Consider the following 57,671-nt stretch of genomic DNA (forward strand, 5'->3'; position numbering starts at 1 on the left):
GCGGACATCAGCGCGGCGATAGGCAGCGCACCGTTCAACCTGATGGAGCTGGGCGCGGGCGACGGGTACAAGACCGATCTGCTGATTCGAGCATTGCAGAAAGACAAGCGCACCTTCCGCTATGTGCCGGTGGATATTTCGGAAAGCGCGCTGCGGGAATTGACGGAGAAGCTCGAGCGGGAATACCCGCGGCTCGAAGTGCAGGGGATTGTGGCCGATTACTTCCACGCGTTGCGCTGGCATGCGGAGCAGGGAGCATGGCGGAACGTGGTGCTGTTTTTGGGGTCGAGCATCGGCAACATGAATCAGACCGAGACGCGGCTCTTTTTGAAGGCTCTGCGCGCGAGACTGAAGCCAAATGACCTGGCGCTGATTGGCTTCGATCTGAAGAAAGATCCCGCCATTCTGCTGCCGGCGTACAGCGATTCCAAGGGCATCACGGCTCAGTTCAATCTGAATGTGTTGCGGAGAATCAACCGCGAACTGGAGGCGGACTTCGATCTGAACCAGTTCTTCCACTATGAAACGTGGGCGCCGGTGCGCGGCGCGATGGAGAGCTATCTGCTCAGTCGCAGAGCGCAAACCGTAACCATCGGCGCGCTGGGCATACAGGTTGCATTCGAGCCGTACGAAGCGATTCACACGGAGTATTCTTTCAAGTACACCCCGGGCGAGATCCGGCACTATGCCGCTGAAGCCGGATTTGCCGCAGCCCATGAGTATTTCGATACGCGGCACTATTTCGAGGATTCCCTCTGGCGCGCGATCTGAGGCGTGCCGGCGAAGGATGTCTGACTACGGAAACATAAAGGTATAGGGACGATGACGCAACTGGTTCTGCTCCGGCATGGAGAGAGTATCTGGAACAAGGAAAACCTGTTTACCGGCTGGATAGATGTGGATTTGAGTGAGGACGGCAAGGCTCAGGCGAAAAAGGCCGGGCAGCTCTTGCTGGAAGGTGGTTTCAATTTCGACCTGGCCTTTACCTCAGTGCTCAAGCGGGCGATCCGCACCCTGTGGATTACCCTCGATGAGATGGATCTGATGTGGATTCCGGTAGAGAAGAGCTGGCGGCTGAATGAACGGCACTACGGCGCGCTGCAAGGGCTGAACAAGAAGGAGACCGCCGAGCGTTACGGCGATGATCAGGTGACCATCTGGCGGCGCAGCTACGATATTCGACCGCCTGCACTGGATATGATGAGCAAGCTGTACCCGGGCAATGATCCCCGCTATGCCGGTCTGCGCACGGATGAAGTTCCCTTAACCGAATGTCTGAAGGACACCCTCGAGCGGTTCCTGCCGTACTGGCATCAGGCGATTGTGCCGCAAATCAAGGCCGGGAAGAAGGTGCTGATCGCCGCGCACGGCAACAGCCTGCGCGCACTGGTCAAACACCTCGACCATGTGCCCGATCAGGAAATCGTCAAAATGAACATCCCCACCGGCATTCCGCTGGTCTATGAATTGGACGACAAGCTGAATCCGCTCAAGAACTACTATCTGGGTGATCCCGAAGAGGTCCGCAAAGCCACGGAGGCGGTGGCGAACCAGACGAAAGTGAAGGGATAGGCAGAAGACTCGAGACCTGATGGCAATAGCAATTAGGGCTGGCACGACGTGCTGGCCTTTTTTGTTGGGTAAACCGTGCGCACCAATTGCGCATCGTTGAGCATGAGTGCAACATATTCACACTTGGGCAGAGTGTAAGTGCAATGGTAATATGATATAACATGCTGGTGCGGTGCTTGCAATAGAATTCACAGGGCGTGCTCTTTGCGGAGCAATCATAATTGGATAAGATGACCGACAGTGGATAGAGGATCCGGTCACCCGGACTTTGGAGGGATTATGCGCATATGGATCTTAGTGTTAGTTTTGACGTGTATTTCGGCGGCCTGGGCAGCAGATGTATGGATTCCCGTGAATGCGACGGCAAGGGGCGAAGAAAGCCGCGTAGTTGTACAGAGCACGAGCAATCAGACGTGGCAGCTCGATGTGTCTGTGGCGGGACTGACCGCGAGTCCGGTATTCCGCAACGGGCAGACCTGCTCTGATTTAGAGCTTCCCGGCGAAACCCTTACGGATATTCGGGACCTGGCCGCACTTCCGGCGATTTCCCGGCTGATGGGCCTGCGCACTCAGGGTAATCCGATGCTGGAGGTTGTGTCCGAAGAGTGGTCGGATGTGGAAGGGACCTACACGTTAGCGGCAGCAGAGGAGAGCGCGAGCACGAATTTCCGGACCGCGCAGGATGCTTATCTTCCCGAAACCGCCGTCGCGCTGTCTGCGCGGCAGGTGATGGGTGGTGTTCCTCTGGCGAATGTACAGATTACGGCGGTCAAGTATAATGCGGCCCAGCACAAGATTCGGGTGCTGAGACGGATGACGGTGCAGGTGCACGAGAATGGCGCTCCCGCAGCCTATCCGCGCGGGATTACGGAGACGATTGCCGAGGTGCTGAGGCCTGCATTGTCCAACTGGGCCGAGATGGCGCTGGATGAACTCGTGGTGCGCGGGACGTTGCTGTACATTACGGCGGACGGAACTGTGGCGCCGCAGCAGATTGCGCCGCTGATTCAATGGCGGACGCGCAAGGGATACCGGGTGGAAGTGGCGGGACCGGCGCAGATCGGCACTCCAATGTCCACCTCGAATGTGAAAGCCTATATTCAGTCGCGATACAACAACGCCGACCCGCCGCTGGAATTTGTGTGTATGGTCGGCGACGGGAACGGTACGTATCTGGTGCCCTCTTATGTCTATCACGCGCCGGACGAAGCGGGCGTGTTTGGCGTAGGGGACTTCGGATTTACACAGCTTGACGGCACGGATTTGCTGCCTGACGTCGCGATTGGCCGCCTGTTTTTCACATCGAGCCCCGAATTGCTGACTCAGGTGAACAAAACGCTGCGTTATGAGATGACTCCCGCTCCGCGCGCGACGGGTTCACACCCGAATTGGTTCAAGGCGGCGGCTGTGGTGGGCGATTACGACAATCAGGCGCTCTCGGTATCGCATATCCAGACAATGCGCTGGGTGCGGGAGCGGATGCTGGATGCGGGCTACACCGGTTCGAGCATCGATACTCTTTACTGGACCGACTACAGCGCGCGGATTCCGACGTCGACGATTATTGCGAGCATCAATTCCGGAGCATCGCTGTGGTGTTACCGCGGCTGGAACCGGATGAACAACTTCCCTGTGGCCGATCTGGGCGGACTGAATAACATCGGCGACTGGCCGTTCATGTTGAACATGACCTGCAACACGAACGACTACAATCAAAGTGACGTTCCCTGTCTGGGAGAGGCCTTTATGGTGCCCACGGCTACGCCATCGAATCCTGCGGGAGCGATTGGTTTTGTGGGCATGTCGTCGGGTGGCACGCATTCGCGATACAATAATATCCAGATGGGCGGCGCGGTACAGGGCCTCTTGAGGGAAGGAGTCCGCACAACGGGCGCCACCCTGATGCGGGCCAAATTGGAAATGTACCGCAACTTTCCGCTCACGTCTGATTCAGCCGAAGTGAACTTCTTCTGCGGGATCACGACGTTGCTGGGCGATCCGGCGGTGGACGTTTATACGAATACACCGGATACGCTGCTGGTTACTACTCCGGCCAGTGTACCCGCTGGAACCAACAGTCTGACCTTGACGGTGACGCGGCAGGGCGGAGTGGCGGTGGACAGCGCCTATGTGAATGTGGTGAAGGGCACGGAAGTCTTTGCCGGCGGCTATACGGCGGCGAACGGCGGGATCACGTTGAATTTTGCGACCACCACAGCGGACTCGATGTTTGTGGTGGTGTCGAAGCATAACTGCGTGGCCGCGTATCGAAGTGTAATGGTGACGGCGTCGTCGCAGTATGTCTCCCCCGCGTCGGCAACGGTGGCACTGGACGATGATAACAACGGCACCAGCCACGGCAACGGTGATGGTCTGGCGAATCCGGGCGAGACGATTGAGGTTGCTCCGTCGCTGAAGAACTGGGGCAGCACGGCAGTCAGTGGCGTGACGGCGGTGCTTAGCACGAACGACCCGTATATCACGAGCGTCGTGGACAATACCGAAACGTACGGTACGATTGCGGCCGGCGCGACGGCCAGCCCAACGGATGATTTCGATTTCGCAGTGGCGGCGTATGCGCCAAGCGGGCATGTGGTGCAGTTTACCCTGACGGTGACCGACGGGGCATCGCACACCTGGACAAGCACGATTCCGGTGACCCTGTCCAACGCACAACTCAGCCATGTGAGTTCGACCCTGACGGGTTCGGGGAACGGGATCCTCGATCCGGGCGAGAGTGCGCAACTCGCGGTTACGCTGCTGAACAGCGGCACTCGAGCATTGGCAGCGGGGCGGATCGGTTATCTGCACACGGACAACCGGGATGTAACGATTACGGACAGCATTGGCACCTTTGCGGCGCTGGGGGCGAACGGGCAGGGAAGCAACTCGGCGAACACCTTTGGAATCAGTGCGACCGCGCACAGTCTGCCGGGCGAGCGTATTCCGCTGACGTGCATCTTCCCCATAGCGGACGGGTTTGCGGACACGGTGAGATTCTCGCTGACGATCGGCACGGTAGCGGCCAACACGCCGACGCCGGCGGACGGCTACGGCTACTGGGCATTCGACAATACGGATACGGCTTACGAAAAGCACCCGACGTACAATTGGGTGGAAGTGGATCCGGATTCGGGAGGCTTGGGAACGCAGCAGCCGCTGGTGGATGCCGCGGATGGAAACGATGCGAGCATGGTGGTGGATCTTCCGTTTTCCTTCCGCTATTACGGCCAGACCTTCAACCAGATTACGGTGTGCAGCAACGGCTGGCTGGCGATGGGTGGCGACCAGGTCTCACATACGGATTTTCGCAACTATGACATTCCGAGTGCGATCTGCGCGACGGGATTGATTGCGCCGTTCTGGGATGATCTGCGGACGTCACAGCCCGAAGGCGCGCTGGCGGCACAGGGGCACCGTCCGGACCATGCGCTGGATGAAGGCGGAGCGAGCTGTGCGGCTTCGGTGGTCATCAACAGTTTGCCCTACACCGATACCGGATTTACCTGTGATAACCACAACGTCTGCGGGCGCAACGGGCCGGATGTGTTCTACCGTTACGATGTTCCGGCAGGCGGACAGGAATTGACTATCAGTCTCTGCGGATCGCAGTTTGACACCTACCTGTCGGTGGCCAGTGTCTGCTGCAGCACGGCGATTGCGACCAATCATTCGGGATGCGGCGGCGGATTCGGATCGGCGATTACGCGGGTCTTCGACGGCGGTCCGATCTATATTCGGGTAGACGGGTACCAGGGGCAGTCGTGCGGCAACTACGAAATCAGCGTGACCACGCCGACGCCGGAGACGGGTCCGGGCCATCTCTGCACCTATTATGATGCGGCCAATCATCGCTTCATCGTGGAGTGGAGCGGTGTTTACAAGTACAACGCCATGGACAACCCCCGGGAGACTTTCGAGTGTATCCTGTATCAGCCGGGGTATCCGGCAACGCCCACGGGTGACGGCGAGATTCTGTTCCAGTACCGAGACATCTCGAACGTGGCGGATGTGGCGGCGTCGAACGACTATTGCACGGTAGGCATCGAGAATCTCGATCAGACCGATGGCGTGCTTTACAGCTTCTTCAACCGGGTGAGCCCGATCATTGCGGGTGCTGCACCACTGACGAGTGGCCGGGCGATCCTGTTTACGACGAGTTCGCAGCCGCCGGCGGCGCCGCAGGCACCGGCGGGCTTGGCCGCCTTTGGCACACCGAGCAGCGTGATTCTGCGCTGGCGGGCGGTAACGGCGGATGTGACGGGCAATCCGCTGCAGAATGTTCAGTACAACATCTACCGGGGCACGGTGGGAGAATTTACTCCGGCAACGGGGACGCTGATCGCGACGGTCAGTGACACGACGTACACGGATAACGTGGGCACGGCGGTGAAGTACTACTACATTGTGCAGACGGTGGCGAACGGGGCAAGCTCGGAGATTGTTCAACCGCACTTATTGTCGAAATAAGATCGCTCGCGTGTGAAAATAGGCGAAACCGGCTCGGGAGGTCCCGAGCCGGTTTTTGTTTGAGGAGGAAATGGCCAGAGCTTCGCGGTGGCAGGGCTCTTGGGTTTTGCCCTGCCCCGCTTGGCGACCCCTAAAAAGAGCGAACGCCGTCAGGCCTTACACCTTGAAGAACCGTGCACCTTCCTGCTTTAGCCGGGCACACGAAAACCCAAGACGCATGCCGCGACGATGCTTAGGTGGCGTTGCAGGGGAAGGCATATTAGGAACATATTGTATATGTGTTAGTTGACACGGCAGGGAAGGAGGGGAGAAGGTGGGGTTGAGTTTTGTGAAGAAGAGTGCTAAATTATGGGTCTGGCTCGGGCCGGGGAAGGACGGGTTTTGGGGCTCGAGGAATAAAGAAGACCCATTGCACATGCACTGCATACAGGAGCCGCGAAGGCGGCCAAGGAACTGTAAGGAGACGGACTGATGGCCATCGTTGTTGACGGCAAAAAGCTGACGGTAGAAGACGTGGTTCACGTGGCGCGAGAGTATGAGACCGTAGAACTCTCCGCGGCGGCGCTGGGCCGGATCAAGGTTTGTCGGGCGTTTTTGGAAAGAAAAGTGGCCGCCAAGGAAATCATGTACGGTGTGAACACCGGCATCGGCGAACTTTCCGAGGTGGTTTTGTCGGAAGATCAGACGAAGGAATTTCAGAAGTACCTGGTGTTCAATCACGCGGCGGGAATCGGCGATCCGATGCCGCTGGAATATGTCCGGGCGGCGATGCTGAGCCGGATTAACGTGCACGCCAATGGCTATTCGGCATGCCGTCCCGAGATCACGCTGACCTATGTGGAGATGTTGAACAAGGGCGTGACGCCGGTGGTGTGCAACAAGGGCAGCGTGGGCGCGTGCGGCGATTTGTCGCCGATGTCGCAGATTGCCTTGTCGCTGATGGGAGAAGGCGAAGCCTTCTACAAGGGCGAGCGGATGAGCACGGCGAAGGCCTTTGAACTGGCGGGAATTACCGCTCCGGGCCTTGAGGTGCGCGATGGTCTGGCGGCGATCAACGGCAGCAATTTCATCACGGGCGTCGGCTGTCTTCTGGTATATGACATCGAGCGCTGGCTGAAGCAGGCGGAAATTGCGGCGGCGATGACACTGGAAGCGTTGCTGGCAAATATGAAGCCGTATGACACGCGGCTGCATCAACTGCGCGGCTTCAAGGGTGCGGTGACAAGCGCGTGGAATATCCGTAAGCTCGTAGAAGGATCGGACCTGACGACGGGCAAGATGAAGGTCAAGGTGCAGGATGCGTACAGCATGCGGTCCACACCGCAGGTGGTCGGCGCGGCTCGCGACCAGCTCCGCTGGACCCGCGAACAGTTCGAAACCGAACTGAACGGCATTGGCGACAATCCGATTTTCTGCGCCGAGGATAACGTGGTGCTGTCCGGGGCAAACTTCCAAGGGTGTCCGGTCAGCGTTCCGCTGGATATGCTCGGTGCGACCGTGACGATGGTGAGCGTGCTTTCCGAGCGGCGGCTGAACCGTCTGCTGCATCCGGCGCTGAGCGTGGGACTGCCCGCCTTTCTGACCAAGGGCGCGGGCATGTACTCCGGCCACATGCTGAGCCAGTACACGGCAGATATGTTGATTGTGGAGCAGCGGATTCTGTCGGCTCCGGCGTGCGTACAGTCGATTCCGGCGGCGGCGGACCAGGAAGACTTTGTAAGCATGGGCTGGAATACGGCGCTGAAGACGCAGCAGATTCTGGACAATGCGTACGGCGTGCTGGCCATTGAGTTCATCGCGGCGGCGCAGGCGCTGGATTTCCGCGAGTTTTCGCCGGGTAAGGGCACGCAGACGGCGCAGAAGGCGGTGCGCGAGGTGGTGGCGCATCTGGATGTGGACCGGCCGTTGTTCAACGACCATAACCATATGAAGGATGCCGTGAAGTCGCTGCATGTGCTGAAAGCCGTGGAAAGCGCTATTGGTGAACTAAAGGCCTACTAACCGGCTTCACTGGAACGAGAGACGGGCACGCAGAAGAGAGGAATCTTCCGCGTGCCCGTCTTGTTTTTATACGAATTCATACGAAATTACGCATTATGTTCGATAAAAGCGAGATGTTTATTGTTGATGTAAACTATGCGCGGGGTGGGAAGGGCGGATGCGGGTTACGTCAGGCGATAGAGTTTACGCTATGAAACGAGGCCGTCGTGTGGGCACGGCAGGGAGTCGTCAAACTCTTTATGATTTATAAAGCTATGTGATCAAGATAATTGTTTGTCGTGGGCCGGAGCATGTGCAGGCTTTATGGGAAGACAATGAGATTCAGAGGATTATCTATTGCATAGGGCGGAAACAATCCGTAACTTTCAAGTTGGGTTATTTGGCACCTCTTGTCTACTGTAGGAATACGGCAACCAAAGGAGAAGCTTCATGAGACGTTCTTTAGGACTGCTGCTTTGTACTTGCATGCTGCTCACAGTAACGTCCACCTTTGCCACTGGGACAGACGCCCTTCCGCTTGGCGTTCAGGATTTTTCCCGATCACAAGCTCACCTGAATGTGACCAAGGGGTCCCCCGAACTGACGACGATTGCTTTGGAATCGCCCGCGGTGGAGACCCAGGAACAGTTGTGGAATTACCAGACATACCAGACCTTCAGCATTGCGGGAGAGTATCCCGTGATGACGACGGGCGGTCCGTCGGTTCCGCAGGTGAGCCGCTTTTACCGGATTCCGAATACGGGCGGCGCGGATCTCGTGATCAACGAAGCCGACTATGAGGTGGTAGACAATGTCAATGCTTTCCCGGTGCAGCCGGAAGAAGCGGGCTTCAATGCCCTCGTGCGCAATGAAGCAGTCTACAGCAAGGATGGCTGGTATCCGGAAAACGTGGCGGTGATGAGCGATCCCATGATCATGCGCGACTTCCGCGTGGTCACGGTCACGCTCTACCCCGTGCAGGTCAATCCGGTCACCCATCAGGCCCGCATCTACCGCAACCTCAGCGTCGATGTGGTCGCCAATAATCATCCCGGCGTCAATGAACTGCTGAATCCCCGCCGCCCTTCGAGCGCGTGGGCGAGTATCTACCGCAATCTGATTCCCAATCTGGACGATATGGCGCTGGATGATGTGACAACGGATCCGGGAAGCTATCTGATTCTGACCAGCAACAATGCGCAGGTCCGGCCGTGGGCGGACACGCTGGCGGAGTGGAAGACGCGCAGGGGATTCAAGGTTACCGTAGACTCCCGTGGGACATGGTCCGCACAGGATGCGATCACGCGGATTCGCACCGCATACACGCAGTTCGATCCTCCTTTGGAGTTTGTCACGTTGATGGGAGATCCGGGCTGGAACGGCGTGGGTATTCCATCGGACGGCGGAAATTATGATCACTCCTTTGCCTTGGGGAATACACAGGACGAACTTGAAGACATCGGCGTGGGCCGGTTGAGTTGCGGCACAGGCAATGCACTGGGACAAGCCATTGCCAAAATCATGGCGTATGAGCGCGAGCCGCATATGCAGAATGCTCAGCAGCAGCCGGACACGATGTGGTTCCGCAAGTCTTACCTGCTGGCGGGTATCGGGAATTCCTGCGCTGGCAATTACCTGGTGATGCGCTGGGCGAAGGATCAGTTCCTGCACAATACAGGTGTGGACAGCAGCACGATTGCTACACACGATGGGGTGATGACGGGGCAGCAGGTGACCGCCTTGCAGACGGCGGTGAACAACGGCATTGGCTACATGCTGTGGCGTGGCAGTTGGCAATTCCAGATGCCGAACACGATTGCGGACGGAACCAGCCCGGCGGGCCGGTTTCCGATCTGCATGTGCGTAACCTGCAATGCCGGCGATTTCACGGGCTCGGGCAATGCCGACAGCCCGGCGGAAGACTGGCTTAGCCCCACGGGCTCTACCTATACGAATCCCAAGGGCGGCGTGGCGGGCATGGGCACGTCGTCAGCGGGAACCATGAACGGCGCGAACGTCGTTCTGGCCGCGGGCCTGATTTACAATATGGCGGATGTGCAGGTGCCGAATCTGGGAACGGCAGTAAACGGAGCGAAGGCACAGCTTTACCTGTCCTTCGGGCCGAGCCACTCCGATCCGCACGGCGGAAACGTGGCACAGAATTTTTCGCGGCTGTTCAATCTGTTCGGCGACCCCGGACTTGAGATGTGGACAGACGTGCCGAAGGTGATGGACGTGACGCATCCGGCAGTCCTGAATGTGGGGGATCGCGCGGTGAGCGTGTCGGTGGTCAATCACGCGACGGGCGCCGCCTTGGATGAAGCGCTGGTGGTGTTGTGGAAGCGAGGCGCGGATTCCACATGGGTAAAGGGGCTGACCGACGGTCAGGGCCGAATCACGCTGCCGGTGGCGGTGGGAACGGCGGGCAACATGTATCTGACGGTGACCAAACGCGGGTATAAACCCTATCTGTTTACGATCCCCTGTGGCCAGGTAGATGCGATGCCCATGAACTGCAGCGTGGTGCTGGATGACGACAACAGCGGCGGCACGCAGGGCAACGGGGACCATTTGATGAACCCCGGCGAGACGATTGACCTGCCGGTATACATCAAGAATTTCGGCAGCACCCTGACAGTGACAGGAATTTCGGCGACGTTGACCAGCAGTGATCCGCGGGTGACGGTGACGAGCGCGACGGCAGGCTATACGGATCTGGCGCCGGGAGACTCGGTGCTGGGTTCAACGCCGTACCGGATCGTGGTCGGCCCCGGAGTACAGAACCATGATTTGATTCTATTGAGTCTTGCGATTGCGTCCTCGGCGGGTCAGACTGTGGGAGCAGTTTCCCTCGAGTGCCATGCGGGCGAGATGCGCAGCGTACGTTCGCGGCTCAGCGCAACGCTGGATCCGGGCGCCACGGCAAACCTGACGGCGGTGGTGCGGAACGTGAGCACAGTGCCCCTCACGGGTGTGACCGGGCACATTACGCCTCTCAGCCCATTTGTGCACGCGGACGACGCGGAAGCGGTGTTCGGAGATATTGCAGCGGGAGCGCTGGATTCCAATACGACGGACGTGTTTACCTTGACGGCGAACACGATGGCGTTTCGCGGCCTGCAGGTTCCGGTGCAGCTCATCCTGAGCACGGCGACCGGTTTTGCGGACACGGTGCAGTTTACAATCAGTGTCGGCTCAGCGGCCACGACCGATCCCACGGGACCGGACGCCTACGGCTACTACGCCTATGACAACACCGACGTGAACTATGAGATGCATCCCACGTACAGTTATGTGAACATCTCCGGCACGGGCGGCACGAACTTGAATCTGAGCGATCCGGGTGACAAGACCGATTGGCAGGCGATGTACTCGACGGCCCGACGACTGCCGTTCGGGTTCAAGTTCTATGGGCAGGTGTACGATACGATTACGGTATGTTCCAACGGCTGGTGCGCATTCGGCAATCAGTCCTATATCGACATGTTCCGCAACTATCCGATCCCGTCGATGGGTGCGCCGAGCGCGATGATCGCGCCGTACTGGGATGACCTGAAGACGAGCGGAACCGGCCAGGGTGTGTGGGTGATGGATGACGCGGCCAATCACCGCTATATTATCCAGTGGAAGGCCGGGGTGGGCAACAACAACTACGGCACGGCGTTGGACTTCGAAGTCGTTCTTTATGATACGACCTTCACACCGACGATGGATGGCAATGGCCAGATCCTGATGCAGTACAATGTCGCGTCGGGAACGAACGTGCCGAACCAGCAGAATGATGAAGCGGAAGGGTGTACGATTGGCATTCAGGCGCCGAATAATACCGTTGGCCTGGGTTATGCGCACCGGATAGATGTGATTCCGGGCTCGGCGACGATTGCAACCGGGCGGGCGATTATGTTTACCACGGAAGCCCGGCACATGTTCGGCGCCATTCAAGGCACGGTCTTAAACGCGGCCGATAATCTGCCGATGGCGGGCGCCCGGGTGAGCGTGAACGGCTATTCTTACCATACGACGACGGACGCCTCTGGACATTATCTGATCCCCGATGTGCTGGTGGGAACGTATGCTTTGAATGCGACCTTCCACCGCTTTAACGCGGATTCCGTGTCGAACATCGTGGTGGCGCTGGATGACACGGCATCGGCTGACTTTTCGCTGCACCATCCGGTGATGGAGCTGTCGGAGACGTCGCTATGGGACAGCGTCGGATCCGATCAGGGCAGCGTGCCGTTGACGATCTCCAATTCAGGCAACGGCCCGCTGGATTACGAAACGAGCATTTTCCTGCACGGCGACCCCAGCCCCAATCCGTGGGATTCGATTGGCAACGTAAGCGTGACGCAGATCACCGGCGATGGAATGCCGTGGGGGTGCGAATTCTTCCATGGCGAATGGTGGGTCAGCGGGCCGGGAACGGCTGGACAGCCGACGCTCTATCGCTTTGACACCGAAGGCAATGCGCATGGATCGGTTCCCCAGCCGGCGACGACAATGTTGGGATGGTTCGATCTGGCCACGGATGGACAGTATCTGTATGGATCGGACAACCATTCGATTACCGGAATCGACACGGCGGGCGTTGTTCAAGTGACAATCCCCAGCCCGCTTAATCCATGCCGGGCGATAGCCTATGATCCTGCGATGGACTATTTCTGGATTGCGGACTATACCTCGGACATTTACGCGATTGACCGGACCGGCGCGGTACAGATTCAGTTGCCGGACACCGCGGGATACAATATTTCGGGCCTGGCGTGGAATGCGAACGACCCCAACGGTTACAAGCTCTATATCTTCAGCCGTGACGGAGCGAACCAGACGCGGATTACGAAGATGGTTCCGACGGCACCTTATGCGCAACAGACGGTGGTGGATCTTCCCGCTCTTGCCGGCGACCGGGCAGCGGGCTGCACGATCACGAACCAGTGGAACAGCACGACGCAGGTGTTTGCAGGCATCGTGCGCGGCGGCGAAGGCGGACGCATTGCCATTCACGAGATGACGTTCAACTCTTCGTGGATGCATGTGCTGCCGTCATCGGCGGCGATTCCGGGACCGGGCTCGCAAAACCTCACCGTGACCTTCAATCCGGACTCCCTGCACGATGCGGTGTATCACGTGGACCTGCATGTGTCCAGCGTGATCTATGATTCGACGGTGATCATTCCGGTGACGCTGGTGGTGCGCCGCACTCTGGCGGCGGGCCATGTGTCGCACGAGATTCCGGCGGAATACGCGCTGCACCAGAACTATCCGAATCCGTTCAACCCCACCACGCAGATCGCGTTCGATCTTCCTAAGGCCGAGCATGTGAGGCTGGCGGTGTACAATTCACTGGGGCAAAAGGTGGCGACGCTGCTGGACGAGACGCGGGCGGCGGGATCGTACGCGGTGAACTGGGATGGACGAACGGGCACGGGCGGCGAAGTATCGACCGGCGTATACTTCTATCAAATTAAAGCAGGCAGCTATACATCCGTCAAGAAGATGCTGTTGATGCGGTAGCGGACAGGTTGGTTCGGGCACTTTGAGCACGGCAGGCCCTTCGTATGCCGGAGGGCCTGCTCTCTTTTCTATCCGCCGGGGACACGATAGACCCGGGGCAGAGATTTGATTTTCACATTTCGGGATGATATGAAAGACGTCATGGTCTGGTGGCGGCCGCTGATTCTGGCGTGCTGCCTGATTGCAGGACCGGCGCGGATGTGTTTGGCCGCCGATCCGGTGAACCTTTTGGATGTGATGCAGCAGGAGCTGCAAAGGTCCATGTCGCACCTTGGACAAAGTAAGGAAGCGCCGCTGTACTATCTCGGGTACACCGTGACGGAACGTCACACCTATGAAGCCCGGATGGTGGATGGGGCCTTGGCAGAGCCGCAATCTACGAACCGGAAGAATCTGGATGTGGATGTGCGCGTGGGCAGCATGGCGCTGGACAATACGCACCAGATCCGCGAGGGGAGCTGGCGGGACAATGATTCCCGGCGGCGGATGGTGGATTTTCCGATGGAGACCGACGCGGCGGCGATTCGCGCGTCCCTGTGGAATGAAACGGAGTTTCAATTCCGTCAGGCGCAGGAACGCTACACGAAGGTGGTGGCCAACCGGCAGGTGAAGGTTGAAGAGCAGGACACGTCGCAGGATTTCTCGACGGCGCAGCCGCAGCAGTTCAGCGAGGCGTTCACGCTGACGGCTGTGGACCAGGGCCGCTGGCAGAGTATTCTGAAGCGCGTGGGCAAGGTGTTCATGGACTCGCCGTTTGTGCAGGAATCCAGCGCGCGTCTGTCGGTGAACGATCAGAACGTGTTTATGGTGAATAGCGAGGGAAGCCGGCTGCAGCACTGCAACCATTACCTTCGGCTGCGGATGACGGTGTCGGGGATGGCGGCGGACGGCATGAAGCTGGAACGCAACGCATCGTACGACGCGGCGACGCCGGAAGGCATGCCGTCCGATGACGTGATGCTGGCGGATGCGCAGCGGATCGTATCGGAGTTGCAGTCCTTGATCAACGCGCCGCTGGTGGAGCCGTACATCGGCCCGGCGATTCTGCGCAGCCGCGCCAGCGCGGTGTTCTTCCACGAAATTTTCGGCCACCGGATCGAGAGTCACCGCCAGAAGAGCGAGACGGAAGGGCAGACGTTCACGAAGAAGGTGGGACAGCCTGTGCTGCCCGATTTCATCAGCGTGTACGACGATCCGACGCAGGCAAAGTTCAAGGGCGTGGATCTGCGCGGCTATTACACCTATGACGACGAAGGCATCCGGGCACAACGGGTGACGGTGGTGGACAAGGGCGTGCTGCGGAATTTTCTCACGTCGCGTTCGCCGATTGCGAATTTCCCACAGAGCAACGGACATGGCCGCCGCGAGTGCGGACAGGACGTGTGCTCACGCCAGGCAAATCTGATGGTGACGTCGGAGAAGGTGGTGCCGTATGAGCAGTTGCGCAAACTGCTGATCGAAACCTGCAAGAAGCAGGGGAAGCCTTACGGGCTGATCTTCGACGACATTTCCGGCGGGTTCACGATGACAAGGCGGCAGGGACCACAGGCCTTCAAGGTGGAGCCGCTGCTGGTGTACAGGGTGTACGCCGATGGGCGGCCTGACGAAGTGATCCGCGGAGTGGATATTGTGGGTACGCCGCTGACGAGTTTCAGCAAGATCATCATGGCCGGCAACGACGACGCGGTGTTCAACGGAACCTGCGGCGCGGAATCCGGGTGGGTGCCGGTATCGGCTATTTCGCCCAGCGTGCTGGTGTCGGAAATCGAGGTGGAGAAGAAGCAGAAGGAGCAGGAGAAGCCGCCGATTCTGCCGCCACCCGGACATGACCCTCAACCCTGACCCCAAAGCTGGAGCAAAACATGCCACGATATACACGCTACGTTTCGGCAGCCGTGCTGGCACTGACCCTGTGCGGCGCAAGCCTTGCGGCGGAGGTCAAGGACCCGGTCTTCAAGGCGATGCAGGATGAACTGGACCGCTCTGTGAACCGGCTGGTGATCGAGAAGATGTCGCGCCCGTACTTCCTCAGCTACCGGATTGAGGACAACGAGCGCGTGGAGATCGGCGCGCGCTACGGTGCGCTGGTGGAATCGCAGCGGTCGAAGGATCGCTATCTGTACGTTGATTTGCGGGTCGGCGACGCGGCGCTGGACAATTCCAATTTTGTCGGCGACTGGGGCGACCTCTACAATATGCGCCATGACCTGGCCGAGGAAGATGATTACCAGGCGCTGCGGCATCAGATCTGGCTGTCCACGGACAAGGCTTACAAGGACGCGCTGGAGAATCTGGCGCGCAAGAAGGCCTTTTTGCAGACACATCCGGCGCAGGAATCCCTCGGGGATTTCGGCAAGGCGGATCATCTGGAGGTGATGGACAAGCCGTATGCCTTGACGGCGGACACAGCGGCGTGGGCGGCATCGGTGCGGCAGGCGGCGGCAGCCTTGCGGGCCTATCCTGCGCTGCAGGATTGGAAGGTGACGTATACGGCGACGGCGGTGACCAAGCGGTATCTGAGTTCCGAAGGAAGCCGCCACATGAAGGGCGCGGTTCAGCAACAGATTGAAGTTTCCGCGACCGCACAGGCGAAGGACGGACAGCGGCTCAGCAGCTTCCGCCGGTTTGTGACGCGCGACGGAGAAAATCCGCCGCAGGGTGAAGACCTGGTGAAGGCCGTGCAGAAGATGTCGGAGGAGTTGACGGCAGCGGTGGCCGCTCCGGCATTGGATGAATACTCGGGTCCGGTGCTGTTTACGGACTACGCATCGGCGCAGGTGATCTCGCAGCTCTTTGCGGAGCAGCTTACGCTGGCGCGGGACGTGCTCACACCGGAAGACTGGATGAGCCAGTATTTTTCGCTGGGCAAATTAGCCGAGCGGATGAACCGGCGGGTGATGCCGGATTTTGTGACGATCACGGATGATCCGAAGACAGCCGAATGGAAAGGCCACCGGCTGCTGGGGCATCAGGTGGTGGATGATGAGAGCGTGCCCAGCCGCACCCTGACGCTGGTGAAAGAAGGGCGGCTGGTGAGCTTGCCCAGCACGCGACAGCCGACGAAGAAGACGCCGGAATCCAACGGCCACGCGCGAACTCTGATCAACCAGTGGACGATTCCGGTGGTGACGAATTTGTTTGTGAAGACGGATAAGCCCGTGGCCGCGCCGCAGATGATGGAGAAACTGCGGCGGCTGGCGAAAGACTCGGGCAACGAGTACGGACTGCTGATCACGCGGCTGGAAGACGAGCGGATTTCCAACGAGTACTCGTGGATGGACGATTCGCAGGACAAGCCCAAGCTGATGACGCAGCCGCTGATTGCCTACAAGGTGTATGCGAAGGATGGGCGGATGGAGCCGGTGCGCGGTCTGATTTTCGATGACGTGACGATCCGCAGTCTGCGCGACATTTCGGCGATGGGCAAAGACGAACAAGTGTACGGCATGCTGCAGCCGACAATGCTGCCGCAGGTCCAATATCCGGTGAGCATCGAGACGCCGTCGATTCTGATCGAAGAGATGGAATTCAAAGCCAACACGGCGCATGAACCGCTGCCGGTGAGCAGCAATCCCCTGTTTGAAAAATGATCCTTTCTAACGCGAGTGAACTTCCAGTGAAACCCTGCACTACCGCCTTGACGGTGCTCCTGCTGTTTTGCCTTACGTCTGTTTTGCCGGTGTCGGCTATGCCGCCGCATCCGGATCTGTTGCAGAAAATCCGGAGCCACGAAGTGGCCGCGCCGTACTACCTGCAGCACTATCAGCAAATTCAGTCCCGCGGGGTGGAATCCCCGACGCGCCGTCCGCTGGTGGATATGCTGCGTCAGCGTTCCCTCGACGAGGATATTAATATGATCGCGATCCTCGTGGATTTCAGCGATCATGGCGCGCATACGGATCCGGTCGGTTTCGACAGCCTGTTGTTTGGAGCGAACACGGGAACGCTGCGCAACTATTATTCGCAGGTCTCCTACGGCAACCTGACGCTGGTGACCCTCAACATGCCCAGCGCGCTGGAATGGCAGCGGGCGCCGCACACCTACAGCTATTACGTGGATGGACAGAACGGATTCGGAAGTTATCCGCAGAACGCGCAACGGCTGGCGGAAGACGCCGTGAACCTCGTGGATCCGCTGGTGGATTTTTCGCAATATGACAATGACGGCGACGGCCATGTGGACGCGCTGTTCATCATTCACACCGGACCGGGCGCAGAGCGGACGGGCCGCGGATCGGATATTTGGTCCCACAAGTGGCAGATGCAGAATCCGCCGCAGGTGGATGGCGTAACGGCGGATGTCTACTCGATGGAGCCGGAGTACTGGGATGTGCCCGGCGATATGACGTGCGGCGTGTACGCGCACGAGATGGGGCATTCGGTGTTTGGATTGCCCGACCTGTACGATTATGACTATGATTCGGAAGGCGTGGGTAATTGGAGCCTGATGGCGGGTGGGTCGTGGAACGGCGGGATGGGCAGCCTGCCGTCCCATCCCGACGCTTGGAGCCGGATCCGCATGGGATTTGTGAACGCGACGAACCTGACATCGAACGTGACTCGCATGGCGATTCCGTCCGTGGAGGCGACGCCGCAGATTTTCCGGATGTGGACGGACGGCCAGCAGGGCAGCGAGTATTTTCTGGTGGAGAACCGGCAGCAGGAAGGCTATGACCGGGGATTGCCGTCCGGCGGCCTGATGATCTGGCACGTGGATGATCAACAGTACGGGAACGACCATCAGTGGTATCCCGGCTATACGGACCAGGGGCATTACCACGTGGCGCTGGAGCAGGCGGACGGCTTCTGGAATCTTGAACACAATGCGGGCCGGGGCGACGCGGGTGATCCGTATCCGGGCGCGCTGGAAAATCATATTTTCAACGTGAACAGCGCACCCAGCAGCGAAGCGTACGATTTGTCGGACTCGCATGTTTCGGTGCGGCACATCAGCGCCTCGGCGGACACGATGTACGCGGGATTTTATGTGAGTTCATCTCCTGACGGCAACCCGGCGTTTGTGTGGATGCCGGACACATCCGTGGTTGCAGGTTCGGACATAGTGATTCCGGTGGGCGTGGAAAATGATCTGAACGGCCGCAACGTGACGTCGCTGCAGTTTACGGTGCACTTCGATTCGACGCTCTTCAGCGCCGTTGCGCCATACGTGATCCGGGGCGGACTGGTGCCGCAATCCTGGAACCTAACGGCGACACCCGCGAGCGGCTCGCTGACGGTGAATGCCTCGGGCAGTGCGCCCCTCAGCGGAAACGGCACGATGCTGTCTTTGCAGCTCCACGCGGCACGGGCGGCGCAGGATAATTCTTGCAGCGCGCTGACGTTTGCCGGATTCACGCTGAATCAAGGGGTGCCTGCGGTAGACACCACCAACGGACGTGTGTACGTGATGGCGTCCCGGATTGTCTTTACGCCGGTGATCCTCGACCTGGACGTGGCGCGCGTAGGCTCGACGGAGGTTTACGATGCGTTCGTGATTCGGAACACCGGCAGCGCGGATCTGGTGCTGGATTCCCTGCATATTCCGGGTTTCATCACGACGGATTTTCACGGGCCGCGAACGGTGGGACCTAACCGCTGGTACCCGGTGCGCGTGCAGTTTGCGCCGACGGAACCGCGGCTGTTCGAGGATACGCTGATTGTTTACAGCAGTGATTACACCAGTCCGAACCGGATGCCGGTGCATGGGCGGGGTGGAGTGCCTGCACTGACGGCATCGGCGACGAGCGTGAATTTCGATACGGTGGAGATCGGTCAGCAGGGAGTACGAACTCTTCAGCTTGCCGACAGCGGATACTGGCCGACGGCGATTCAGAGCCTGCGGCTGGCGGCGGGTTTGGTGTTCTCCGTGGCGGACAGCACGCGTCCGGCGACAGTGCCTGCGCGCGGTGAACGGACGTTGTCTCTGGTGTTTGCGCCGACCGCCGGCGTGTGGAGCGACACACTGATTATCACGCATGATGCGGGTGAGCCGCTGCGCGTAGTGCTGCATGGAGTGGGAGCGGTCCTCCGGACCGACGATCCGAATGGAACGGCGCTGCCGACGGCGTTCGGTTTGTCGTCGAACTTCCCGAACCCGTTCAACGCCACGACGGTGTTGACGTATGCCGTGCCGCGCGCCGCGTGGGTTACGCTGACGGTGTACGATGTGCTGGGCCGGGAGGTGGATGCGCCGGTGAAGGGAATGGCACAGGCAGGTCGGTACACAATCCGCTGGGGCTGCTCCGAATGCGGCAGCGGAATCTACTTCTTCGTGTTGTCCGCCGGCGGTGTGCGGCTGACGCAGAAGGCGATGCTGCTGCGCTGACAGGCGTGACACTTGCACCCATGCCGCCTTCGGCGCGTTGGGATATGAAGAAAGGGCGACCCTGCGGGTGCCCTTTCTTTGTTTGGCGGCTGTGATGCGCGGAAATGGATTATTGTCCGGCGGGTTCCCATACTTTGACGCCGATGGCCTGCTCGAGGTTATAGCGGGCGAGTTCATAAGAATAGAGCGCCTGCAACTGGATGAGGTTGGCTTGGGCCAGCGAGGTCTCGGCATCGAGCAGGTCGACGTTGGTAATGGTGCCATATTGATAGGCGGAACGGGCGACGGCAATGGCGGCGCGGGCGCGTTCGATGCCGACGGCAGCGATGTCGATCTTGCTCTGCGCGGCCTTGACGTCCACAACGGCGCGGCCAATGTCGGACTGAATCTGGCGCTGGATGTTGCGCGTGTTTTCCTGCTGCGAGCGCAGATTAGCGTCGGCTTCCTGCTTGTGGAATTCCTTGCGCTTGCCGGAGAAGACCGGAACGGCGAGCTGCCCGCCCACGGCCCAGTTGCTCACCCACTCATGCAAATGCGGCTCATAACCATTCTTGAAGCCATATTGCGCGAAGGCATTGAGCGCGGGCAGATCGGAAAGGGAAGTGACACGCTGCTGCATACGCGCGGAAGCTTCGGCATCACGCGCGATCTGCAGATCGGTGCGCTGGCGATAGGCGACGGACATGAGGGAATCCTCGTTGACCGTGACCGGAGTGTGCTCCAGAGTGCCGCGAAGTGTAACGGGAGCTTGCGGTGGAAGACCGAGCAGTTCGCGCAAAACGGTGATCTGCTTGTCCAGCATGTTCTGTAAGTCCACCCGCTGATTTTGTGCGGCGGCGACACGAACATCGGTGGTTAAGACGTCGAGGTTGGTGGCGACGCCGGTTTGCACGCGCTTCTGCGCGATGTCATGATGCTCATTCAATGCGGCAATCTGCTGATCCTGCACGGCAAGGGCCTGCTGAAAGTAGACGACGCCATAGAAGGCGCGCGCCGCCTGATAAGCCAGAGTGCTGCGAGCGGCATCGACCGCGTCGGCGGTGACCGCGACACGACTGCGGCTCAGATCGACCTGCGTCGCTGTGCGCTTGAAATCGTAGAGGTTGTAGCGTCCGGTGATGTGCAGATCGTAATTGTCGGCAGGGGCCAGCTCAAAGACCGCACTGCCGAAAGGAATGGAGGGCACCGGACCGATGCGGGCGTAATTTGCAACACCATCCACCGTAGGATAGAGCGCGCTGCGGCTTTGTCCAACGCGGGCCTCGGCAGCGGTGACATCTTCAAGGGCACGCTGCACAGCCGGATGGTTTTGCAGGGCGCGCTGCATGACGTCCTGCACGGTGAGAGTGTCGGCGGCGCGGACGCTCAGCGAGCCGAAGAAAAATGTCAGAAGGAGAACAGACTTATAGAAGCGATTCATCGGGATTCCAGAAATTGGTTCGAAACTTGCCGGCTGCGAGCGCGGCGCTATTCGACAGGAGCGGGAGCATGGCCGCCGCCCTTCTTCTTGCTTCCGCGAAGCAGGAAAATGGGAATCAGACCGAGCATGGTGATTGCCGCGGCGAGGAGAAAATCGTCATTGATGGCCTGTACGAACGCCTGCTGCGCCACATGCGAGGCGATGAGTGCATTGGCGCGCATGGCGGCAACGCCGGATGATCCGCCGACCGCCTGCTGGGCAAACTGCTGCAAGCCGTGCACGAGGCTCTGGAAGAGGGGATCATGCGTATTGACCGCCTGTCCATACATCGCGGTGTGATAGATCATGCGGCGGGTGAGCATGGTGCCCATGATGGCGACACCGAAGCTGCCGCCGATCTGGCGGATGACGTTGAAGAGCCCCGAAGCCTGCGCCATCTTCTCGCGGGGAATGTCGCTTAAGGCCAACGCGCTGAGTGGCGTAAAGAGCAGACCCATCGCTACGCCGCGAATGACGAGCAGCCACATGATGTGGTGGCGCTCTGTGGACAGGGAGAGAAAGCCGTTGAAATAGAGGCTGATGCCGAGCAGCAGAATGCCGATGGCCGCGGGAATTTTGGGGCTGAGCTTGTCCGACACCACGCCGGCCAGAGGCGACATAAAAGCTTGCAGAATGCCGACGGGAAGGAACATGGCGCCGGTTTGCAAAGCGGTGTATCCGAGCGAGTTCTGCAAAAAGAGCGGAAGCAGGAAGGTGCTGCCGAACATGCCAAGGCCGAAAATGAAGAGGATGGCATTGGTGACGGCGAAATTGAAGTTCTTCAGCAGGCCGAGGTCAATCAGCGGATGCTTGATCGTCAACTCCGTAGACATGAAGACCACCAGCCCGAGCAGCGAAAGCGCAAAGCAGGACAGGATGAAGGGCGAGGTCCAGCCGCCGGTGTTCCACGCCGCATTGCCGTCGGAAAGCGCGAGCAACAGAGCGGAGAGAAAGACGGTCATGGAGATGAAGCCCACGAAGTCGAAGGAGCGGGTGTGCTCGGTTTTGTATTCGCGCTGAATGACCAGCGTCACGAACATGGCGAAGATGCCGACGGGGACGTTGACATCGAAGATGGCATTCCAACTGATGTTGTCGACGAGATAGCCGCCGACGAGCGGGCCGAGCGAAACAGAGGCCGCCGCGGAAATAGCCCAGAAGCCGAGCGCGAGGCCGCGCTGCTTGACGGGGAATTCGCGGGTGATGATGGCCATGCCGACGGGCATCAGAAATCCGGCGCCCGCGCCCTGAATGATGCGGAAGATAATCAGCACGTCCTCATTCCAGGCCAGGCCGCAGAGAAACGACCCGAAGGTAAAGAGGAAGAGCGACGCAAAATAGGTGCGCTTGTAACCAAAGTGATCGGCTACCCAGCCCGAGGTGGGGAGCATCACGGCGAAGACGAGCAGGTAGGCGGTGACGACCCATTCGATTTTGTCCACGCTCACGCCGAATGTCCCCATGAGCTTGGGCAGGGCAACGTTGACGATGGTGGCATCGAGCACGGCCATAAAGGTGCCGATCATGACGTTGGCGAGCACCCACCAGCGGTAGGACTCGTGTTCATGATGCAGCGAGGCGAAGCGGCCGATAAGCTTGCCGCGAACGGCGTGATGCGAGAACGGATTCACTGCGAGCGCACTTTCACTTTGACTTCAGCGGACATGCCGGGCAGAAGCTGCACGGGACGGCCATCGGTAACCGGAATTTGTTCAAGGCGGATTTTCACGGGTACGCGTTGAGTGACCTTGGTGAAGTTGCCGGACGCGTTGTTGGGCGGAATCAGGGAGAACTGCGCGGCGGTGTTGGTGCCAAACTGGGTCACATGCCCGGTGAACTGCAGACTGGGATAGGCGTCGATGTGCACCTCCACATTGTCTCCGAGCTTGAGCGAACGCAGTTTGGTCTCTTCAAGATTGGCGGTGATCCATACATCACGCAGGTTGTAGAGCGTAAGGATCGGCTGCGCGGGCTGCACGACATCACCGGGAAGCACCCAGCGCTTGGAGACGACGCCGGTCATGGGCGCGGTAATGGTGGTGTTGCGCAAGGACGTGTCGACGACGCTGATTTGGGCGCGCGACGTGCCGACTTGCGCTTCGGCAATCGCAAGACGCGCCTGTGAAGCTTCATATTCCTTCTGCGCATGGTCAAGGGTTTCAGCGGGAATGACATTGTCCTTGAATTGCGCCTGTGCCCGGCGGTAATCCTGCTCGGCTTTGCTGACGTTCACGCGGGCCAGACGGATATTTTCCTGCGCGAGGTCGAGGGAGGTATGCGCCTGTGCCTGTTGGGCGCGCAGGTCGCTGGCGTCGAGCTGCACGAGGATTTGTCCGGCGGTGACGGAATCGCCTTCATCGGCATTGAGTTGCACGATGCGGCCGAGGACTTTGGAACTGACGGATACGCGGTCGGCATCGACGGCGGCATCATCGGTGGACACGTAATCGCGATTGCCCAGATACCAGCGCCAGGCGAAAAGGCCGATGGCGCCGAGGACAATAACCACGGGGATGATGACTTTCAAGCGGCGGGCGAAGGAACCGGACTTGCCGTTGTTCGCATCGTCGCGCTGTGACCTGCCATTGGCGTCGGCTGGGTTGGCCTCGGCGCCGTTGGTTTGAGCGACAAATGTCTGGTCCTTACGGGACTCCTGATCCATGCCTGTTAGGCCCTTTCTGCTCGGTGAGAGATTTTGGTTTTGCGGATGCCGTTCAGGAAGACTTCGGTAACGTGCCGCATCTCACGGGCGAGTTGTTCGGATTCGGGCTCGGCCGGTGCGGCAATCTGCGAGGCCCGCATGATCCGCAGGCGCAGTCCCTGAAAGACATGCAACATCAACGTGGCGAGCGCCTCGGAAGATTTGACGTCGAATTCTCCGTTGCGCTTGCCCTCGCGGAGGATTTCGGTCAACTGCCGTTGCTCCTCGGAGGCAAAAGTTTCGAAGAGGTCGTGGATTACCGGCTTCGTCAAGAGGTAGGACATCATGTTGGAGACCTGAAGATTCAGCAGGCTGCGCGAGTAATCGAGGCGCAATTCGGTGAATTTCCTCAGTTTTTCGGAAGCCGGGATGTCCTTGGCCAGAGCCGTTTGGAGGCGCTGCATAAACTCCGCCTGTTCGCGGGCGATGACGCTGCGGAACAGATGTTCCTTGGTGGGGAAGTAGTAGTAAAGAGAAGCCTTACCCATGCCGATATCGGTGGCAATTTCGTCCATGGTGACCTTGGCCAGACCATACACGGCAAACCGCCGCTGGGCGGCGTTCAAAATAAGGGTTTCCTTTTCCGAGGTAAGAGCGGGAGCCCGAACGGCCATGTGCACTCCATTTTCGACTGTTCTACTTGAACAGTCCAAAGTACGAAAAGTTTCCGCGAAGCGCAAGCCGCAGGGGTAACCCTTGCACCCCAACGCAGTGCGTTGGATCACGGGGCCGCCTTCGGCGGGGGGACAGCGCGGGAATACCGCGCGGTCCCTCTCCTTCCCGTGCTGCATCTCGCACCGAACTAGGCGCCACGCTCCGCCGTGGCGCAAACCGAGAATCAAGAATCCAGCACGACGGCGCGTGCTGGCTTAGGAATAGCCACAAAAGCATAGCGATCCGTAATCAGTCCATTATTAACGCCAAAGCCCCGGAGATGATCCGGGGCTTTGGCGCGGTGAATCGCGGCCAATACAAAAACGGGAAGTATCGTCTAAGCTATCATCTCATGCCAATCAGGGTGGTGCCGAGAACGATAAGAAGCGCGCCTCCGAGGTTGCGGACCAAGTCGCCGCCGGTGGGGAGTTCCTTGAAGAAGATCACGGCCAGCAAAAAGGCAACCAGCGTGTTGGTGTTATAGACGGGGACGAGCTGGCTGATGTTGGTGCCGGGGGAACGCATGGCGTAGAGGATCAGCAGCGTGGCGAAACCATTCAGGAAACCGATGGGAATGGCCCAGAGCACGGGTGTGACGATTTGTCCGCTGGACGCGGCGGCGGGCCAGACCAGCACGCCGAAGAAGCCGCAGACGACAATGCCCATGCCGATGCCCGCGAGCACCCAGCCGGAATGGCCGTTCAGATATTTTTCCGAGGTGAGCAGCTTGAAGAGCACCGCACTGACACCGTAGAGCAACGATGCACCCAGGCCGATGAGGAACCAGGGCTTCATTACTTCAGCATCACCCGGCGCAGATCGGTGCGGTCTCCTTCGCCGACAGCCCAGCGCGCGCCTTCCAGCGTGAACCACTCATTGACGCCCTGCACGGGAGCATAGGGGCGCATCACGTAGAGATTGGTGCTGGGCGTGCCGCAGGTGCCGAGTAAGAAAAGTTTTTCGCCGCGCGGTCCCTTGCAGGCGTCGAGGATCACGCCGAGCCGGGTTTCGGTATCCTTGCGCAGAGCAATGATCACATCGCCGACGGTAAGGGAATCGTCATAGGTGATAATAGTGCTCTCGCGCTTGAGGGCAATGGCGCCCATCTCTTCGGCGACAAAGGAGAGAAAATCCTGATAATTGGCGTAGCTGCCATTGGGCGTGGTGACCTGCGTAAAAATGTAACGGCCACCGGCCTTCTTGGGACGCAGGCCGTCGCGCCAGTCTTTCCATTCGGCGATCTGTCCATTATCCAGCGGGAAGGAAATACCACCCTTGGGCTGGGTCTTCCAGAGATGTTCACCCCACAGCCTGACAATGCCATCCACGCCCACATCGTGCGTATTGTTATACGGCAAAACGGTGGTGATGGCGACGCGGTCACTGTCGCAGATCGGCGTCTTGCCGTCGCCCGCGAGCAGCACCTTTTGATCGGAGAGTTCGAGTTGCCGGAGGGCGGCAGGGAACGATCCGGGGGCCAGCGGCAGACGCGTGAAACCGGCCGGCGGATTGATAGCGCCTTCGATGGTGCGCGTTCCGGCAGCCTGAAGCGAGAGCAGCGCCCCGCTGCACAGCAGAAGGAGCAACAGAGTGAGCCAGCGTGTGTTCGTCATGGAAAGATCTCTTTTGGAGGTTCTGGAAGGGTAGACTCAGAAGAGGAGGAAACGGAGACCGATAACCGCGAGCGCAACAATCAGAATGGAGCGGAACAGGCGAACGGGCATGCGTGTAACCAGGGCGGTGCCGGCCCACGAACCGGCAATCATCAACACCGAAAGCGGGAGAAGGAGAAGAATGTCGCTGGTGCGGATCATCCCCGTGCCGCCCCATACGCCGAGTTTCACGACATGAATGGCGGCGGCGCCGACAGCTTCGGTGCCGATAAAGGTTTCCTTGATCAGGCCATAGCGAAGCAGCCACGGCACTACCACCGGGCCTGAGCCACCGACGACGGCCGACACAAGCCCAGCGGGAACGCCGACAATGCTGATAGATTTGAGCGTCGCTTCCTTCGGCCATGTGGCCTTGGTGTAGCTCAAGATGACGTAGGCGATAAGATAGACGCCCAGCGCCTTGGTGATCCAGAAGGGCGGAAGGTACGTGTAAAGCAGCGCGCCAAGGGCGGCACCGGGCACCGCGCCGAGGCAGAAGTGCCGCCAGACCTTCCAGTCAATGCCCTGATGTGCGAACCAGGCGCGGGAGACATTGGCCACGAGCAGCAGCATGGACAGATAGGGCACGGCATATTTCGCTCCCACGGTAAACACCAGGAAAGGGAGAAAGACCATGCCGCCGCCGACTCCGGTCACGCCGGAGACGGTTGAGCCCAGCAACGCACCGAAGGCCAGAATCAGATATTGCAGGGTGGTGAGTTGCGGGTCCACTCAGGCGTTTAGCTGTTGCCGAAGGTTTGCTGATCGGGCTCGGTGAGCTTGATGGGATCGAGGATATCCTTGAGCTGCTCTTCGGTGAGCAGTTTCTGCTCGCGGATGAGATCCACAATGGTCTTGCCGGTCTTGACGGACAGCTTGGCAAGTTCCGCGGCCTTGGAGTAGCCGATGTAGGGATTGAGAATGGTGGCCATGCCGACGGATGCTTCGAAGTAATACTTGCAGCGGTCGCGATCCACGGTGATGCCGTCCACGCACTTGGTGGTGAACATGCGAATAGCATTGGCCATGATGTGCATGCCCTGCTGCAGATTGAAATTGATGACGGGCATCATCACGTTCAGGTCCATCTGTCCGGCCTGAGCGCTGAAGGCCACGGTGGTGTCGAAGCCGATCACCTGATAGCAGACCTGATTCATCATTTCGGCCATGGAAGGATTGACCTTGCCCGGCATGATGGACGATCCCGGCTGAACCGGCGGGAGAACGAATTCATTCAGACCGGTGCGCGGGCCGCAGGAGAGCAGGCGGATGTCATTGACGATGCGGCAGAGTTCGATGGACAGCAGGCGCATGGCGCTGGAATAGTAGAGCATGTCGCCGAGGCTCTGCGTGACTTCAAACAGATTCTGCGCGGGCTGGAACTTGATGCCGGTAAACTGCGAGATTTCCTGCGCGACCATGAACCGGTACTTGGGATGGGCGTTCATGCCCGTACCCGCGGCGGTAGCGCCGAGGTTGAGCTGGCGCAGTCCGAGTTCCGCTTCGTTGAGGCGCGCGCGGCAGCGTGACATGATGGAAGCCCAGCCGCCGAACTCCTGACCGAGGCGGATCGGCACGGCATCCTGCAAGTGAGTACGCGCGGACTTGATCACGTCGTCGAATTCAGCGGCCTTCTTCTCGAAGGAAACGATCAGGCCGTCGAGGGATTTGATTAGCTCGGGGTGCTTCATCGACACGCCGATGCGGATGGCGCCGGGATAGGTATCGTTGGTGCTCTGCGCCATATTCACATGGTCGTTGGGATGAACCTTGGTGTAATCACCGCGGACGCCGCCCATCAGTTCAATGGCGCGATTGGCGATGACTTCATTCATGTTCATGTTGGTGGACGTCCCCGCGCCCGCCTGATAGGCATCCACGACAAACTGATCGGCCCACTCGCCGGACAGAATTTCATCACAGGCCCTGATGATAGCGTCGGCGCGCTCGGGAGAGAGCAGGCCGAGTTCGCGATGCACCACGGCGGCAGAGCGCTTGATGGTGACAAAGGCGCGGACAAAAATCGGGTGAGGCTTGATGCCGGAGATCGGGAAATTGGCTACCGCGCGCGCGGTTTGCACGCCGTAGTAGGCATCTGCAGGGACTTGGAGTTCGCCCAGCGAATCCTTTTCGATGCGGAAGTTTGGAGCTGTCATGGTGGAGACCAAGTGTGGGTGGTAGGATAAGGGACAGGGAAGGACTCCCGATCCGGTTAAAGTACGTTAGAGAGGATGGGTTATTCTGCCGCGACGTCCGCGGGCAACGTAAGGTTATCGCGTTTGGAACTGGTGAGTTCGAACATACGTTGGATGGCACGGCCGGCACGGAGGCGGACGTCTTCATCGAGGGTAATTTCGAACTGCATCTTTTCAAGGGACGCTTCGACGTTGTCGAGCGTGATGGCCTTCATGAAACGGCAGATTTTGCAGGCGCGATAGAAATGCTTTTCGGGAACGGCGATTTGCAGCATGTCGGACAGGCCGCATTCGGTGACGGCGAGGAACTCGGCAGCGTTGCTCTGCTGGGCGTACTCGATCATACCGGAGGTGGAGAGTGCGGCGTCGGCCAGCTTCACCACATCGTCGCGGCATTCGGGATGGACGAGCACTTTGATGCCGGGGATCTCGCGGCGCATTTTGAGAATAACGTCCGGCGAAATCTGGTGGTGCACGTAGCAGAAGCCGTCCCAGGCGATAATGGTTTTCTCGGGAACGTGAGTGGCCACGTGGCGGGCCAGGTTCTGATCGGGAATGAAGAGAATCTGCCGCTGCGGCATGGCGCGCACGACGCTCACGGCGTTGGAAGACGTGCAGCAGGCATCCGATAGTGCTTTGACGTCGGCGGTGGTGTTGACGTACGTGACCACACCGAGGTCGGGGTAGACCTTCTTCAGTTCGCGGATACGGTCTTCCACGGCGGGAGCGGTGGCGGTATCGGCCAGAGAGCAGCCCGCTGCCAAATTGGGCAACAGCACCGTCTTTTGGGGATTGACGATCTTGGCGGTCTCGGCCATGAAATGCACGCCGCAGAAGACGATCACTTCAGCGTCATGCACTTCGGCGGCTTGCAGAGAAAGACCCAGCGAGTCGCCGGTGAAATCGGCGACTTCAAAAATTTCGGGGCGTTGATAGTTGTGCGCCAGCAGCACGGCGTTGCGCTCGCGCTTGAGTATGCGGATATGTTCAAGCTGGGCCTCCAGCTTCGCGACGCGCTCTGCGCCGTAATAATCCGGATCCACCCGCTGAAGTTTTTGTGTCAGTGTCTCAGTCATCGTATATCCCTCCCCCGGTCCTACAGTTCAAAAAATCTGCGCAAATTGCCGCCGGTCAGAAGCAGAATTTCATCGCGGTTCAGTCCCGCATCATACATCGCCTTCATCGCATGCCAGGCCCGGACCTCGCGGAACTCGGCGGGGAAGGCGGCAAAACTCAGATGGATATTACGCTCGCGCCCCGGGCGGATGGCATCCAATTGCTCTTTGGTCGGCGTCGCGCCGACATCCAGCACCACCAATGCATCACCGGACAGCAGTCCTTCGCGCATGGCGGCGGGAGCGGCGGCGAAGTCTTTCAAGGTGCTGAGGACAATGGCCTGCTTCTTCCACTTGGCGACGCGGTCATGGGTGGTGAAGTCGAAGGGCACCAGCGCGTAGACGCCACTCTGGCGCGCCTTGTCAATCGGACTTCCGGCGAGTCGCTCCGCCTCGGACGGGCTGGCGGGAGCAAGTGTAACCACCGAAAGCCCCTGACGAATGAGAGTGGATGCTTCGGCGACACTGCGAACGCTCAGGTCATAGGCATCCATGCCCACGAAAAGCGATTTGCGAAGCGCGCGGTCGCCCTGCAACGCATCTTTGAGACTGGCGGCGGCGATGTCGTGCTGATCGCAATAGTAGCGCAACTCGCTGATGCGGCGCACGGCTTCGGGGAAATTCAGACCGCTGGCCGAAAGCCACAGGGCCGTGGGGCAGCTCAGGGTCGGCACCGTGATCGTGGGATCGAGACGGTAGCCGTTGAAATCCACCGTCTGCGCGAGCCGCGCCATGATGCGCAGGGAATCACCGTCGGAGGCCAGTCGCCCCGGGTGATTGCCCAGAAAGCGGACAAAGTCTTCGGCACGATTGCCGACGGCGGTCAGGGCGGAATCGGAAATCATGCGGGCTTCGTCATCATAGTGATGATAGAAGGGATGCGGTCCGCGCGACCAGAAGGCCAGCGTCGGGACACCTGCATGCATGAAACTGGCATAGTCGCTGGCGCCGTGGCCGTCCTCGCGATGGATCTTGATATGCGAAAGCTTCGCGGAATCCAGCGTGGCGGTGTATTCTTGCCAGAGATTGCTGCCGAAGGTCTCGCCGCCGTTCATGGCGACGTCGCCCTTGCCCATGCCTTCCATGTCGAGATTCACCATGCCCACCAAATTGGCGAGGGGGATGGTCGGATTGCGCACCCAGTAATCGGAGCCGAGCAGGCCGTCCTCTTCTCCTGTGAAGTGCAGAATCAGAAGGCTGCGCTTGGTCGGATGCTCGGTAAAGGTGCGTGCCAGTTCGGAGGTGATGGCGGTGCCGGATCCGTTGTCATCGGCGCCGGGATACATCACGCCACGAGAGTTGGTGCCGATGTGGTCGGCATGCGCGCCAATGACCACCACTTCATGGCGTAGCGTGGGATCGGAGCCGTAGATAAACCCGAGCACATTGCGCGCATAACCGGATGACAGTTTGCGCACCTGCACCGATAAGGTCACGCGCTTGCCGGTTTCCAGCGGGAGCGCTGCGCTCTTCAGCTTGTCCTTGTAGGTCTCGGCGGAGTAGCCGGTGCCGTCAAGCAGCAGCCGCAGCATGCGGTCGCCGACAAACATCATGGGAAGATGCGGATCATAAATGTCCGCCGGAATGGCCGCGCCGTTGACGGGATTTTCACCCTGATAGAATAGAATCGCCGCAGCGCCGTGCTCCTTGGCCCACGTCATGGTCTTGCGGCGGCTGATATCCGAGGAAAAATCGTACGGGCTGTCGGGAGTGTCGCGGATGATCAGAACGATTTTGTGCGAGACATCCAGCGAATCGTAATCGTTGCGGTTCTTGTCCGGACGGTTGTAGCCGTAGCCGACGATCACCACCGGTGCGGAAACACTACCCGAGCCGCTGTGAGTGATGACGGTAAAATCCGCGCCGAGTTGAAAATCCACCTTGCCCAGGTACGAGTGATCGAGCGACAGGCTGGCGGATTTCTCCTGCGTGACCAGCAGTGGGACATCCTGAAAGTAGCTGTCTCCATTGCCGGGATAAACCTGATTCTGGCTGAGTCTCAATGCCAGAAAGTATTCGGCTTCCGCCTGTGCAGGAGTGCCGGAGCGGCGGCCTTCAAAGGCTCTGGACGTTAAGGTGTCCAAGACGGCGCGCGCCCGCGACTCATCGAAAGCGTGGGCGGCGGTGGACCAAAGTACCATCCCAACCAACAGAACCAGAAGTTGCTTCATGAACGCACTTTCGTTCGCCGCAGAGCTGCCTTGGCCGAATCGCTCTCGGATGCAGAATTGCCATTGGATGCGCGCGCAGGCTTCTTGCCGTTGGAAGTGACGCCGCCATTTTCCGCGAACAGCCGTTTCAAATAGTGTCCGGTGTGACTTTCCTTGATGCGAGCGACCTCTTCCGGTGTGCCGGTGGCGATGATCAGACCGCCTGCGTCGCCGCCTTCGGGACCGAGATCAATTAAGTGATCGGCGGTTTTGATGACATCAAGATTGTGCTCGATGACGACGACGGTGTTGCCGCGTTCCACAAGCGTGTGCAGCACCTTGAGCAGCAACTGGATGTCGGCGAAGTGCAGACCGGTAGTGGGCTCATCGAGAATATACATGGTCTGGCCGGTGGACTGGCGGGAGAGTTCCGTTGCCAGTTTCACTCTCTGGGCTTCACCGCCGGAAAGCGTAGTGGCCTGTTGGCCAAGATGAATGTAACCGAGACCGACCTCCTCGAGTGTAGACAGTTTGCGCGAAATGGATGGAACGGCATCGAAGAACTCCCGCGCCTCGGCAACGGTCATATCCAGCACTTCGGCAATGGACTTGCCTTTGTAGCGCACCTCAAGGGTTTCGCGATTGTAGCGCTGGCCGTGGCAGACTTCACAGGGGACGTAGACATCGGGCAGGAAGTGCATCTCGATCTTTATGATGCCGTCGCCTTCGCAGTTCTCGCAGCGTCCACCCTTCACATTGAACGAGAACCGGCCCGGCTTGTAGCCGCGCATCTTGGCTTCGGGAAGCTGGCTGAAGAGATCACGGATCGGGGTAAAGACGCCGGTGTATGTTGCCGGATTGGAACGCGGCGTGCGTCCGATGGGCGACTGGTCGATGTCAATGATCTTGTCGATGTTCTCGACGCCGCTGATGCCGCTGTAGGGAAGCGGTGGCTCATTGGCCGAATAGAAGCGCTGTGCCAGTGCACGGTAGAGGGTCTCATTAACCAGTGTAGACTTGCCGGAGCCGGAGACGCCCGTCACGACCGTAAATGTTCCCAGCGGAAAGTCGACGGTGACGTTCTTAAGGTTGTTGCCGCGCGCGCCCTTGATGGTGAGCTTGTTTCCCGTGCCTTCACGTCTCTGGGGCGGAATCTCAATCACATCCTTGCCCGCAAGGAACCGGCCGGTGACGGACTGGCCCTTGGTCATGATCTGCTGCGGAGTGCCTGCCGCAACCAGATAACCGCCGTGGCGTCCGGCGCCGGGGCCGAGGTCTACAAGGTAATCGGCGGCGAGAATAGTGTCGCGGTCATGTTCAACGACGACGACAGTGTTGCCGATGTCGCGCAACTCAGTGAGTGTACGGATCAGGCGGTCATTGTCGCGCTGATGCAGACCGATGGACGGTTCATCGAGAATGTAAAGCACGCCGGTTAATTGTGAGCCGATCTGCGTGGCGAGACGAATACGCTGCGCTTCGCCGCCGGAAAGAGTTCCCGCCGCGCGGCTCAAGGTCAGGTAATCGAGACCGACATTCAGCAGAAAGGTGAGCCGGGCGCGGACCTCTTTCAGAACCTGCTTGGCAATCATGGAATCGCGCGAGGAGAGCGCCAGCGAATTGAAGAAGGCAAAGGCGTCGCGAATGGAGAAGTCCGTCACCTGCGCAATGTTGTGATCCTGAATGAGCACCGCGCGCGCTTCGGGCTTGAGGCGCGTGCCTTTGCAGTCAGGGCAAGGGACATTGCCCATAAACTCTTCGATCCACTCCCGCACCTGCGTCGAGGACGTCTGGCGGTAGCGGCGCATGAGGTTGGGAATGATGCCTTCCCAGCGGGCGCTGTGTTCGAAGCGGGCCGTGGCGGATTCGTAGACCACATCGATCTTTTTGGCGCCGGTTCCGTAAAGCAGGATCTTCTGCGCTTCGGGTTTCATCTTGCGCCAAGGGACATCAAGGCGGAACTTGTAAGTCTCGGCAACGGCATCAATCATGCCCCATGTCCAGCCGTCGGTGGCATTGCCCACGCTGGCAATCGCGCCGTCGCTCACGGAAAGATCGGGATTGGGAACGATGCGGTCGGGGTCGATTTCCAGCTTGAAGCCCAGACCTGTGCAGGTCGGGCAGGCGCCGAAGGGGCTGTTGAAGGAGAAAAGGCGCGGTTCGACTTCGCTGATGGAGATATTGCAGTCGGTGCAGGCGAATCGCTCGCTGTAGACCTGCTCCTTTGTGCCGTCCAGCAGCGCGGTGAGCATTCCACTGGACAGGCGCAATGCGGTTTCCACCGAATCGGTGAGACGCGAGCGCAAGCCGTCCTTAATCACCAGACGGTCGACGACGACTTCGATGGTGTGCCGCCGCTTCTTATCAATAGTGATGTCTTCATCAAGGGGACGCACGACACCGTCCACGCGCACGCGCACGAAGCCATCCTTGCGCACGTTCTCGAGCAGATCTTTATATTCACCTTTGCGTCCGAACACCACGGGCGAAAGCAGTTCGACCTTGGTGCCGTTGGGCAGATTCAAAAGGGCATCGACAATTTCCTGCGCACTCTGCCGCTGAATGGGCTTGCCACATTGAGGACAATGAGGCTGTCCGATGCGCGCAAAGAGCAGCCGCAGGTAATCGTAAATTTCGGTAACGGTGCCGACAGTAGAGCGTGGATTGCGTACGCCGGCTTTCTGCTGGATGGAGATCGCCGGAGACAAGCCTTCAATCGAGTCCACGTCCGGCTTTTCCATCAGACCCAAAAATTGCCGGGCGTAGGCAGAAAGAGACTCGACGTAACGGCGCTGACCTTCCGCGTACAAGGTATCAAAAGCCAGAGAGGACTTTCCAGATCCCGAAATCCCCGTAATGACGATCAGATTATTTCTGGGAAGAATGACATCAATGTTTTTGAGGTTATGCTCGCGAGCCCCAGTAATGCGTATGTGCGGTAGTTCCATATATTTCTGTACCTTACTTATCCCATCAATTTACCAAAAAATCCGTAGATAATCAAGACGGCTCGGAAAAAGATCGCGCTGGTGTGGCATTCCTTACCGGGGCAAAAACTTCTTGACAATCGAATCAGCATTGCGTATATTAGCGCCACTTAAAAGAGAGTGCTCTAATCTTTTCAGAATCTTATGTTTATAGACTTATTTGACATAACACGTGCCTCCCCAGAGGCATAGGCAGATAGTACAATGTAAACAAGGGTTAAGTTCCCAACTAAAGTCCTCATGGAAACGCTATACGTTTTCCATGAGAAAGTGTCCTGATTTTTGCAGTACATGTTGCTCTTGTCATTGGCACTCTGAGAAATAAGGAGAGGCAATATGGCCAAGGCTCGCATTCTGGTAGTAGATGATGAGTTTCACATTCGTGATTGGGTGGCAGAAACCCTGCGCCGGCGTAATTTTGTAGTTGAGACTTGTGAAGACGGGCATTCGGCTTTGGATTTCATCGCCAAGGAAGAGCCCTTTGATATTCTGATCAGTGATTTGCGGATGCCCAAGATGTCGGGCTTGACGCTTTTGAAGACGGTGAAGGAACGCTATCCCTCGATGGACGTGGTGATGATGACCGCCTACGGTACGATTGCCGATGCGGTGACCGCCATCAAGGACGGGGCACATGATTTTCTGGAGAAGCCGTTTCCGCAGGAGACCCTGCTGATCCGGGTGCAGAAGATCCTTGAGACCCGCAAACTGCGCAACGAGAACTATACTCTGAAACGGGAATTGGGCTCTAAGTCCCAGTTCGACCATATTATCGGCGCGGCGCCGTGCATGATTTCGGTGTTCGAACAGTTGCAGGCGATTGCTCCGACCAAGGCGACGGTGCTGATTACCGGCGAGAGCGGAACGGGCAAGGAACTGGTGGCGCGGGAGATTCACATGAACAGCCCGCGGCGCAACGGACCGTTTATCAAGGTGAACTGCGCGGCCATGCCTGAGACCCTGATGGAATCGGAGCTGTTCGGCCACGAAAAAGGGGCTTTTACGGGGGCGATCAAGACCGTGGAAGGCCGCTTTGCCCTGGCCAACGGCGGCACACTGCTCTTGGACGAAATCAGCGAGATGAGTGTGGGCATGCAGGCCAAGCTGCTGCGGGTGTTGCAGGAGCGGGAGTTCGAGAAGGTGGGCGGACGGGAGACGATCAAGATCGACATCCGGATCGTGGCCACCACCAACCGTGATCTGAAGAAGGAGATTGTCGAGAAGACGTTCCGCGAGGATTTATATCACCGGCTGAATGTCTGTCCGATTCATCTGCCGCCGCTGCGCGAACGCAAGGAAGACACACCGCTTTTGGCGGGGCATTTCATGCAGCGTTATGCAGGCGAGTACAGCAAGGACATTCGCGGCATTCAGGACAATGCCATGGAGCAGCTTATTCAATACGGCTGGCCGGGCAACGTGCGCGAACTCCAGCATAAGATGGAGCGCGCGGTGATCATGTGCAACGAGCCGTTGATTAGCCCCAAGCATCTGTTCCTCGGAGAACTCGACCATCAGCCGGTGCAGACCTCCGCGCAGCCGGGCACTCTGAGCGACGGCGACGCCGCTACCCTGCGGGAGATCGAAAAGGCCGCGATTTTCCGGGCCTTGCAGTTCAACGAGAACAACCGCACGAAGACGGCTGAAGCCCTGGGAATCTCTATCCGGACGCTCCGCAACAAACTGCGGGAGTACCGGGCGGAAGGGATCAATCTGAACTAAGACTCGAGACTCGAGACTTGAGACTTGAGAAAGGGCGCGCCTTGGGGTGCGCCTTTTCTCTTAAAGGCCCAAATGGGAATTCGGGTCGCAAATGTGATTAATGGTGCGAAGTGGGGTTGTGGACTTGTGGGACATTGTAGTAAGGATTATCCAAGGGGTTGAGGAGGTTGAGGTTAGAGGTGGGACGGGAAAGTGACGGGTGTCAGAAGTTTTGCAGGCGGGAGGGGACGGGCGGGATGGGGGTAAAGTTTTGAAATGCAGGGGAGTGACGAGTTTTAGCTGGAAGGGTGGTTTTGAGGAAAACTTGAGACCAGAGACTTGAGACTTGAGACTCGGGGGCGGATGGGTCTTGCATGTTGACTGAATTTGATGCAGATTGAATTATCTGCGGGAGTTGGGGATTTGGGGGAATCTGGGTCTCTGCTTTGATGGTGGGCGGATCTTAGATCCGCCCCTCCGGCGATGCCCGTGGCATCATAAAAGTCGCCCGAGGTCCTTCAGCCGAAGACGGCTTCTGGATGACAATGTTTAGGGGATGGTGCGGGTGGGGAGGAGCGGGATGATCGTGAGGGGAAGGCGAGAAAGAGGCGGCCGGGAGGCCGCCGGAAGTAGGACAATAGGAGCGCGCGGGGTAGGGACACCCCGCGCGGCGATGATCGGCGGCGCTGACGGCCGGAGGCCGCCGCTAGGGTCCGTGCTGGATACATGGCTGCCAAGGCCTGACGTAGGGTGCGAAGGATGTTGCATATTGATTTTGGGGGATGTGTGTTGTATATTTGAACATACAAGCAAGTGGGATAAGGAGGGCATAATGGCGAGGAAATGGAAGCGAGGGGAAGAGCGGATTCGGGAATTGCTGGATGCGGCGGAGAAGGAGTTTTTGGAGAAGGGGTATGAAGGGGCGGTGATTGTGGACATCGCAAAGCGGTCGGGGGTCAGCCCGGCGCTGATGTACCGGTACTTTCCGGACAAGGCGGATATTTTGTCCTCGGTCTGCGACCGGATGTTTGAGCCGCTGGATGTGTTTATGAGCAGCGCAGATGAGCAGGATGATGCGGTCGCTGCGCTGCACCGCTTTCTGATTGACTACCTGAGCTTTTGGGAGCGCAATCCGCGGCTGGTGGAGTTCTATTTCTTAGACAGACTGCATACCATGGAAGACGATCAGCGCCGCGCACGGTACATCGGAGCGAAGTCAGGGTTCTTTGTCTGGCTCCATCAGACGCTGGCCTGGGGTGTAGAAGAGAATGTGCTGGGGGAGCATAACAAGGCGGCGCTGGCGGAAGCGCTGATGTACGCGATGGAAGGAGCCATGATCCACGTGGCGATCCTGCGGGACACGAAGGTGAAAAGGGCGGTGGCGAGAATTGAGAGAGCGCTGCTTTGGGATGTAAGAAAAGGCTGAATTAAAGACGGGCAGGAGATGGGGTTTCGGCCACCCCGCGTTCACGGAAGACGGGCACGACATGGCCCTTCGGCCACCCCCCTGAATCCCCCCACAAAAGTGGGGGGAACACAGACCCCCTAACCCCTACGGCGGAGGCGATACCCTTGCTCTGACCGGTGTAGGGGAGGGGTAAGGTCTGCCGCAACCCTCCCGTGTTGCCTATTGCCGGGATCATAGCGGGCGGGTTGCGCGTGGTGCATTCTCTAAGGTGTGGCATTCTTCTGCTTAACCCGCCCCTACACGGGAATGGGTTCGTGAGCGGGTAGACCCCCATCCCCCGGCCCGTTTCCCCATGAAATAGGGAAAGGGGGAGCAGTGAATAATCAAGAGCATTCCTTGATGCCCGGCGCTTTCTCGCCGGGCATTGTTTTTGTTACGGCGGAGGATAGCGGGTTTGTTATGACAGGGAGCAGGACATGTTGCAGGGGATGGGCAAGAACTTCTTACCTTGAGGTGCGGGAAATTTGTACCGATGGGAGAAGGTGGGGGTGGCGGCGCATGCTCTATGTAATTGATTTATATGGCGGTTGATTTCAGGATTAAAGTTCGGGTGGCAAAGGCACGATAATTGTGTTTATGCTTAGAGCCAAAAACGGCGAGGAGCATATCGGATGGATATTACGCCACTTTTTTCCGGGATGGACACCAGTGCCAGCGGCCTTACCGCCCAGCGCAAACGGATGAACGCCATCGCCGAGAACATCGCCAACGCCGAAACGACTCACACCAAAGAAGGCGGTCCCTACCGCCGCCAGCAGACCACGCTTTCCTGCGACCGGCAATTCGCGCTCGACCTTGACGCGCAAGTCCACTCCAACAACAAACTGTCCCGCGAACACCAAAGCCACATGCCGGGCGAAGACTCGGAACGGGCTTTGAGCAGCTTCACCGGAGTGAAGGCGAGCGTCGGCAAAGACATGTCGCAGTTCCGCGAGGTGTATGATCCGAACAATCCTGACGCGGACGAGAACGGCGTGGTGAAAATGCCGAATGTGGATATCGTCGAAGAGATGACGGATCTGATCAGCGCGTCGCGGGCGTTCGAGGCCAACGTTACGGCCTTCAACGCGACCAAGGGAATGATGAAAAAAGCTCTGGAACTGTAAATGAGAATCGAAGGTTATCCCCCCTTGATGCCGTCTATTCAGCCTGCCGGCGCAAAGACCCCGGCGCACAGCGCCAAGCCCGCTCCGGAAGAGACTCTCACCGCGCAGGAAAAGCTCGCGCGGCTGCTGGATGAGAAACGCTGGATGAGTGATGCGGCCTTCGGCGGGGATCCTGAAGGCGAACTCGGGAAACACATAGATCTGAGGGTCTGATTATGCCTTCCATCGACCGCTTACCCGCGCTGCCCAAATTCCCCACCGCTCTGCCCGACGTGCAGCAGAAGACTCCGGCGGCGCAGAACGGGAGCTTCGGCGAGACGCTGAAGTCGTTCGTCTCCGGCGTGAATGAGATGCAGAACGTGTCCGCTGAGAAGACCTTGCAGTTTGCCACCGGGCAGATCACCGACGTGCACGAGGTGATGGCCGCTTCGGAAGAAGCGGGAATTTCGCTGTCGCTGCTGATCGAGATCCGCAACAAACTGCTCGAAGGCTACAAGGAACTGTCGCACATTTCAGTTTAGGCCTGACCGCAGGACCACGCATTGATAAGGGCGGGCGGGTCTTAGACCCGCCCCTACGACAAAATCCATATGGCAACACTCTTTCGACCATTTATAGATTTGTGGCAGCGGCTGACCCTGGGGCAGCGCGCGGGACTTGTGCTGGCGCTGGGCGTCGTGATCGCGATTGTCGCGGGCGCGGTATCCTATACCACGCGTCCCGTATACTCGACGCTTTATACCGGGTTGAACAGCAAGGACGCGGGACAGATCCTCGATAAGCTGCGCGAAAAGAAGACTCCGTACGAAGTCGGTAGCGACGGCTCGACCATCAAAGTCCCGCAGGAGAAGGTCAGCGAACTGCGGCTGGAATTTGCCGGACAGGGACTGCCGCGCTCGGGAGAGATCGGCTACGAACTTTTCGACAAGCCGATGCTGGGCATGACGGACTTCGTGCAGCAGATGAACTATCACCGCGCGATGGAAGGCGAACTGGCGCGGACGATTCAGGAACTGGACGCGGTGGAAACGGCGCGTGTGCATCTCGTGCTGCCGAGCAGCCGGCTCTTCAAAGAGGACCAGAAGCCCGCGACAGCCTCGATTGTGCTGCAACTGAAGCCGGGAGCAGCGCTCTCGCCGCAACAGGCGCAGAGCATCGCCTACATGACGGCGTATTCGGTGGAAGGCCTGGACGCGGCGAATATTACGATTGTGGATACCCGGGGGACGCTGCTTTCGGGCAAGACCGCGCGCAACGATATGGCGGGATTGTCCTCGACGCAGCTCGACGTGCAGCACAGCGTGGAAGCGGAATTGGAACAGAAGGCGATGACGCTGCTGGAAAACACGCTGGGCGCAGGCAAGTCGCAGGTGAAAGTCACCGCCAAGCTGAACTGGAACCGCGTGGAACGGACTACGGATGATTACAATCCTGACCGCACGGCGACCCTGAGCGAAGAGCGGCAGGAGAGTTCCGGCAAGGCGGATGCGGGAGCCGGCAATCAGACCAGTGAACGCAGCGTCACCAACTATCAGGTGCCGCATACGGTTGAAAAGTACGTGCCGGAAGTCGGCAACATCGAAAAGCTGTCTGCGTCCGTGCTGGTGGATGGAAACTATAAAGTATCGAAGGACGCCAAGGGGGTTGAACAGCGCGACTACGTGGAACGCAGCCCGCAGGAGATCGAGAAGTTTCGCTCTCTGATCTCGGCGGCAATTGGCGTAGACCGCAAGCGCGGCGACGAATTGACCGTGATCTCCTTCCCCTTCGCACAGGAAGAAAATGCGCCGCCCAAGCGTACGGTGATACCGCCCTGGCCGAAGCTGATTGAGAAGATTCTGCTGGGCATCGCGCTGATTGGCCTGTTCCTGCTGATTCGCTCGCTGATCAACCGCATTGGCAAGAGTGTCCCGCCGCTTCCGGGAAGCATGCAGGCGCAGATGGCTCTCGCCGCCGGGCAGACACCCTACATGCTGGCTGAAGGCGGGGCGGCGCTGCCTCCGGGAACTCCGGGGGCCGTGGCCGCAGAAGCCAGCGCGGCAGCACAGCAGCTCCGCGCGGCGACGGGCAACGGAAAGGGCGAGGAAGGCGGGACGAAGGTGGTCTTCCATCAGCCCAACCAGACCGTGGTGCTCGAAGACGCCTCACCCAGCGTGGAAACGTTGAAGTATCAAGAGCTGCTGCGGCGAACCACCGATTACATTGTTCAGAAACCCGACAACGCAACACAAATCCTTAGAAGCTGGATTTTAGATGAGTCCCCCGAAAAGCTCTCCCGGTAGGCGCCTTACCGCCATTCAAAAGGCCGCTGTGCTGCTGATCTCCGTCGGTTCAGAGGCATCGTCCTCGATATACAAGAGCCTCCAGGAAGAGGAGGTTGAGGAAATCACCCGCGAAGTGGTGGGCCTCAAGAACGTGGACTCGGAGACCGTGCACGAAGTGATCGATGAGTTCTATCAGATGATGAAGGCTCAGGATTTCGTGGCGGTGGGCGGACTGAACTACGCGGAAGAGGTTCTGAGGAAATCACTGGGCGAAGAGAAGGCGGTGGAAATCCTGCGCCGGATCGAACGCATGATGAAGGTCAAGGGTTTCAACATTCTGAAGAATGTGGATGCCAACCAGCTTCTCGCGTTTATCCAGAAGGAGCATCCGCAGACGATCGCCTTCGTGCTGACGCAGCTCAGCCCGACCCAGAGCGCGACGATTCTGGCGGACCTGCCTCCCGAATTGCAGGCCGACGTGATGCTGCGCTTCGCCAATATGGAGCGCGTGGCGCCGGAGACGATTGCATCGGTGGAAGCGGTGCTGGAGTCACGGATCGACTTCTCGCAATCGGCCAGCAAACTGGGCGGTGTGCGGGCGGCGGCGGAAATCCTGAACATGATCGGCCAGTCGGCGGAGCGCTCGATTCTGGCGAAGATCAATGAGCAGGCTCCGGAACTGGCGACAGGGATCAAGAATTTGATGTTCGTGTTCGAAGATATTACCAACCTCGACGACCGCTCGATTCAGCGTGTGCTGAAGGAAGTGGACAACAAGGAACTGGCGCTGGCCCTGAAGCACGTCAGTCCGGACGTCAAGCGGCGTGTCACGTCGAATCTTTCGCAGCGCGCGTCACAGATGATCATGGAAGAAATCGAGTACATGGGCCCGGTGCGGCTCAAGGACGTGGAAGACGCCCAGCAGCGCATCGTGGATATTATCCGCAACCTTGAGGAAGCGGGACAGGTGGTGATCGTCGGCGGCGCGAAGGCCGAAGAGATGGTGGAATAGTCCATGCAGACAAAAAAGCAGCGCATTATCCCTGCCCGCGAGGCGTCGCACTTGAAAGCGGCGACCTTCCGTTCCTTTGATCGCCGTCCGGCGAACTACTACCGTGACATGATCACCGATGAGGATCAGGCCGCCGTTCAGAGGATCAATGAGCAAGAGTTCAACACGCGAGTCGAGCAGTTGCTGGCGGCTGAACGGCAACGGCTGAGCGAGGCGCAGCGCCACGAATCGCAGAAGCAGTACGAGGCGGGCTTGAAGCAGGGGCGTTCGGAGGCGGGCGCGGAGTTCAAGCGGGGACTCGAACTGCTGACAGAATACGCGCGGGTGGTGCAGGCCGAAAAACTGGAGATGGCGGCCCAGGCAGAGAAGAACAGCATCGAACTTGCCTTTCTGCTGGCGGAGAAGATTCTTGGACATGAAGTGGAGACCAAACCGGAAGCCGTGGCGGACATTGCGCGCATGGCGCTCGAACAGGTGCTGGATTGCAGCCAGATTGAGCTGAAGGTGAATCCGGAGGATTTCGGTTACCTGAAGACGGTGCAGAAGGACCTTGAAGCGCTGCTCAGCAGTCAAGCCAAGCTTGAATTGCGTGCGGACAAGGCACTGGACCGAGGCAGTTGTGTCATAGAGACGGAGCGGGGCGTGCTGGACGCGCGGATTGTCAGCCAGTTGGCGACGCTGCGGACAAAGATGAATCCGAACGCCGCGGCGCGGGCATGAGCGCTATGACGTTGCTGGAAATGTCGCGCAAATCCCTGTTGAAGGCCTCGCCCTACCGCACACTGGGGCGGGTGCAGCGTGTGCGGGGATTGGTGATTGAAGCCCAGGGACCACGGGCCACGATGGGCGAACTGTGCACGATCCGCTCCGGCGATCACACGCGCCTGGCGGAGGTGGTGGGGTTCAACGGCCACACGACTCTGCTGATGGCGCTGGAAGACCTGGATGGTCTTGCCCCGGGCGCGGAAGTGGAAGCACAGGGACGCGCACTGTCGGTTCCGGTGTCCAAAAGCTTGCTGGGACGGGTGATCAACGGTTTGGGCGAGCCTTTAGACAGCGGTGCGCCGATTGTGACCAGTGACTACCGTCCTCTGTATGCGGCGGCTCCGCATCCGCTCAAACGGCGGCGCGTCACGCGGCCGCTCTCGGTGGGAGTGCGGGCGATTGACGGGTTGCTTACTTTGGGCGAGGGCCAGCGGGTAGGCATCTTTGCCGGGAGCGGAGTGGGGAAGAGCGTGCTGCTGGGCATGATGTCCAAATTTACCGAAGCGGACGTGGTAGTGATCGGGCTGATCGGCGAGCGCGGCCGGGAGGTCAAGGATTTTATCGAGAAGTATCTGGGACCTGGCGGCATGAAGAAGACCGTGGTGGTCGCCGAGACTTCAGACCGCTGGCCGCTCTTGCGGGTGAAGGGGACGATGACCGCCACCACCATTGCCGAGTATTTCCGGGATCAGGGGCTGCGGGTGTTACTGTTGATCGACAGCATTACGCGCGTCTGCCACGCACTGCGGGAAGTGGGATTGTCTTTGGGAGAGCCACCGGCCACACGCGGGTATCCGCCATCGGTATTTGCCACGCTGCCTAAGCTTCTGGAGCGGGCCGGCAACGGCGAAACCGGCAGCGTCACCGGTTTGTATACGGTGCTGGTGGAAGGCGACGACCAGACCGAGCCGGTTGCCGATGCGGTGCGCAGTATTCTTGACGGCCACATTGTGCTGTCGAGGAAAATTGCCGCGCGGCACCATTATCCGGCGATTGATGTGCTTTCGAGCATCAGCCGTGTGATGCCGGATGTGACGAGCAAGGTCCACGGAGATGCGGCAGGGCAATTGAAGGAGTGGATGGCGGTGTATGCCGAGGCGGAAGATTTGATTTCCATCGGAGCCTATGCGCGGGGATCACGGCCCGAGGTGGACCGGTCCATCGAGCGCATGCCGCTGATCAACGCATTTCTGAAGCAGAAGATGGATGAGGTCGCACCGCTGCCGGCGACGATTCAGGCCGTAAGCGCGTTGACGGGAAAAGCATGAAGAAGTTTACGTTTCGCCTGCAAAAGGTGCTGGCGCTGCGGGAAGCCCGCGAGAAGCTGCGTTTAGGAGAATTTGGCCGGGAGCAGCAGAAATTGCAGGATGAGCAGGCGCGGTTGGAACTTTTCCAGACGGAGCGGGAGATGCAGATCCGCGACACGCGCAGCGTGCGCGAGCAGCCGTTCTCTGCGTGGTCGCAGGGCATCAGTACCCGTTACATGCAGCGGATTGGCCGCGTGGTGGACTTTCAGCAGACCCGGGTGCAGACCCAAGAACAGGCGCTGGAACAGGCGCGGCACCGTTACACCGAAGCGCGGCGGGACACACGAATTCTGGAAATGTTGCGTGAGAAGAAGGTCGATGAATGGACGCGTGAAAATCTGCTGGACGAGGCGAAAGTGCTCGACGAAGTCGGATCGCGCAATTCCCAGCCGGAGGAGACATGTCAATGAATAAGTATGTGAAGCTTGTGGGACTCGTAGTGGCCAGTTTTGCCGTCATCAACGTAAGCATGTTCTTCTTTCTGAGAATGACGCAGCCGAAAATGGGTGCGCGTGTGGATACGGCGAAGATCGAGCACCAGAGCGGAAGCGATAGCACCACCCATTCGGACGCTGTCAAGACGGACGCCGAAGCTCATCATGAACCGGCGGCGAGCGCGACTCCGGCGGCAAAGGACAGCGCGCAGGCCGTCCATGAGCAGGCGCCGGTTGCCGCTTCACTTGCCGGCGAGCCGCCGCAGGCCTTGCCGCCTCCGCCGGAAGGGGAGAAGCAATTGTCTTCTGTGGATTCCACGCCGGTGGCGAGCAAAGACAGCAAGGAAGGCACCGCGGATACGGGCAGCAGCGTTGCAGCGGCGGTCACGGGCGGGGATAGCAAAGAAATGGCCAAGTTGGCGAAGCTGCTCGAATCGGTCAAACCCGATGAGGCCGCTTCCATAGCATCGGAATTGAGTGTGGAGCAGATCGTCGCCCTGGTGATGATCATGAAGGACCGCAATGCGGGTAAAATGCTGGCGGCCTTGCCTGCGGATCAGGCGGCGCGAGTGGCGCTGCGGATGACTCAGATGGCCACGGCAACGCGAGGGAAGCCATGAAAGTAACGTCGCTCTGGCAACTGTTCTCAAAGAAGACGGCCGCTGTTGCGGCGCCTGCGCAGAGCAGTGCAGAGAAACCCACGAAGGGATTTGTCCAGATTCTGCGCGACATCACGGCAGGATTGCTCCCCAAAACCGTTCATCCCGCGCCGAAGCAAATCCTCACCGCAGATACGAATGAACGGCCCAAGGAAAAGACGACAACGGCGACGCCGCAGAGGGCGCGGACCGTGGCGGTCTCCGGCAAGGATAAACCGGCACCGCAACCCGGGTTGGAGCAAATGGTCGTGATGGTGCCGCAGGTATTGCCGGCGCAGCCCAGGCCAGTGGTGGCAAGTGTCAGGCCCGAGCCTTCCGCGGCAAGCGGGAGCAGGCTTGTGTGTCCGCCGCCGGCGAAGGGTGAAAATCCGGTGATTACCGTGAAGCCTGTCCGGCAGGAGATGGTACCACCGTCCGTGCGGCCGGAGGGCCGTCGGGACAGCGTGTTGCCTGCACCGGACTTGGCAAGGCGGGCGCAAACAGCGGCAAAGGATCCGATCAGCACGCCGGCGACGACTGCGCCAACTTCACCTTCAGCTTCATCCCCAGCTTCACCTCCAACTTTCGCTACCTCAGCTCCTGTATCGAAACAGGAAAAGGCGGCAGTGGGTTCCGTTCCAACACCCGTGAGCAGACCGGCAGACGTAGAAACGAAAGGCACGATAACCACGGCGCGTGCCGAGAGCCCAAAGAACGTCACCGTGGAGCGCGTCTCTGCCAGCGTACCGAGGATGCCTGAATTGCCCGGCAGTAAACCTCTCAGCAAACCGATAGAGCGGTTTTCGCAGCCGATGGCGAACGCGATGCGGGAGATCCAGACCTTCTGGCAGAAACATATTGCGGTCAACAAGACTCCGGCGGCCGCTCCGGTTCCGGTCAAGGCACAGCCTCGTGCGGTTGCGGCACCTGCGCCGGTACCTTCGCAACCCGAGAAGGGTACCGTACCAACCCTGCAATCTGTACGCGCCGCACCACTTGAGGCAAAGCCTACGCGCGCCGCCACACGGGCGGCACAGCCCATACGTGTTGCAGCACCAACGACACCGGCGGAGAAGATCGCAGCGACACCTATGCAGCCCGTCCGTGGCACAGCCCCTGCGGCACCCGTCATACACGCCGTCCCGGCAGCGCAGCCGATGCAGGCAGCGGGGCAGCCGGCACCGGTGGCGCAGCCCGTGCAGGTGGCAAAGCCGGTTCAGCCCATTATCATGCCCAGCAAGCCTATGGAGGAGGCCACAACGCCGGTGCAGGGCAAAAAGAGCGCGACGAAGACTTCACCGCGAACGACGGTACAAAGCGCACCGGCAAAGACGGATCCCATTCAATCGGAACGGCTCGGCGGGACTGAGACCCCTTCTCGGAAGGATGACCGATTGAATGATGGGGAAACGTTGCGGCCAGCCGCCGACGTGATGCCGCGCTCCTTTTGGGGAGTGAAGGTGCACAAGGAAGCCCATCCGCTACACGTGGAGGACGTGTCGCGGGCTCCGGCAACCGATACTGTGCAACAAGGGGCCGTTAAGGCCGTGGAAGGGCACGGAACGCGCGCTGACACGCGGAGCGGCGAGCCGGCAACGGCTTCAGATATGGTCAGGCGGGAGCAGCACACCGATGCCAAGGCGGACAACGGCTTCTCCTCCCATACGCCGGATCAATCCCAGAAGCAGACCCAATCTCCTGAGCCGGTTCGCGCCGTAAGCGAGAAACCGGCAGACGTACCGCATGTGAAGACGGACGAGCCGTCGCAGAGCACACCGCAGGCCGTAACTCCGGGCAAGGAATTCGCGCGGGAAGTCGCCGGGGATGCCGCCGTCAGTTCACCGCTGCCGCGTGCGGTGTTCACCCTTGAGCAGATCAAGGACTTGCAGGCGATGGTGAGTAAGAGTCTGCAAGGGACGCGCACCACGCTGGATGGATCGAAGGAAGCGGTGTTCAAGTGGAATCACGAAGCTTTAGGGCCGCTCGCCTTCCGGATCAGCGCCAAAAACTCCGACGTGGAAATCCGCATTCAGTCCGGGCGAAAGGACGTGGCGGACGCGCTGGAGGAGGGACGTCCGGCAATGGAGCGGATCTTTGCCGATCTGGGCCTGAAGATGGAGCGGTTTGAAGTCAAGGTCCGTGGCGAGGCGATGAGCCATGAGCCGACCACGCAGACGCAAGAGCGCGAGCATTCCCAGCACGGACGTAAGGCGAATTCCGAAGCGGCTACGGGTACGAACATGGATATGGAACTGGAGACCGAGGAGGAGGCCCCGCAGCGGGCACCGGCTTTGGCCGACAGGGAATGGGTTGCCTAAGGCAAGTTTTTCCGCGAGGGGCAAGGCAATTGCCCCTTGTTTTTTAGGTGGTAGAACTTAAAGTGAATGTTTAGGGAAGGTTAACGGGTGGCTTTCGACTGGCCCGGACTTTGCCCAAGTCTAAGTGCCATGAATCAGAAGAGCTTTACCCCCAAACTGATCTGCAAGTGCGGATCGCAGGATTTCGAAACCGTTTTCAGCGGTCGGAATCTGAATGGCCGGCATGAGCACCGCCTTGCGTGTCGCCGTTGCCGAATCGTTGTTCCGGTGGAAAAGACCACCTACGCACTTTATCGTTACTTGAACAGCCACCAGGCGTCCGTTCCGTTTCTTAAACTGTTTGACCTGGGTTAATCGCCATGCCCGTTGATTCTGTCACTTCCGGCTCTGCAACGCCGCCCGCGGATATGATCGGCTCCCGATCCGAGACCATGGGGCAGGCGGATTTTCTGCAGATGCTTACTGCGCAACTCAAGGCACAGGATCCGATGAATCCGTTGCAGGGACAGGAATTTGCCAGCCAGCTCGCGCAGTTCAGCTCCTTGCAGGAACTGCAGAAGATGGGGCAGACGGCGGACCAGACGCTGCAAGCGAATATTCTGCTGGCTCAGACCTTCAACAACACCATGGCGTCGTCGCTGATCGGCAAGACGGTGCGCGCGGACCTGGACCAGGTTGCGCTGGGCGCGTCGGGCAGCGCAGGACTGAGCTATACGCTGCCCAGTCCGGCCACCGAGATTAAGATTGAGATCAAGGACAGTGACGGAAAAACGGTGCGGACACTGAACGTCAATCCCCAAGCTGCGGGCGACCATACGGTGGAATGGGACGGCGTGGACAGCAACGGCCACCGCGTGTCGGCAGGCAATTACACCTACACCATCAGCGCCAAGGGCGCGGACGGCGCCGACGTAAAGGCATCGACCTTCGTGGAAGGCCGGGTGTCGTCGGTGCGCTATGAAAACGGCAACGCCGTGTTGACCGTGGGCGGAATGACCGTGATGCTGGGCCAGGTGATTTCGATCAGCGAATCCGGCAGCGATAACGCGTCGAAGAGAGGATAGCGATGATCGACGCGATCAAACGGCTGCCGCCGCTGCCGGGAGCGCAGGGAATCGATCCGGCGCGGCGGACTCCCGCTCCGGGCGTCTCCGAGACCAGGCAAGGGCCGGAGTTCGGCGATATTTTCCGCGACAAACTGGCCACGGGCGAGCCGCTGACGTTTTCGGCTCACGCACAGTCGCGGTTGATGACACGGAGTATTCACCTCACCGCGCCGCAGATGGAGCGTCTGCAGCACGGCGTCAATCAGGCGGCGCAAAAAGGGGCGCGCGAGTCCCTGGTCGTCATGGACAATCTCGCGTTTATCGTCAGCGTGCCCAACCGGACGGTCGTTACCGCCGTGGATGGGGCCGCCACCAACGGAAATGTTTTTACGCAGATAGACAGCGCAGTCATCGTTTAACTAAACGGGCCGGACCTCGTGTAGGAGGCCCAAAGCGGGTGGATCGACTGAAGCCCGCGGAGGAAATTGCATTATGATGCCATCTTTGTTCAGTGCCGTCTCGGGTCTCTCGAATCACCAGACCCTGATGGACGTTATCGGCGACAACATCGCCAACGTCAACACCATCGGTTTCAAGGGCAGCCGCGTATCGTTTGCCACCGGTTTTTCCCAGTTGCTGCAGGGCGCGGATGCACCGTCCGACAATCGTGGCGGCAAGAACGGAATTGAAGTCGGTCTGGGTATGCGCATCGGATCCATCGACCGCATGTTCAAGCAGGGCAATTTCGAAAACACCGGAAACCGGACGGACCTGGCGATTCAGGGCGACGGCTTCTTTGTGGTGGGCGATGGCAGCTCCAAGTTTTACACACGCGCCGGCGGTTTTCAGGTAGATGCCAACGGCGATCTGCTGGCCTCGGGCGGCCGGTATCACGTGCTGGGCAAACTGGCCGACAAGAATGGCGTGATGGTCAACTCCTCGACCGTCGAACCGCTGAAACTGCCGTTCGGCGAGAAGGACCCGGCCCGCGCGACAACGTCGATCAAATACTTCTGTAACCTCGACGCCAAGGCCTCGACGAAGCGGACCTTTAATGCCTCCATCGCGTTCGCGGAAGACGGCGTTCCGGCGACGGCGGCATCGGCGCTCAATAATCTCGATCAGGTGACCGCTCCGCTGGATGACGGCGACGTCATCACGATTACCGGCACCAACCGCACGGGTACGGCGGTAAGTGTGACCTTCACCTATGGCGCGACCAACGACGGCGTGACGCTGGGCGACGTGATGAACCGGATCAATTCCGTGGCCGGTTATGACAGCTCCGCGCAGACCGGCGCCACCGTAAGCCTTGACGCCTCGGGCAAGCTGATTCTGCGCGACAACCTGAGCGGCACCAGTCTGACGACGATTTCCATGTCGTTTACTGACGGCGGCGCGTCCGCCTCGGCGATGGTGCTGCCGACGTTCGTCAACACCGAGGCCGGTTCCACCGGAACGCACTCGACCTCGATTGACGTGTATGACAGCCGCGGGGAGAAGCATCGTGTGGAACTCACGTTTACGCAGGATGTGACTCAGACCAACGTCTGGAACTGGAACTCGGTGGTGGATGACGGCGCCATCGACTCGATCAACAACCGCCTGACGGGCAGCTCCGGCCAGGTGCGTTTCAATACGGACGGTTCGCTGCAGGCTTTCGAAGGCGGCCCGCTGACCTTTACGCCGCCGGAAGCGCAGGGCATGGTCATCAATCTGAACGGCGGCACTGTGGGAACGTTCGACGGCATTACGCAGTTCGCCTCCCCCAGCACGACCATCGCGCTGAACCAGGACGGCCACGGCATGGGCGTGTTGCAGGACTTTACGGTGGACACCACGGGCAAGATTTCGGGCAGCTACTCCAACGGCATCACGCGGACTCTGGGCCAGATTGCCCTGGCGCGGTTCGCCAACCCGTCGGGCTTGCAGCTCGCCGGTCAGAACGTCTATGGGGCGACAGTAAACTCCGGCGATCCCATGATCGGACTGAGCGGCAATGTGAACCAGGTCTATTCCGGCTATCTGGAAATGTCGAACGTGGACTTGGCCAAAGAATTTACGGACATGATTATCGCGCAGCGCGGATTTCAGGCGAGCGCGAGGGTGATCAGTGTTGCAGACTCACTGCTGAACGAAGTGACGCAGCTCAAGCGGTAAACTCCAAAGGCCGGCGGGGCCGCTGTACGCGGCCCCGCCGGGCCTGCCTGCTGTCACCAGGTTCTCACGTCTTTCTTCTCCTCTCCGCCCTCACACTCTCATGCCGTGCCTCCCCCGGTGCGGCGCTCGACGACTATTCTCGCTGCAAAACACATTCAAACATCGCACAGCTTTTGTGCTGACTCTGGGCGCACCGGCGGCTATTGATCGCCGCCGTGTGTGACCGGTCATGACACCTCACGGGAAGGATTTTACGTGGCTAAAAAATCCGAGGCAACGGAAACCGCGCAGGCCGCCGACGAATCGGCTGCAGCGTCGAAATCATCCGGTCTGATGACGAAGATCGGGATCATCGCCGCCGTGCTGTTGATCCAGATCGCGGGATCCTATTTTCTGCAGAAGACTTTCCTCTTTCAAAACGCCGCGGCGGGCAACTCCAAGGTGGAAGAAAAGAAGCCTGAGCCGTCAAAGGAAAGCGACTCCGAAATGAGCGTGATCATGCTCGATGAGATCGTCGTCAATCCCGCCGAGACCGGCGGACGGCGCTACCTCGTGGTCAGCCTTGGTCTTCAAACCACGGCGCCCGAAGCGGAAAAGTCCATCGAGAAGTTCAAGCCGCTGATCCGCGATGCCTTGATTTCCCTGTTGTCTTCAAAGCACATGGATGAGCTGTCGCGCATTTCCTACCGCGACACTCTGCGGGCGGAGATCAAAGAGGCGACCAACCGCGAACTCCGCAAGATCAAGGTGGATAATGTCGTCTTCAGCAGTTACGTTCTGCAATAAGAAGCCATGAGTAAAATCCTCACCCAAGAAGAGATTGATGCGCTGTTGAAGAGCGTGGTGACGACCCAGTCCTCGACGCCCGTGGCGGAGTCCAAGGACCGGCCGATCCATCTCTACGACTTCAAGCATCCGGATCGCATTTCCAAAGACCAGCTCCGGGCGCTGCGCACGATTCACGATTCGTTCTCCCGCGCCTTCGGCACGTACCTTTCGGGAATGTTGCGCACCCTCGTGGACATCAATCTGCTGTCGATCGATCAGGCCACCTATTCCGAGTACATGCTGTCGCTGTCGGTGCCGTCGTGCATCTACATCATGGCGTCAAAGAACCTCAAGGGCGCGGCGATCATGGAGATATCGCCGCAGTTTGCGCTGACGGTGGTGGACCGCCTGTTGGGCGGCAGCGGCAACCGCGTGGGGAATATCCGCGAATTGACCATTATCGAACAGAACATTCTGCGCAAGATGGTGGAGTCGGGCATCAGTATTCTCACCGATGCCTGGCGGCACATTTACCGCCTGAACCTGTATATCGAATCTTTCGAGTCCAATCCGCAATTCGTGCAGATCGCGCCCGCGTCGGAGACGGCGGCGGTGGTGTCCTTCGAGATTATTATCCGGGACATGACCTTCCCCATGAACCTCTGCTTCCCGTACTTCGTGCTCGATCCGCTGATTCAGAACCTGTCCACGAGCTGGTCGAATGTGGCGACCAAGCGGCTGACCTCGAGGGAAAACGAAAGCCTGCGCACGCGGATCCAGCTTTCCAAGCTGCCGATTGAAGTGCGTCTGGGGTCGGCGAAACTGCACATGAAGGATCTGGCGAAGCTGAGAGTCGGCGACGTTGTGCGCATGGACGAGCGCAGCGACGAGTGCCTGAAAATCATCGTAAACGGTAAGACAAAATTCTGGGGCGAGCCCGGGGTGAGCAAAGCGAGAAAAGCCGTGCGCATCGTGCGCCGCGTTTCCGAAATGGAGGAACTGAACCTTGGATAACGTGCTGTTCAACGATACACTGGATCGGAAGGTCGGCGAAACGGAAGAAAAGTTCCGCTCCATCTTCGAGCAGTCCCTGGCTTCCTTCCTCGAGCGGCAGGTCCCGGTCAGCACTCGCGGGCCGGAGGCCTTCGAGTTCAAGGATATGAAGAGCACCCTGCCGGGCGAGGTCGTGCTGGCGGCGCTGACCGCCACCGAGGGCGGACCGGGCCGCACCCTGTTCGTGCTTTCCAAGGAGAGCGCGGGAATCATCGCCGACCTGCTGCTGATGGGAGACGGCAAGGCTACCTTTTCCTATGAAGAGCATCTCGAACCCATGCGCGACCTGTTCAAGGAAGTCATGGCCGCCTTCTGTTCCGAACTCAGCCTTGAGATCGGGCACCGCGTGGCGTTCGAAGAGGTCAAGGTTACGCTGGTGGACCTGACTCCGGCGGACTTCGTGGGCACCGGATGGATTTCCAACCGGATGGAAATCGGGCTGGCGCCGCAGCACGTCATGTATCGCATCGTTTCGGGTGAATTCTTCGAAACGTGTTTTCCCGAATCCAATGTTCACACCGAGACGCCGGAGATCAGCATTCCGACGGGAGACGACGGGTCGTTCGCGGAAGCGCAGAAAGAGATGGGATTGGTGCTCGACATCGAACTGCCGATTTCCATCGAGCTGGGGCGCACCGCCATGCTCATCCGCGACATCGTCAAACTGGCGCCGGGTTCGATTGTGGAACTGGACAAGCTGTCCGGCGAGCCGGTGGATCTGCTGGTAAACGGCAAGATGTTCGCCCGCGGCGAAGTGGTGGTGGTCGATGAGAATTTCGCCATCCGCATCACGGAGCTGGTAACGCCGGCGGAGTATTCGCGAGGCCGTTCCAACTAAGCATGCTGCTGCAACTTCTTAAAACGATTGCCGCCCTGGCGGGCATTCTGGGGCTGATCTTCGGTTTGGCCTATCTGGTCAAGCGTTTCAATCTGGCCGGGCCGCGCGCCGACGGGGGCACGGAGGGCTGGCGGCTGCTGGGCATTCGCGCTTTGGGGCCGAAGCGGCAGGTGTACGTGCTGGAAGTCGGCAGCCATGTGTTGCTGATCGGCACCACCGACCGCACGATGTCCACGCTGATGGAGATTTCGGATCCTGCGGAAAAAGAGAAATTGATCGGGGCGCTGACGAAGCCGAAACGGACCATCACCAGCTTTCAGGACCTCTTGCGCAGGGCGGAATCGTGAAGAAAATGCTTGTCAGGATATTCGGAATCGCCGCTGGATTGCTGTGCACGCTGCATGTTGCCGCAGCGCAGACGATACCCAGCATGACCTTGAAGGTGTCGCAGGGGCAGGATCCGGGCGACGTGGTGCCGACGCTGCAAATCGTCGGGCTGATGACGCTGCTGGCCCTGGCACCGTCGCTGGTGCTGATGATGACCAGCTTCACGCGGATTCTCATCGTGCTGCATTTCCTGCGGCAGGCGATGGGCACGCAGCAGGTGCCGCCGGCGCAGCTTGTGGTGGCCCTCGCGCTGGTACTGACGTTCTTTGTCATGCAGCCGACGCTGAACGCGGTGAACGACAACGCGCTGAAGCCGTACATGGCGAAGACGATCGATCAAAAAACCGCGCTGGCCAACGCCACGCAACCCTTCAAGGATTTTATGCTGCGGCAGGTGCGGGAGCGCGACCTTGCGCTGTTCGTCAATCTGTCGGGTCAGCCGCGCCCGGCCAGCCAGGCGGATATCAGCCTCGGCGTGCTGGTGCCGGCCTTTGTGATCAGCGAGCTGCGGATCGCTTTCCAGATCGGCTTTGTGCTCTACCTTCCCTTCCTGATTATCGACATGGTCGTATCCTCGATTCTGCTCGCCATGGGCATGATGATGCTGCCGCCGGTAACCGTCAGCCTTCCCTTCAAGATTCTGCTGTTCGTGATGGTGGACGGCTGGTACCTTGTCGTCGAATCCCTCGTCAAAAGTTTTCACTGAAAGATCAGCCGTGACTCAGGAACTTGCCCTCTATTTGACCAGCCAGGCGCTTACCACCGCGCTGATGGTCAGCGCGCCGTTACTCATTGCGGGCCTCGTGGTCGGCGTGGGAATCTCCATCTTTCAGGCGGTAACGCAAATCAATGAAATGACGCTGTCCTTTATCCCGAAGATCGTCGTCACGGCGTTTGTGCTGCTCTTGACGATTCCGTGGATGGCGTCCAAGGTCACCGACTTTTTCCGCTACTGTTTCGAAATCATCCCGCAGGTGTCCCGATGAACGAGCGTGAACGCGTGGCAACGGTGCTGCGCAACATCACGGCGCTGCCGACGCTGCCCGACGTGGCGGTGAAACTGCTGGAGCTGGGCGAGAAGCCCACGACTTCGGCAGGCGATCTTGCCCGGCTGGTGGAGCGGGACATGTCTTTGGCGACCCGGGTGCTGCGGCTGGTCAATTCATCGTTCTTCGGCGTGCGCCGCGAAGTCACCAGCATTCAGCATGCCGTCATGATTCTTGGAGTGTCGAACCTGAGGAGCATTGTGCTCTCGGGCGCGGTCTCGGATCTGTTCGACCGCAAAGGCGCGGTGGGGAGCTTCAACCGGGAAGAATTCTGGAAGCATTCCGTGGCGGTGGCGGCAACCTCGCGCATCATTGCGCAGAAAGTGAAACTGGTCGATGCGGAAATCGCTTTCACCGCAGGGCTGATTCATGACATGGGCAAGGTGGTGGTAGACCGCTATCTGCACCCCGAATTCGTGCGCGTGGTGGAGCTGCTGGATGACCCGGAAATGACCATGCGCAACGCGGAGAATACCGTGCTGGGCGTCAACCATGCCGAGATCGGTCATCACCTGGCGGTCTACTGGAATCTGCCGGAGATCCTGCTGGAGGCGGTGGGCTATCATCATCGCCCGCTGGAGGCTCCCGAATACCGCTCTGTGGCGGCGATTGTGGGCACGGCGGATGCGTTAGTGCGCCATCTGGGAATCGGACAGGGGGGTGGGGCAAACTGGCCAGTGCAGGAAGCGACACTGAAACTGTGCGACCTGACCACGGAATCCTATGCAGAGTTGGAGACTCGCCTCGCCGACGAATTGCCGGAGCAGGTCAACGGCTATGCGAGTCAGGAGTAGCGCGAATCCGACGCGTCCTTGCCATGCCGATTGACATCCACCAGATCGAGTTCTTTGTTCTTGTCTTCATCCGCATCGCGGGCGCGCTGGCGGTTTTGCCGCTGTTTTCCCATTCGGCCATCCCGGCCATGCTCAAGGCGGGGTTGGCGGGGGCCATCGCCCTGCTGCTGGTGCCGACTCTTTCGGGCTCCATGCCCGCGCCCAGCGGAACGATTCTCGACTTCTTCATGCTGGCCTTCCGGGAAACCGTGTGCGGAATGTTGATCGGATTCGCGGGGCAGTTTCTGTTTTACGCGGTGGACATTGCCGGGCAGCTCATTGGGTTCCAGGCGGGCTTTTCGGTGGTCTCTTCGATTGACCCCAACACCGAGGCGCAGAGCACGGTGATTACGCAGATGTACAATCTGACGGCGATGCTGGTATTTCTGGCGATCAACGGCCACCACGCGATGCTGAAAGCGGTGTGCGACAGCTTCCACGTTATTCCCATCGGCAAGCTGACCGTGGATTCGCGCCTCTTCGACTGGACCATGCTCTCGATCAAGGATGTGATGGTGGACGGTATCCGGCTGGCGGCTCCACTGATGGTGACGCTGCTGCTGACCGACGTGGGGCTGGGGATTCTCACACGCGTTGCGCCAACGCTTAACGTGTTCGTAATCGGCTTCCCGCTGAAGATCGCGATTACCCTGATGATGGTTTCCATGACGCTGGGCGTGGTGGTGTCGATCTTCACCACGCAGTTTGGCGACTACGTGCATCAGGCGCCGGCGTTTCTGAAGTTGCTGACGGGGCCATGAGTTTTCAAGATCCATCCAAAACCGAAGCGCCGACACCCCGGCGCCGTGCAAAAGCGCGGGAAGAGGGGAATGTCGCGCGGAGCATGGAGCTGAATTCAGCCGTTGTGCTGGTGGTATCGTCTCTGATGCTGCTCTGGTTCGGCGGTCAGCTTACGGCGGGACTGAAGCAGATCATGATCAGCCTCTTCCGCCATATGGGGACGATGGAGATCACGACGGGTTCCCTGCCGGTGTACATGTGGATGGGGATGAAGGCCGTCGCCTTCCTGGTTGCGCCGATTTTTCTCGGCATCATGGTGGCGGGTGTGGCGGTCAACGTCGGGCAGGTGGGTTTCAAGATCACCGGCAAGAACGCCTATCCGAAGTTCTCGCGCATCAATCCGATTTCCGGATTCCAGCGGCTGTTCACCATGCGCTCGCTGGTGGAACTGGGCAAAAGTCTGCTGAAGCTTGCGGTGATCGGCGGCGTGGTTTACCTGACGATTGCATCGCAGTACGGCACCATCTACAATCTCTCGCGCATTCCCGTCGAGAACTTGGGGATCATTGTGGGGAAGACAGTGGTGCGGCTGTTTCTGGTCGTGTCGCTCTCGCTCATAGTTATCGGCATCCTCGACTATATCTATAACCGCTTCGAGTTCGAAAAGTCCTTGAAAATGACCAAGGAAGAGGTGAAGGAAGAGGCGAGGCAGAGTGATGGTGATCCGAAGGTCAAGGGCAAGATCCGCGAGACCATGTTCAAGAACGCTTACCGGCGGATGATGCAGAAGGTGCCGGAGGCGGATGTGGTGCTGGCGAACCCGATTCACTTGGCGGTTGCGCTGAAATATGACCGAACCAAGGGCAACGCGCCGATCGTCGTGGCAAAGGGCGCGCGCAAGGTGGCGGAACGCATCAAGCAGATTGCCCGGGAGCATGATATTCCGGTGATCGAAAACCCGCCGCTGGCCCGGGCCCTGTACAAGGCGGTGGAAATCGGCGACGAGATCCCC

The 57,671-nt window shown here is 59.3% G+C and carries 44 protein-coding genes (2 of these 44 cut by a window edge); 32 read left to right on the forward strand and 12 right to left on the reverse strand.

The genetic code is table 11. The features are described from left to right. The 8 genes from egtD to VGL38_09820 all read left to right on the forward strand — a co-directional run. A protein-coding gene (gene egtD, locus VGL38_09785) for an L-histidine N(alpha)-methyltransferase (protein HEY3295718.1) crosses the window boundary here: on the forward strand, positions 1–771 show its 3' portion. The gene continues 225 nt to the left of window position 1, outside the view; 771 of the gene's 996 nt are visible here — the last part of the coding sequence; its start codon lies off the left edge, out of view; it ends in the stop codon at positions 769–771. Between the two features lie 51 nt (positions 772–822). Then, the gene (gene gpmA / locus VGL38_09790; protein ID HEY3295719.1) at positions 823–1,572 is read left to right on the forward strand and encodes a 2,3-diphosphoglycerate-dependent phosphoglycerate mutase; all 750 of its coding nucleotides are present in this window, start codon (positions 823–825) and stop codon (positions 1,570–1,572) included. 279 nt (positions 1,573–1,851) lie between these two features. After that, positions 1,852–6,042 (forward strand): C25 family cysteine peptidase, encoded by a 4,191-nt coding sequence (locus VGL38_09795; protein HEY3295720.1) that lies wholly within the window; start codon positions 1,852–1,854, stop codon positions 6,040–6,042. A 471-nt stretch (positions 6,043–6,513) separates the two neighbouring features. Beyond that, a complete protein-coding gene (locus VGL38_09800) occupies positions 6,514–8,043 on the forward strand; it encodes an aromatic amino acid ammonia-lyase (protein HEY3295721.1) in 1,530 nt (509 codons plus the stop codon). 429 nt (positions 8,044–8,472) lie between these two features. Then, positions 8,473–13,536: a C25 family cysteine peptidase gene (locus VGL38_09805; protein ID HEY3295722.1), complete on the forward strand. Its 5,064-nt coding sequence runs from the start codon at positions 8,473–8,475 to the stop codon at positions 13,534–13,536. 129 nt (positions 13,537–13,665) lie between these two features. Next, entirely contained in the window at positions 13,666–15,378 is a 1,713-nt protein-coding gene (locus VGL38_09810) for a metallopeptidase TldD-related protein (protein HEY3295723.1), read from the forward strand. 20 nt (positions 15,379–15,398) lie between these two features. Beyond that, a complete protein-coding gene (locus VGL38_09815; protein HEY3295724.1) occupies positions 15,399–17,126 on the forward strand; it encodes a metallopeptidase TldD-related protein in 1,728 nt (575 codons plus the stop codon). A gap of 26 nt (positions 17,127–17,152) precedes the next feature. After that, positions 17,153–19,861 carry a M6 family metalloprotease domain-containing protein gene (locus tag VGL38_09820; GenBank protein HEY3295725.1) on the forward strand — a complete coding sequence of 903 codons (2,709 nt, stop codon included), beginning with the start codon at positions 17,153–17,155 and terminating at the stop codon, positions 19,859–19,861. Between the two features lie 109 nt (positions 19,862–19,970). On the opposite strand, the gene VGL38_09825 is transcribed toward VGL38_09820, so the two are convergent. The 11 genes from VGL38_09825 to uvrA form a co-directional block, all read right to left on the reverse strand. Further along, positions 19,971–21,281 carry a TolC family protein gene (locus tag VGL38_09825; GenBank protein HEY3295726.1) on the reverse strand — a complete coding sequence of 437 codons (1,311 nt, stop codon included), beginning with the start codon at positions 21,279–21,281 and terminating at the stop codon, positions 19,971–19,973. Positions 21,282–21,328: 47 nt separating this feature from the next. Next, a complete protein-coding gene (locus VGL38_09830) occupies positions 21,329–22,951 on the reverse strand; it encodes a DHA2 family efflux MFS transporter permease subunit (GenBank protein HEY3295727.1) in 1,623 nt (540 codons plus the stop codon). After that, positions 22,948–23,982, reverse strand: coding sequence for an HlyD family secretion protein (locus tag VGL38_09835; protein HEY3295728.1), 1,035 nt, complete (start codon positions 23,980–23,982; stop codon positions 22,948–22,950). Before VGL38_09835 ends, VGL38_09830 begins: the two co-directional genes overlap by 4 nt. 5 nt (positions 23,983–23,987) lie before the next feature. Then, entirely contained in the window at positions 23,988–24,635 is a 648-nt protein-coding gene (locus VGL38_09840) for a TetR/AcrR family transcriptional regulator (protein HEY3295729.1), read from the reverse strand. A gap of 385 nt (positions 24,636–25,020) precedes the next feature. Beyond that, positions 25,021–25,470 (reverse strand): hypothetical protein, encoded by a 450-nt coding sequence (locus tag VGL38_09845; protein ID HEY3295730.1) that lies wholly within the window; start codon positions 25,468–25,470, stop codon positions 25,021–25,023. Continuing rightward, positions 25,470–26,288, reverse strand: a complete 819-nt coding sequence (locus VGL38_09850) for a DUF4846 domain-containing protein (GenBank protein HEY3295731.1) — start codon at positions 26,286–26,288, stop codon at positions 25,470–25,472. Before VGL38_09850 ends, VGL38_09845 begins: the two co-directional genes overlap by 1 nt. A gap of 36 nt (positions 26,289–26,324) precedes the next feature. Then, positions 26,325–27,059: a sulfite exporter TauE/SafE family protein gene (locus VGL38_09855; protein HEY3295732.1), complete on the reverse strand. Its 735-nt coding sequence runs from the start codon at positions 27,057–27,059 to the stop codon at positions 26,325–26,327. 8 nt (positions 27,060–27,067) lie between these two features. Further along, the gene (locus tag VGL38_09860) at positions 27,068–28,483 is read right to left on the reverse strand and encodes an aspartate ammonia-lyase (protein HEY3295733.1); all 1,416 of its coding nucleotides are present in this window, start codon (positions 28,481–28,483) and stop codon (positions 27,068–27,070) included. Between the two features lie 80 nt (positions 28,484–28,563). Then, positions 28,564–29,598 (reverse strand): quinolinate synthase NadA, encoded by a 1,035-nt coding sequence (gene nadA, locus VGL38_09865; GenBank protein ID HEY3295734.1) that lies wholly within the window; start codon positions 29,596–29,598, stop codon positions 28,564–28,566. A gap of 20 nt (positions 29,599–29,618) precedes the next feature. Then, complete coding sequence (locus VGL38_09870) at positions 29,619–31,808, reverse strand: M28 family peptidase (protein HEY3295735.1); 2,190 nt, start codon at positions 31,806–31,808, stop codon at positions 29,619–29,621. Then, a complete protein-coding gene (gene uvrA / locus VGL38_09875) occupies positions 31,805–34,735 on the reverse strand; it encodes an excinuclease ABC subunit UvrA (protein HEY3295736.1) in 2,931 nt (976 codons plus the stop codon). The genes VGL38_09870 and uvrA overlap by 4 nt, the downstream gene beginning before the upstream one ends. Before the next feature lie 375 nt (positions 34,736–35,110). On the opposite strand from uvrA, the gene VGL38_09880 reads away from it, so the two are divergent. From VGL38_09880 to VGL38_09930, 11 genes are all read left to right on the forward strand, one after another. Then, positions 35,111–36,496 (forward strand): sigma-54 dependent transcriptional regulator, encoded by a 1,386-nt coding sequence (locus VGL38_09880; GenBank protein HEY3295737.1) that lies wholly within the window; start codon positions 35,111–35,113, stop codon positions 36,494–36,496. Between the two features lie 811 nt (positions 36,497–37,307). After that, positions 37,308–37,901: a TetR/AcrR family transcriptional regulator gene (locus tag VGL38_09885; protein HEY3295738.1), complete on the forward strand. Its 594-nt coding sequence runs from the start codon at positions 37,308–37,310 to the stop codon at positions 37,899–37,901. 653 nt (positions 37,902–38,554) lie between these two features. Beyond that, positions 38,555–39,049 carry a flagellar basal body rod protein FlgC gene (gene flgC / locus VGL38_09890; protein ID HEY3295739.1) on the forward strand — a complete coding sequence of 165 codons (495 nt, stop codon included), beginning with the start codon at positions 38,555–38,557 and terminating at the stop codon, positions 39,047–39,049. Then, positions 39,050–39,262 carry a hypothetical protein gene (locus tag VGL38_09895; protein ID HEY3295740.1) on the forward strand — a complete coding sequence of 71 codons (213 nt, stop codon included), beginning with the start codon at positions 39,050–39,052 and terminating at the stop codon, positions 39,260–39,262. A 2-nt stretch (positions 39,263–39,264) separates the two neighbouring features. Next, positions 39,265–39,570, forward strand: coding sequence for a flagellar hook-basal body complex protein FliE (fliE, locus tag VGL38_09900; GenBank protein ID HEY3295741.1), 306 nt, complete (start codon positions 39,265–39,267; stop codon positions 39,568–39,570). Positions 39,571–39,639: 69 nt separating this feature from the next. Beyond that, positions 39,640–41,331, forward strand: a complete 1,692-nt coding sequence (gene fliF / locus VGL38_09905) for a flagellar basal-body MS-ring/collar protein FliF (GenBank protein HEY3295742.1) — start codon at positions 39,640–39,642, stop codon at positions 41,329–41,331. After that, entirely contained in the window at positions 41,303–42,325 is a 1,023-nt protein-coding gene (gene fliG, locus VGL38_09910; protein HEY3295743.1) for a flagellar motor switch protein FliG, read from the forward strand. Before fliF ends, fliG begins: the two co-directional genes overlap by 29 nt. Before the next feature lie 3 nt (positions 42,326–42,328). Further along, a complete protein-coding gene (locus tag VGL38_09915) occupies positions 42,329–43,045 on the forward strand; it encodes a FliH/SctL family protein (GenBank protein ID HEY3295744.1) in 717 nt (238 codons plus the stop codon). Continuing rightward, positions 43,042–44,358, forward strand: coding sequence for a FliI/YscN family ATPase (locus VGL38_09920; protein ID HEY3295745.1), 1,317 nt, complete (start codon positions 43,042–43,044; stop codon positions 44,356–44,358). Before VGL38_09915 ends, VGL38_09920 begins: the two co-directional genes overlap by 4 nt. After that, the gene (gene fliJ, locus VGL38_09925) at positions 44,355–44,807 is read left to right on the forward strand and encodes a flagellar export protein FliJ (GenBank protein ID HEY3295746.1); all 453 of its coding nucleotides are present in this window, start codon (positions 44,355–44,357) and stop codon (positions 44,805–44,807) included. Before VGL38_09920 ends, fliJ begins: the two co-directional genes overlap by 4 nt. Continuing rightward, positions 44,798–45,451 (forward strand): hypothetical protein, encoded by a 654-nt coding sequence (locus tag VGL38_09930; GenBank protein ID HEY3295747.1) that lies wholly within the window; start codon positions 44,798–44,800, stop codon positions 45,449–45,451. The genes fliJ and VGL38_09930 overlap by 10 nt, the downstream gene beginning before the upstream one ends. Positions 45,452–45,590: 139 nt before the next feature. Here the strand turns inward: VGL38_09930 and VGL38_09935 are convergent, their stop codons facing one another. Further along, positions 45,591–46,337, reverse strand: a complete 747-nt coding sequence (locus VGL38_09935) for a hypothetical protein (protein ID HEY3295748.1) — start codon at positions 46,335–46,337, stop codon at positions 45,591–45,593. 223 nt (positions 46,338–46,560) lie between these two features. On the opposite strand from VGL38_09935, the gene VGL38_09940 reads away from it, so the two are divergent. The 13 genes from VGL38_09940 to flhB form a co-directional block, all read left to right on the forward strand. Continuing rightward, positions 46,561–47,787, forward strand: coding sequence for a flagellar hook-length control protein FliK (locus VGL38_09940; protein ID HEY3295749.1), 1,227 nt, complete (start codon positions 46,561–46,563; stop codon positions 47,785–47,787). A gap of 359 nt (positions 47,788–48,146) precedes the next feature. Then, positions 48,147–48,851 (forward strand): FlgD immunoglobulin-like domain containing protein, encoded by a 705-nt coding sequence (locus VGL38_09945; GenBank protein ID HEY3295750.1) that lies wholly within the window; start codon positions 48,147–48,149, stop codon positions 48,849–48,851. Positions 48,852–48,853: 2 nt separating this feature from the next. Further along, the gene (locus VGL38_09950) at positions 48,854–49,252 is read left to right on the forward strand and encodes a TIGR02530 family flagellar biosynthesis protein (protein ID HEY3295751.1); all 399 of its coding nucleotides are present in this window, start codon (positions 48,854–48,856) and stop codon (positions 49,250–49,252) included. A 73-nt stretch (positions 49,253–49,325) separates the two neighbouring features. Further along, positions 49,326–50,993 (forward strand): flagellar hook protein FlgE, encoded by a 1,668-nt coding sequence (locus VGL38_09955; GenBank protein ID HEY3295752.1) that lies wholly within the window; start codon positions 49,326–49,328, stop codon positions 50,991–50,993. Between the two features lie 255 nt (positions 50,994–51,248). Then, on the forward strand, positions 51,249–51,779 hold the full coding sequence (locus VGL38_09960) for a flagellar basal body-associated FliL family protein (protein ID HEY3295753.1): 531 nt from the start codon (positions 51,249–51,251) through the stop codon (positions 51,777–51,779). Between the two features lie 6 nt (positions 51,780–51,785). After that, on the forward strand, positions 51,786–52,775 hold the full coding sequence (fliM, locus tag VGL38_09965) for a flagellar motor switch protein FliM (GenBank protein HEY3295754.1): 990 nt from the start codon (positions 51,786–51,788) through the stop codon (positions 52,773–52,775). 1 nt (position 52,776) lies between these two features. Continuing rightward, positions 52,777–53,652 (forward strand): flagellar motor switch protein FliN, encoded by an 876-nt coding sequence (gene fliN / locus VGL38_09970; GenBank protein ID HEY3295755.1) that lies wholly within the window; start codon positions 52,777–52,779, stop codon positions 53,650–53,652. Positions 53,653–53,654: 2 nt separating this feature from the next. Next, complete coding sequence (locus VGL38_09975) at positions 53,655–53,999, forward strand: flagellar biosynthetic protein FliO (protein HEY3295756.1); 345 nt, start codon at positions 53,655–53,657, stop codon at positions 53,997–53,999. A gap of 5 nt (positions 54,000–54,004) precedes the next feature. Beyond that, complete coding sequence (gene fliP, locus VGL38_09980) at positions 54,005–54,745, forward strand: flagellar type III secretion system pore protein FliP (GenBank protein HEY3295757.1); 741 nt, start codon at positions 54,005–54,007, stop codon at positions 54,743–54,745. A gap of 10 nt (positions 54,746–54,755) precedes the next feature. Then, positions 54,756–55,025, forward strand: coding sequence for a flagellar biosynthesis protein FliQ (gene fliQ, locus VGL38_09985; protein HEY3295758.1), 270 nt, complete (start codon positions 54,756–54,758; stop codon positions 55,023–55,025). Then, positions 55,022–55,879, forward strand: coding sequence for an HDOD domain-containing protein (locus VGL38_09990; protein ID HEY3295759.1), 858 nt, complete (start codon positions 55,022–55,024; stop codon positions 55,877–55,879). Before fliQ ends, VGL38_09990 begins: the two co-directional genes overlap by 4 nt. Before the next feature lie 23 nt (positions 55,880–55,902). Continuing rightward, positions 55,903–56,679 (forward strand): flagellar biosynthetic protein FliR, encoded by a 777-nt coding sequence (gene fliR / locus VGL38_09995; protein HEY3295760.1) that lies wholly within the window; start codon positions 55,903–55,905, stop codon positions 56,677–56,679. Further along, on the forward strand, positions 56,676–57,671 hold the 5' portion of the coding sequence (flhB, locus tag VGL38_10000; protein ID HEY3295761.1) for a flagellar biosynthesis protein FlhB. It continues 78 nt past the right edge of the window; the window shows 996 of its 1,074 coding nt (coding positions 1–996); its start codon is at positions 56,676–56,678; the stop codon falls past the right edge of the window. The genes fliR and flhB overlap by 4 nt, the downstream gene beginning before the upstream one ends.

This window comes from bacterium (assembly GCA_036504735.1).
GTDB lineage: Bacteria > Electryoneota > RPQS01 > RPQS01 > RPQS01 > DASXUQ01.

Bases quoted from the DNA above. Each gene is read 5' to 3' on its own strand.
- gpmA (HEY3295719.1), top strand. From the start codon at position 823: ATGACGCAACTGGTTCTGCTCCGGCATGGAGAGAGTATCTGGAACAAG.
- VGL38_09795 (HEY3295720.1), top strand. From the start codon at position 1,852: ATGCGCATATGGATCTTAGTGTTAGTTTTGACGTGTATTTCGGCGGCC.
- VGL38_09800 (HEY3295721.1), top strand. From the start codon at position 6,514: ATGGCCATCGTTGTTGACGGCAAAAAGCTGACGGTAGAAGACGTGGTT.
- VGL38_09805 (HEY3295722.1), top strand. From the start codon at position 8,473: ATGAGACGTTCTTTAGGACTGCTGCTTTGTACTTGCATGCTGCTCACA.
- VGL38_09810 (HEY3295723.1), top strand. From the start codon at position 13,666: ATGAAAGACGTCATGGTCTGGTGGCGGCCGCTGATTCTGGCGTGCTGC.
- VGL38_09815 (HEY3295724.1), top strand. From the start codon at position 15,399: ATGCCACGATATACACGCTACGTTTCGGCAGCCGTGCTGGCACTGACC.
- VGL38_09825 (HEY3295726.1), bottom strand. From the start codon at position 21,281: ATGAATCGCTTCTATAAGTCTGTTCTCCTTCTGACATTTTTCTTCGGC.
- VGL38_09835 (HEY3295728.1), bottom strand. From the start codon at position 23,982: ATGGATCAGGAGTCCCGTAAGGACCAGACATTTGTCGCTCAAACCAAC.
- VGL38_09840 (HEY3295729.1), bottom strand. From the start codon at position 24,635: ATGGCCGTTCGGGCTCCCGCTCTTACCTCGGAAAAGGAAACCCTTATT.
- VGL38_09845 (HEY3295730.1), bottom strand. From the start codon at position 25,470: ATGAAGCCCTGGTTCCTCATCGGCCTGGGTGCATCGTTGCTCTACGGT.
- VGL38_09850 (HEY3295731.1), bottom strand. From the start codon at position 26,288: ATGACGAACACACGCTGGCTCACTCTGTTGCTCCTTCTGCTGTGCAGC.
- VGL38_09860 (HEY3295733.1), bottom strand. From the start codon at position 28,483: ATGACAGCTCCAAACTTCCGCATCGAAAAGGATTCGCTGGGCGAACTC.
- nadA (HEY3295734.1), bottom strand. From the start codon at position 29,598: ATGACTGAGACACTGACACAAAAACTTCAGCGGGTGGATCCGGATTAT.
- VGL38_09870 (HEY3295735.1), bottom strand. From the start codon at position 31,808: ATGAAGCAACTTCTGGTTCTGTTGGTTGGGATGGTACTTTGGTCCACC.
- uvrA (HEY3295736.1), bottom strand. From the start codon at position 34,735: ATGGAACTACCGCACATACGCATTACTGGGGCTCGCGAGCATAACCTC.
- VGL38_09880 (HEY3295737.1), top strand. From the start codon at position 35,111: ATGGCCAAGGCTCGCATTCTGGTAGTAGATGATGAGTTTCACATTCGT.
- VGL38_09885 (HEY3295738.1), top strand. From the start codon at position 37,308: ATGGCGAGGAAATGGAAGCGAGGGGAAGAGCGGATTCGGGAATTGCTG.
- flgC (HEY3295739.1), top strand. From the start codon at position 38,555: ATGGATATTACGCCACTTTTTTCCGGGATGGACACCAGTGCCAGCGGC.
- VGL38_09895 (HEY3295740.1), top strand. From the start codon at position 39,050: ATGAGAATCGAAGGTTATCCCCCCTTGATGCCGTCTATTCAGCCTGCC.
- fliE (HEY3295741.1), top strand. From the start codon at position 39,265: ATGCCTTCCATCGACCGCTTACCCGCGCTGCCCAAATTCCCCACCGCT.
- fliF (HEY3295742.1), top strand. From the start codon at position 39,640: ATGGCAACACTCTTTCGACCATTTATAGATTTGTGGCAGCGGCTGACC.
- fliG (HEY3295743.1), top strand. From the start codon at position 41,303: ATGAGTCCCCCGAAAAGCTCTCCCGGTAGGCGCCTTACCGCCATTCAA.
- VGL38_09915 (HEY3295744.1), top strand. From the start codon at position 42,329: ATGCAGACAAAAAAGCAGCGCATTATCCCTGCCCGCGAGGCGTCGCAC.
- VGL38_09920 (HEY3295745.1), top strand. From the start codon at position 43,042: ATGAGCGCTATGACGTTGCTGGAAATGTCGCGCAAATCCCTGTTGAAG.
- fliJ (HEY3295746.1), top strand. From the start codon at position 44,355: ATGAAGAAGTTTACGTTTCGCCTGCAAAAGGTGCTGGCGCTGCGGGAA.
- VGL38_09930 (HEY3295747.1), top strand. From the start codon at position 44,798: ATGTCAATGAATAAGTATGTGAAGCTTGTGGGACTCGTAGTGGCCAGT.
- VGL38_09940 (HEY3295749.1), top strand. From the start codon at position 46,561: ATGCAGCCCGTCCGTGGCACAGCCCCTGCGGCACCCGTCATACACGCC.
- VGL38_09945 (HEY3295750.1), top strand. From the start codon at position 48,147: ATGCCCGTTGATTCTGTCACTTCCGGCTCTGCAACGCCGCCCGCGGAT.
- VGL38_09950 (HEY3295751.1), top strand. From the start codon at position 48,854: ATGATCGACGCGATCAAACGGCTGCCGCCGCTGCCGGGAGCGCAGGGA.
- VGL38_09955 (HEY3295752.1), top strand. From the start codon at position 49,326: ATGATGCCATCTTTGTTCAGTGCCGTCTCGGGTCTCTCGAATCACCAG.
- fliM (HEY3295754.1), top strand. From the start codon at position 51,786: ATGAGTAAAATCCTCACCCAAGAAGAGATTGATGCGCTGTTGAAGAGC.
- VGL38_09975 (HEY3295756.1), top strand. From the start codon at position 53,655: ATGCTGCTGCAACTTCTTAAAACGATTGCCGCCCTGGCGGGCATTCTG.
- fliP (HEY3295757.1), top strand. From the start codon at position 54,005: ATGCTTGTCAGGATATTCGGAATCGCCGCTGGATTGCTGTGCACGCTG.
- VGL38_09990 (HEY3295759.1), top strand. From the start codon at position 55,022: ATGAACGAGCGTGAACGCGTGGCAACGGTGCTGCGCAACATCACGGCG.
- fliR (HEY3295760.1), top strand. From the start codon at position 55,903: ATGCCGATTGACATCCACCAGATCGAGTTCTTTGTTCTTGTCTTCATC.